The sequence below is a fragment of the Gordonia sp. NPDC058843 genome, from assembly GCF_042743165.1.
Classification (GTDB): Bacteria; Actinomycetota; Actinomycetes; order Mycobacteriales; family Mycobacteriaceae; genus Gordonia.
Genome location: NZ_JBHYNC010000004.1, coordinates 56,740 through 112,407, shown reverse-complemented (window position 1 = coordinate 112,407; position 55,668 = coordinate 56,740). Strand labels below are relative to the sequence as shown.

The window sequence follows — 55,668 nt, the reverse complement described above, 5'->3', positions numbered from 1 at the left end:
TCGTACGATCCCGAGCGTGCACGGGCGGTGCTCGACGAGGCGGGCGCCGGCAACGGTCAGGTGTCGTTCAACATCATCGCCGACCTTGCGGGCCAGCCAGAGGCAGAGGCCATCTCGGCAAACCTGAAGGCCGTCGGGATCGACGCGCCGGTCGTCGCACTCGAGCGCGGCAACTACTCGTCACGCATCTCCAACCCGCAGCCCGACGACGGATTCCACCTCGGCGAGTACGGCGGCACCTACCCGGAGTGGGCGCTTGAGGGGTTCAATTCGACCGTCGTCGCCAACGGCGGTGAGCGCTACGTCGACTACCCGGCGATCACCCGTGCCCTCGACGCGGCACGCTACACCGCCGATCCCGCTGTGCGGATCGCGAACTGGCAGAACGCCGACAAGGTCATCGCCGCCGATCATGCGGTGATCCCGACGGTGAACTTCACTCGCTACTACGCCATCTCGCCGCAGGTCCGCGGATTCGTCTGGCCGAGCACGAACTGGTACGACCTCGGCCCGGTGTCGAAGGAAGGCTGATGTCGACGACACTGCTCACCAACGAGACCGCGGCACGGCCCGGTTCGCCGGCGCAACCCGGCGAGCCGGGGGAGGGGCAGCCGGACCGCTGGGCGGCGTTCCGTCGTGCGACACGAAGGCATCGTCTCGCGCTCCGGATCTCTGGCCGTGTCCTATTGCTCGTGCCGGTGCTGTTCGTCATCTCGATCCTGGTCTTCGTGCTCGGCAAGGCCAGCCCGGGTGACCCCATCAAGGCGAGCCTGCACGGTGTGCTCCCGCCCGACGCGGTGGCCGATCTGCAGGAAGCCTACGGACTGAACGACGGTGTGGTGATCCAGTACCTCACGTGGGTGTCGAGTTTGTTCACGGACGGTGGTGGCCGCTCGATCATCAACGGCTCGAGGGTGTTCGACACCTTGGGCACGGCATTCGGCAACACTCTGGTCCTCACCGCGGCGGCGGTTGTGGTCTCGGTTGTCTTCGGGGTGCTGATCGGCACCATCGCCGCGCTGAACCACAACAGGTTCGTCGATCGCGCGATCATGCTGCTGGTGCAGATCGGTTCCAACCTGTCGGTGTACTGGTTCGGGCTGCTACTGATCTGGCTGTTCGCCCTGGAATGGAAGGTGCTGCCCGCCACCGGGATGCGTGACGCTTCCGGGAGCGGGGGAGCCGGCGACCTGATCCACCACCTCATCCTCCCGGCCTTCTCCGCCGCGCTCATCTCCATGCTGATCCTGGCGCGCTTCGCCCGTGCCGGAGTCATCGAGAGCATGGAGTCGGACTACATCCGTACCCTGCGTAGTCAGGGCATGCCGCGCCGGCGGATTCTCCTCAAGCACGTGGGGCGCAATGTCGCGCCGATCATCGTCACCACCACCGGACTCGAGATCGGGACGCTGCTGAGCGGCGCGGTGTTCGTCGAGTTCGTCTTCAGCTGGCCGGGCGTCGGCACCGATTTGATGAACGCCATCAGCGCACACGATTATCCCGTGATCCAGGGCGGCGTCATGTTGGTCACCGTCGTGTTCGTCCTCGTCAACCTCGTCACCGACGTCGTCGGCGACCTACTCGATCCACGGCTGAGGAGCTGACGTGACCCTGTCCGACGAATCCATCGACCGCACTGCCGTTGTCGGCTCCCCGGTCCCGACTCGGGCGCGGCGTCGGCCGGCGTGGACCCGTCATCGGCAACTCGTCGTCGCGGTGTCGGTGCTGGCGGTGGTCATCGTCGTGTCGGCCCTGGCGCCGTGGATCTCGCCCCACGACCCGACCGTCGGCGACCCGGCGTCGCGGTACCTGACACCGGGCACCGAGGGGCACCTGTTCGGTACCGACGAGCAGGGCCGCGACATCGTGAGCCGGCTCATCTGGGGCGGTCGCGCGACGATCGTGCCGACCGCGATCGCCACCTCGGTCGCCGTCCTGATCGGTTCGGTCATCGGCCTGCTCACCGGTTGGTCGCGATCGTGGTTGTCCTCGGCGGTCATGCGCATCATCGACATCCTGTTCGCCTTCCCCGTTGTCATCGTCGCGTTCGCACTGGCCGAGGTGATCGGCATGGGGGTGTGGGTGGTGGCCGCGGCTGTGGTCTTCGCCGCGGTCCCCTACGTCACGCGCATCGTGCACGCTGAGACGCGTCGGCAGCGTGAACTCGAATACGTCGACGCCGCAGTCGGTCTGGGAGCGTCGTCGTGGACGGTCCTGCGGTCGGAGATCCTGCCGAACGTCGGCGCGACCATCATCGTCTACTGGACCAGTCTGATCGGAATCCTGATCGTGCTGGCATCGAGTCTCAGTGCCCTCGGCATCGGCGTCCAACCACCGACCCCGGACTGGGGACGGATGGTCGCAGAGGGCGCCAAGGTCCTGATCTCGGGGAGCCCGTTCGTGGCCATCGTCCCGGGTATCGCGATCCTCGTCGTCGGCCTGGCATTCAACTGGCTCGGCGACGGACTGCGAGACGTACTCGACCCGCGATGGAGCCCTCGATCATGACTGCCACCCACGACGATGTCGCCACGCGCACCACGGAGTCCGGCGCCGCGTCGCTACTACGCGTCGAGCACCTGTCGGTTCGCTTCCCCCACCGCGACGGTGGCGTGGACGCCGTCACCGACCTGAGTCTCGACCTACCCACCGACCACGTTCTGGCGCTCGTCGGGGAGTCGGGATCGGGCAAGAGCGTCACCGCGTCCGCGATCGCCGGTCTGCTGCCGGCGAGTGCCCGGCCGGAGGTGACCGGTTCGATCTCATTGGACGGGCGACAGATCGTCGGTGCGGCGGAGCGTGAACTGAACACACTGCGGGGCAGGAGGATCGGGACCATCTTCCAGAATCCGGCGACCTCGTTCGACCCGTCGTTCACGATCGGCAACCAGCTGGTCGAGCTGATCAGACTGCATCGTCAGTCGAGCAGGGCGGACGCGCGCGAACTGGCCGCGGACTGGCTGGCTCGCGTCGGTATCCACGATGCCGGTCGCGTCCTGGGCAGCTACCCGCACCAGCTCAGCGGCGGTATGCGACAACGGGTCATGATCGCCGCGGCCTGCCTGCCCGAACCCGATCTGTTGATCGCCGACGAGCCGACGACCGCACTCGACCCGACCCTCTCGGTTCACATCCTGGACCTCATCGACGGCCTGCGCCGCGAGCTCGGCATAGCGGTACTGCTGGTGACCCACGACTTCGGCGTCGTCGCACGGCTGAGCGACTCGGTCGCGGTTCTCCGCCACGGCCGCCTCGTGGAGTACGGCGCCACCGCCGAATTGCTCGACGCTCCGCAACACGAGTACACCAGGCGGCTCATCTCTGCGGTTCCCGAACTCTCCGCCGACGCGCACCTCGGCGAGCGCGAGAAATCCAGAACCGCAACCTCCCCGGCCGCGGTGATCTCCGGGGTGTCGAAGGTGTTCACCGCGACCGGCGGGCGGACCGAGGATTTCACCGCGTTGGACAACGTGTCGATCCGGGTGGACCGGGGGCGCACACTCGGGCTGATCGGGGAGTCCGGGTCCGGGAAGTCCACGCTCGCCCGCATTCTGGCCGGGATCGAACCGGCCTCCCGGGGATCGGCGACCATCCACCGCGACGGGGTCGAGATCGAGATCTCGCGGCTGCGGCGTGCCGAACGCGCACGCCACGTCCAACTGGTGTTCCAGGATCACGGCAGCGCATTGAACCCGCGCATCCGGGTGAGCGAGCAGATCGCCCGACCCATCAGCCGGCTCGGCGTCGCTTCCGGTCCGGCGGCGCGGAGGCGTACCGACGAGCTGCTCGATCTGGTCGGACTCGATCCCGCCGTCATCGGCGACCGGTATCCGCATCAGCTCTCCGGCGGACAGCGCCAGCGGGTCGGCATCGCCCGGGCGCTCGGGGTCGAGCCGGCGCTGGTGATCCTGGACGAACCGACGTCGGCCCTGGACGTCACGACTCAGGACGAGATCCTCGAACTCCTCGCCGACCTGCGTTCGACGACATCGGTCGACTACGTGCTCATCGCCCACGACCTCGCTGTCGTACAGGCTTTCGCCGACGACGTGGTGGTTCTGGACGGGGGGCGGGTCGTCGACCGGTTCGAGGCGCGTGACTTCCGTGCCCCGGGCCGGGATCCGGTCACACGTCGCCTCGTCGACGCGGTGTTGTCTCCGAGACCGCCGTCGCGTGGACCGGCTGTCGGTGCGGGCAAGGTGCCGCATACCCGGTGATCGTCGGACCCGCGGCAGCTACCGCTGACAGTGTTTCGTTGAGCTCTCGCGGTGCCTCCTACGCGTCCGCCGCCTTCTGCTCTTGCGGCACGTCCTCCTTTTTCGCCAGCGCACTGGGCCACCACACCGGTCGCCCGATGTCGTAGACCAGTGCCGGGACCAGGAGCGTCCGGACGATCAGCGCGTCGAGGAGAACGCCGAAGGCGACGATGAACGCGATCTGCGCCAGGAAGATCAGCGGAATGACCGCGAGCGCGGAGAACGTCGCAGCAAGGACCACACCGGCGGACGTGATGACTCCGCCGGTGACGGTGAGCCCGCGGAGAACACCTCGGCGCGTGCCGATCTGGAGCGCTTCTTCGCGGACGCGGGTCATCAGGAAGATGTTGTAGTCGATTCCCAAGGCCACCAAGAACACGAACGCGAACAGCGGTACAACCGGGTCGGCACCGGGGAACCCGAGGATGTGGTTGAACACGATCGACGAGATTCCCAGTGTCGCAGCAAAACTCAAGATGACAGTGATCATCAGGAGCACCGGGGCTACGATCGCGCGGAGCAGTGCACACAGGATCAGCAGCACCACGATGCTGACGATCGGGATGATCAGGTTCCGGTCGTGGATAGCGGTTGTCTTCGTGTCGAGGTCGACCGCCGTCGGGCCGCCGACCAGCGCATCGGCGCCGTTCACGTCCCCCATGGCGTCGCGAAGGCGCTTGATGGTTTCCTCTGCGGCCAGTGAATCCGCCGGGTCGGTCAGCGTCGCCTGCAGCGCGACCCGGCCGTCGACGGTCTTGGGTGCGCCGCCCGGATCGCTGACCGGGACGACCTCGGCGACGCCGTCGACGTTCGTCGCCGCACTCTGAACCTGTTGCAGCGATGTGTCGTTGGCGATGATGACCGCGGGCGAACCATCTCCGGCGTCGAAGTGGGCGGAGAGGACCGCTTGGCCCTCCTGTGATTCCACCGGCAGTAGGAAGGTGTCGGATTGCGCGACGCCGTCCGCCTTGAACTGGGGGAGGAAGAGCGCGAAGAGGACGAGGAGCAACGTGGTGGCGACCCAGAATCGGCGAGGATGCCTACCGATGCGGTTCGCCAGAGCGCCCCAGAAACGGTGGTTGCTTCCGTCCTCACGCTTCGCGGACTCAGGGTCGATGACCGGTCGCTTCGGCCAGAAGGCGGTGCGTCCCAGGAGGGTCAGGGCGGCGGGAAGGAACGTCATCGACGCCAGGAACGATGCCGCGATTCCGATGGCGGCAACCGGCCCGAGCCCGCGGTTGGAGTTGAGGTCCGACAACAGGAGGCACAGCACACCGGCGATCACCGTGCCGGCCGAGGCGGCGACCGGCTCGAGGGTCGCGCGCCACGCGGCCCTCATCGCGGTGTACTTGTCGTCGGTCAACCGTAGTTCTTCCCGATAGCGAGACACCAGGAGCAGGGCGTAGTCCGTCGCCGCACCGAACACCAGGATGAACAGGATGCCCTGACTCTGGCCGTTGAGGGTGAGCACATCGTTCGATGCGAGCACATAGACCAGGAGGCTCGCGAGTCCGAGCGCGAAGACGGCGGAGACGATCACCACGAACGGAAGAATGGGGCTGCGATACACCACGATCAGGATCAGGATCACGACCGCGCCGGCAACCAGCAGTAGTAGGCCATCGATCCCGCCGAACGCGGTGGTGAGATCGCCGGCGGTGCCCGCGGGTCCCGTCACGTAGACCGACAGCCCCTCAGGTGGACTGTTCGCGAGTTCTGCACGCAGGGCCTCGACGCTCTCCGAGATCTCACCCGACGAGTCGATCGGCACGATCATCTGAATCGCCTGACCGTCCTGCGAGCGGATCGGCGGAGACGTTCGATCAGAGATGCCGTCGGTGCCGGCGACCTGGGCCACCGCATCGGAGACGTACGTGAGGTCGGCGTCGGTGATGCCACTGGTTCGCTCGGCGACGATCACTGCGGGGATCTCGGAGGAGTCCACGAAATCGGCTTCGAGGCGGGAGACCTCGGTGGCCTCCGCGGACGCGGGCAGGAACGAGGTGTTGTCGTTCGCCTGCACGTCGCCGAGCTTTCCGGCGAACGGCCCGCCGACGGAGCCGAGGGCCAGCCATCCGATGACCAGCAGGGCTGGCAGAATCCATCGCAAGCGACTGACTCGTCGAGCAGAGGTGGGTGGGTTCACGGGGCTTCCGTTCGTTGGTTGCGGCGGTCGAGGGATAGCACCATGATGTTCAGCAGGCTGAACAATTGCAAGTCCGTGGAGTGTGACGGAGAGAATCGGCGGGACGCGATGGACGACGGGATGGACGGGTGGCCGACCGGCCGGCTGCTGTCGGCGGCGGCGAGACTGGTCGAGCATGCCTGGGAAGCGGTGCTTCGGGAATACGACATCTCCAGCGCGGGACTCGTCGTACTGCACGTGGTGAGCACCGGGCCTGCCACCCAGCGCGAGATCGCCAAGAAAGCAAGGGTGACCGACCAGACTGCGAGTCGCACCATCGAGCGACTCGAGCGGATGGGTTATGTGCGCCGGCAGGTCGATCCCGTCGACGAGCGGCGCAAGCACGTGAGTTCGACGCCCGCCGGGACCGAGGTCTACCACGCACTGCTCGAGCGCGAGCGAACCGATCCGGCTCTGATCGCATCCATCGGAGAGTCAGAACCGGAGCTCCGGCGTCTGCTTCTCGAACTGATTCGGGTGCAACGGGATCGGAACGCGGAATCGCCATGACGTCAGGTCAGCGGTCAGCCCGCGTCGCGTGCCGCTTCGAGTCCGGCGACGAGCGCGTCGACCTTCGCCCGGTTGTCGGCCGTCGTCATCAGCCCGACGAACGGCGGACGCGAGAAGGTGAGGGTCACCTGGAGGAGCTGTTCGCGTTCGCCGCCGAACAGCTTCTTCCGTCGGTCGGTCTCCTTGACCTCCGCGGAGACGAACGACGAAGCCGGTAGCCGGGTCTTGGAAGTGCCGCCCCGTAGTTTCTCGAACCAGTCCCCGTCGAGCACGACCGTTTCATTCGACAGACCATGGATCTCGAGCACGTGATACCCCTCCGTCCTGCGGATGTGTCGTGATCACGATATCCGGGGATCGTCGGCGCCGGGGTTTGTAGCGACAATGCGCGCCATATCCGCATTGTCACTACGAGATCAGTCGTGTCGCCGGTCTTTCTTGGTCTGACGGCGGGCGCCGGCCGCAATGGTCGATGCCTCGTACTTCTTGCGGCCGGGCGATTCGCGGGTGGCGTCGGTTCGGATTCGTCCCGCCGATGCCGCCTTGCCCTCAACGTTGTTCTTGTTCTTGTTCTTGTTCTTGCTCGGCTTGCCGACGTCACTATTCGATGCCGGGGTGTCGGTCCGTGCGCGTGCCAGTCTCTCGGCCTTCAGCTCGAGGGCGGCGTCGCGGGATACCCGAGCCAATCGCCGACTCACCCGGCTCAGGGCGTCCTCGAACACCTCCGCTTTGGCGGCGTTGCGGACATTTGCTGCCTTGGCGCCCCCACGGCCGCCTTTGGCCTGGACTTTCTCGGCACCTGCGCGGCGGTACAGTGTGACGTGTTTGTTGCGTGCGCGCCGGATACGGGAATGGAGATCGATCAGTCCGTCCTCGTCGAGACCGGCCATCTGTGATCTCTTGGTTTCCCGGACGAGCACATATTCGCTCTCGGACAGGGAATTCAGCGTCTTCTTCATGCCGGTCCTCGCTCACCTATTGTCCGATTCACTGACCTGATGGTAGTTGCCGACGTCCGCCTCGACTCCGGTTTCCGGTTGAACTCGGTGAATCGACGCTTCCGGGTCAGTTCCCCGCGGGTGTCGGTGGGGAGCCCATGGGTCGGTCGTAGGCTCCCTCGACCAGTGGGCGAAGCCTGGCGTCCTCAGCTTCCTTTCGAGCGGCCGTTGTCCACATCTGCGTGACCATCGGCAGGTAGTAGGTGGCCGGAGACCCGAGGATGTAAGTGGCGTTGCCCTCGACGAAGGTCTTGTTGGCCGGATCATGGAGTCCGATCATGCTGTAGTCGTTGTGCACCGGCCGGCCTTCACCGCGTCCGCCAACAGAATTGGACGCACTGTGGTTGCGGCGAGCGGCGTCGTTCAGCAGATCACGATTGGGTGCATCGGCCCAGTAGTCGTACTGCCGCGCGACGACCTTGACGGTGTAACGGGTGTCGTCGGGGAAGTTGTTGCCGCCGTAGTCCGCCCGGCATCCTCCTTGATTGGCGCAGCCGTTGTACTTCGATTCGAGATCACCGGTCAGCACGAACATCACTGTGGCAGGATCGATGTCGCTGGTGGGGCCGTAGGTGCGTAACCAGTCGTCTTGGACCTGCGCGCCTTGACTGTGACCCAGGACGATCTTCCGCCCCGGGATCTCGTGAAGCATCTCGTTCAGCTTGTCCCGCCCACGGTGGGTGTTCGTGGCGCCCGGGAAGTTGTTGTAGGGCACCTTCACGACGCGATTGGGCGGAGCGAACAATTCACCGCGGAGCCAATTCGTCGGCAGTGACCGGAAGGCAGGGTCGAGAGTCAGGACCGTCGCGCCTCCGGGACCCGGCGCCGCACTGGCGGTGATCGGCGTCCATTGTCCGATCCCGACTGCGAGCGCGAGCACCAGAACGGTCCGCAGAAATCGTTTCATCATTTATTCGCCGCCTCTGAGGAGTCTGACGAATGTCTATCACATGGCAGATCGACGACTGGAGTATCGGATAGAGGGACTGCGGTCCGCATGAACTCCGGCGAGGATTGTTCTGAGGCGGTCAGGTGATCGAAGCGATTGCCTTGTCGGCGGCCGTCGGAGCGAGGTAGTCGATGATGGGCAGCAGGGTGCGTACGGCTGCCGGTGCCACCGAAGTGGGGCGATGCGTGATCGCGCGCACGATCCACTGGCTCGCCTCGTCGACGGTGAGAGCCGGGGTGTTGTCGTATTCGGCTGTGGGCGCGATCATCTCGGTTCGCACCAACGGGAAGTAGACGTTGGTGGCTCGCACCTGCGGGTGTGGTTTCTCCGCGTTGAGACTCCGACCGAAGATGGCCAGCGCACTCTTCGACGCAGCGTAGGCGGAGAACCTGGGAAAGGTGTTCGCCATGATTCCCCATGTGCACACATTGACGATGTGCCCAGATTGACGGTCAACCATGTTCGGTAGTAGTCCGAGTGACAGTTGCACGGGAGCAAGGTAATTCAGCCGGATTGTGCGCTGGTAGTCGTGCAGTCGGTCGGTGGAGTCGAGGATCGTTCGGCGGATCGAATGGCCTGCGTTGTTGACCAGTACGTCGACCGGTTTCCGGCGGAGTTCGTCGATCAGATCGGCGGTCGACGCCTCGTCGGAGAGGTCGCAGAGTTCGTACTCACATCCGGTCTCGTCGGAGAGTGCGTGCAACTCCTCCCGACGTCGTGCCACTGCGATCACGTGTGCGCCACGAGTGGTGAGTTGCCGCACGGACTCGCGGCCGATTCCGGCCGATGCGCCGGTCACCACCACGGTGAGGCCGGTGACGCTGCGTCCTTCACCGGCGATGGCCTCCGAGACGGCGCGGGGCAGGAGGGTGCGGCGTTGCATCGCCATCCCGACGTTCTTGCCGAAAAATGCCTGTAGCTCAGTGCTGATCCTGGTCACCGGTCTCCTTGTGATTGCTCGGTCCTGCGGGCGCTGCATCTGATCCCGGATGAGTACGGCTCACCGCCGAAATCAGTTCATCCGTCACGGATGTCGCGCCCCTGCTCTGCGAACGCCTTGAAGTCCTGCATGTGCTGCTGCGACTGCTTGCGGAAGGTGCTCGGCATCAGGAACCCGACCATCCGCATCATCAGGCTGTCGAATCGGTACTCGCTCTCACTGACCCACAGTGTCTTCTCCGGACCGGCTGGGGTCAGCTGATCGCGGACGACGCTCCACATCCCAGGGCCGAGCATCTCTCGGTCGAAGTGCACGACGGCATTGTCGGGAATATCGAGCAGGTCGACCGGGTCCCGGCGTGTGATCGTCTCGGTGCACTCGAACTCGCGCTTCCCGGATTGCATCACGACCCGCGACGTGGTCCCGAGTTGCCCGTGGATACCGTTCACCGGTTCGTGAATCACCATGCCTCGCAGCCACTTCGGTAGATGTGCTGGATCCGCCAGTAGTCGCGCCACCCGATCACGCGGCAGGTCGACCTCGATCGAATTGGTGTATTTCATCGCGCATGCCCTTCCTGGTGTCCGGCCATGTACTCGTGGAGCGACTCCGGCTCTGCTCGCGGTCGTCCCGATCGGTGTGAGCCACTCAGGCGGGATCGGGTGCGTAGAACTTCGTGGTGGCCTCGACTGCCGCCGCAACCTGCGCTGGTTCGCCACCGGCGGCGAGGTGGGCCTCTCCCCACGCCGCGGCGCTGCGGCGAATGAACTCGCGTGTGTGAGGTGAGTTCTCGAGCTCGTCGTGGTCGGCGCTCTCGCCGTCGGCGATCAGCCGCGCCAGAGCAAGGAGAAACAGGTCCCAGCCGACTCCGCCGGCGCCGGGACCAAACGTCGGGAACAGGGGTTCCTCGACGAATGCTGCATGGACCAGCTCGAACTCGGTGTCTCCTGTCGGGCTCGGAGCGAGGCGCACTCGCACCTCACTCGTGCCGGGCCACGCGTCGGCGTCGGGTCCGTAGAGCCAGGACACCGTGAGGTGGCGTGGCGGATCGCACGCGAGGATCTCTCCGTGCTCGCCTCCCTCCAACTCGAACCTGCCGCCGAGTCGCAGATCGCCGGTGACCGGCTGCAGCCACCGACGCAACCGCTCCGGGTTGGTGATCGCGTCCCAGACGTCGTCGATGTGTGCCGCGTATCGTCGACGCAACTCGACGGTATGAGCATCGCCGGCGGGTAGGGTGCCTTTGCCCATCTTGCGACGGGCCGCGGCGAGTTCATCCAAGATGTCTCTCATCTCGTGCTCCTCGTGTCGTCGGATCGATCCCGTGTGGTCCCGCACCGGATTCGACCGGAGGCGGGCGATCGCCACCGCGCGGAGACCGGGCGGCGCGCTTACCTCTTGCCAGCTCGGTTTCCAGGGCGTCGAGGCGTTGATCCCAGAGCCGGCGAAACCCCGCCAACCACACGTCGACTTCGCGTAGTGGCGCAGGCTCGACGGCGTAGAACCGTCGGGTTCCCTCGGCGCGCACGGTCGCGAAGCCGTTGTCGCGCAGCACACGCAGATGCTGGGAGACGCCGGGCTGCGAGAGACCGAACTCGGCTCGGATCACCTCGGTGATCGCACCGGAGGTCCGCTCGCCATCGGCGAGCAGTTCCAGGACTCGCCGGCGAACCGGATCGCCGAGGATGTCGAAGGCGTGCACGCCGCAACTTTACCAGCATTGACTTATATAAGCAGCAACGAGGAAATGGGTCGGCCATTGTCATGTGCGCGTGCTGCGGCGGCTCGTCGAGTTGACGCGTTCGGGATCATGTAGTCATGGAGAACCAATATGAGGCCTGGCCCGCGCTACCAGTGGATTCGTGGATCGACACCAGGGACACGGTGCAGTTGTGGACGCAGATCGTCGGCAAGACGCGTCTGGCTCTCGGTCCGGAGGTGAATCACTGGTGGGGTGTGCCGCTGTATGTGGATGCGCGGGGTCTGACCACGTCACTCATGGCCGTCGGGACCCGCGGTCTCGAGATCCGCTTCGACTTTCTGGATCACGAGTTGATCATCCTCGTGACCGACGGCGAGGTTCGACGGATGAAGCTCGAACCGCGGACGGTCGCCGACTTCTACGCCGAATACACCGGCCACCTGACTGACCTCGGTTTCGACATCGGCATCGTCGGAACTCCTGTGGAACTGCCCGATGCGACGCCGTTCGCCGAGGACAACTCCCACGCTTCCTATGACGCCGAGGCGATGTCCCGATTCTGGCGGTCACTCGTGAGCGCGCATCGCGTGCTGTCGACGTTCCGAGGCGAGTTCCGGGGCAAATCCTCGCCCGTGCACTTTTTCTGGGGTGCCTTCGACCTGGCGGTCACCCGCTTCTCTGGACGTAGTGCACCACAGCATCCCGGTGGAGTGCCGAACTGTCCCGACTGGGTCATGCACGAGGCGTACAGCGACGAGGTGTCGAGTGCAGGATACTGGCCGGGCGGAGCCGAGGAAGGCGCCTTCTACGCCTACGCGTACCCGCATCCCGAGGGCTATGACACCCACCCTGCGGTCGAGGCTCCGGCGCACTGGGATGCCGCGCTGGGGGAGTACGTGTTGCCGTATCACCTCGTGCGCCAATCGCCGGATCCGGACGCCATGGTTCTGAAGTTCCTCCAGCAAACTCATCAGGCGGCGGCGGAGACCGCGGGCTGGGACTAGGCCCGACCGGTCAAGCCCGCGTCTGCACGTGGGGTGGCGGCGCGCTCTGGTCTCGATCGATTCCATGGCTGGCCGCCTATTCGACGAGCAGTGAGTCCAGCGTCTCGAAGGCCGCGCGCCAACCGGCAGCCGCGTACTCGTACTGCTCATCCGAGAGGTTTCCGCCGGTTTGGCTGAATCGAAGCTCGGTACCCGCATCGACGGCGATGAAGTCCGCGGTGAGAGTCTCACGCTCATCGCCGGGCTCGTCGGTCATCGTCAGGACGAGCCTGCTCGGTCGTCGGACTTCGACATATTCGCCACGCCACTGGAATTCGGGGATTCCGTCCCCGATGATCATCGTTGCGGCCCATGTGCCCCCGGGTCGGGCATCGAGCGTCACCGACTCGATGGGCACCTCGTTCGCGCTACCTCCGAACCAGGTCGCGAAGAGCGTCGGGGTGGTCCACGCGTCGAATACGACATCGGGAGAGGCGACGAAGGTGTGGGTGAGGGTCGCCCCGGTCGTGTCGGTCATCGTGAGCCTGCCTTCTGGTCGGTGATGTCTGGGACATCGGAGCCTCGGTGCGGACGGCGTTGTCCGCACCGAGGTAGACCTTCGGAGGTGCCAGAACTCATCGGCACGCTCAGCCGCACGGGGTGGGGCAGCGATCGAGCCGGAGAAGTCGCCCGCAAACTGTCCCGTTTTCGTCCTAGTGTCGAACCACGGAGGGTTCGGGTGACACCGAAACCGCCGGTGCGTCCGACCGATTCGTAGGCGTCACCTTGCTTCGCAGACGATCGAGAAGAGACTGCGCAGTGAGCTTGCCGGGGCCGATGACCACGAGGATCAGGAGCATCCAGCAGAAGAGCGCCGAGGACTCGCCGTCGTTCTGAATGGGCAGCAGGCCGTCGCCCTGGTGCTTCCAGAAGTAGGCCACGGCCATGCTTCCCGCGCTGACGAATGCCGCCACTCGGGTCCCGACGCCGGTCATCATCAGTAGTCCTCCGACCACCTGGATCGCGGCAGCCCACCACGACGGCCATGCGCCGAACTCTGCAGTCGCGCCCCCGTACGGCTCGACAGGCCAGGCCCACAATGTGGTTGTGCCATGGCACAAGAAGAGAAAACCGATGACGATGCGATAGACACCGATCACCCACGGTCCGGCACGCTCAGTTAAGGCAAGCATTGCCTAACTATTGCACGGGCGTGCCTGTTTCCGATCTGTGTAGCGACCCACATCACACGCTGTCGGCCGGACCCTGCGGCGTAGTTTCTGTGGCAGCGAGGGGAATGAGTCAGTCGAGCGCAGCAGGTGGCGGTGTTCGGCGGGGCATCGGACCTATGCTGAATCGGGAGGTCACGCTGTGAGCACGCAATTCGTGAGCGATACCGAGTTCGGTGACATAGTGATCGAACGAAATAGAACGGCCGGGACGGTGACGTTGCAGGGAGTGCTCGTCCCGGACGCCGTTCTGACCCGGACAGGGTCGACGACGCGATCGGACGTCCCGATCGGAACACGCGAGGCCATCGATCTGAGGCTGACGCTGGGTGGCTCGCCTGTCACGCTTCTGCCATCGAGGGGCAGATGGTCGAGAAGGTCATATCGCATCCTTGTGAAGTCTGCCGACAGTGCCTGGCTGTTCACTGCGGCGACCCCCTACGAGCACCGCCTGGTTCGCGGCGAAAAGTACAAGGGCAGCAACGAGATCGGCCTCTTCAAGGCAACCGGTGAAGACGTCGCGGCCGAGTGGTCAGAACAGGTGCGCGTCGCTGGGAGGGTCGTTGTGGAAGCGCCGGCTCCGACGGCGGAAGACTGTTCCCTGGGCTATCTGCTCGCCGCGTCATTCGGCACGGGCGCCAGACTGCTCGTCCCAGCGGTCCTCGAAGGAATCGCGGAGGGGTTGTTGCCGGGCTGACGGAGTCGCCACTGATTGACGGACGTGGATCGTGCTGTGCTCCGCACGCCCCTCGAGCGATCGCTGGCAGAGACACGTTCTTCACACCCGGGTTGAGTCGGCGTTCACCATCAGGTCGATCCCGGCCGCTCACGTGTGCGGACCGACGATGATGCCCGAGCCCTCGGCGGCGATGCCGTGGACAGTTGGAGACCTGTGCGAGCATCGGACAGATGAACCGGGTCAAACGATGGACGTGGTGTGCGGTTCTGGCGCCCATCCTGCTGCTGGTGGTCGGTTTCGCGGCCATGGCAGTGCTCAACGAGGTCGCCAATCCATCATCCGCGCTCGATGTGACCGCCAACTGGGCGCTTCTGATGGTGCTCGGCGCGTTCTTCTACCTGCCGGCGCTCGTGGCCACAGCGCTCGCCGTCGCGGCTATCGCCGCCCTCCCGTTGGTCGGCAGGGTCATCGCCACCATCGGGTTGTTGTGGACTTCCGTGGTGTGGGCGGTTGCGGTGACCGACACCGCACGCATGACATTCGATCCGCAGCCGTACGACGAATACGGTTGGGCGGCAACCCTTACGGCTACCGAGTTACTTGTGTTCGCCGTGCCCTATGTCGCCATGCTGCTGGTCAATTCGGTCACGATCTGGGCGTTGTGGCGGCCACCGGTACGCAGCCGTTGCCCCGTAGCTGCAGACGGCGGGTGATCAGCGGTGGGGGAGGTGATCCTGCCCGATGGTCATCCGCGGCCAGGGCGGTTGCCGCAGGACCGCGGCCGATCCCAGCGCGGCTGCGACCAAGCCGGTGATCACTCCGATGAGCGCCACTCGGCCGCTGTCGACAGCCGGGGTCCAGGTCGTAGCGCCGTCGGTCACCGTGTACGCGCCCACGGCGGTTGGCCGGCCGCGAAACCCTCGGCGTGACACCGGGATCATCGTCGTGCGCTCGTCGATGGTGATCGGATCGTCGAAATACGTGCCTCGACCGGCGGCCGGCTCCCTACTCGACATCGGATCTCCTTCACGGTCGGGGAGAGGTGGTCTGGGTGGGACCAGTATCTGATGCCGGGCCGTCATGCGCTCGGGAACGCACCGGTTGGTGACCATCGACAACGAAGCGTACGGTGCCGCGCGATCTGCGACGATGGTCTGATGATGCATCACACCCTCGATCACGTGGATTCGTGATGAGCCACTTCTCGGTACCCACATTGCTGAGATCGTCTCTGCGGGTTCGCAGTACGTTTCGTCGCGGCATGCTGACGGCCGAACTGCGGATGAACGTGCCCCCGGAGGCGGTGTGGGCAACCATCGTCGATGTGCACGACTGGCCCCGGTGGGGCCCCACCGTCTCGGGAGCGCTGGTGGAAGGTGGCGGCGGGTTGGCGTTCGGGACGAGGGGGACCGTTACGACCATTGCAGGAGTGTCGCTGCCCTTCGAGATCACCGAGTTCGAGGAACGACGGTTGTGGGCGTGGAAGGTGGCCGGAGTGAATGCGACGCGTCACGAGGTGATCCGAGTGCCGGGTGGATGCGTTCTCAGCTTCGGCGCGCCGGTGTGGGCGATGGGATATCTGCCGGTGCTGGCTGTCGCCCTGCCGCGCATCGAGCGGATCGCCTCAGAGAAATCGAATCGAACGTGACTAGGTCACGCGGACAACATCGCTACCAACCGGGTTCCTCCACGCGCCGTTCCGGTCGTGAGAACCCCTCGTACCCAGAACGATAACCGATACACTCACGTCCAGCCGGCGCCTGCTCACGGCCGCCGAACGGTGGTGATATCGGAGGCTGGCGTATGGCGGAGAGCGGTAAACGATCGGGGTGGGTCAAGGCTTCGGCGATTGTTGTCGGCCTGACGATTGTCTATGTCGCCGTGCTGGCGGCGTACGCCGCAGGTGATAGCGGCGACGATTCGGATATACGCAGACCTGCGGCGAATGGTGTCCTGGTGTACGTCGACATCGACGCCGTGAACGGCGCCGCCTTCGAGATCGACGGGCACGTGTCGGTCTACGCCGGCGGCGAGCTGCTCGATGCTCGGGGAGACCTCAAGGAGGATCTGACCATCGACGTCTCACCGCTCGTCTCATCCACCGATCTGACGTTTGCTGCCGGTAGTCGCCCGGGCACCTTGCCGGTGTCGTTGTACAGCGACGGCGACATCCGGCTGTGGCCATTCGACAGCTATGTATCGGAGTCGGTCTCGGTACAGGCGTACGGTCCGAACGACGCGGAGTTGCCGACAGAGGCCGCCCTCACCGATTCCCTCATCGGTTGGGATGTCAGAGCGGCCGGCAGCGCCTCTGCCGGTGGGCAGGCATTCACGATCACCTCGTCGAGGACGGCCGGATCCCTGACGTTCGATCTCGCATTGTGCGTGATGCTGGTGATCCTGCCGATCTGCACATTGTTTGTCTCGATCCAAACGGTGCGGCGCCGCAAGGCGTTCCAGCCTCCGATGGTCACCTGGTTCGCGGTGATGCTGTTTGCCGTGCTACCTCTTCGCAACATCTTTCCGGGTACGCCCCCGTTCGGGTCGTGGGTCGACTACTCGGTGGTGCTGTGGGTTCTCGGCGGCCTTGTCGCGTCGCTGGCGCTGTACGTGATCGCCTGGTGGAAGCAGGCTCCCTGACGCGATCTTCGATGCGGCCAGGTCGACTCCACCCGCTGGCGACACAGGTGCTCACCGGTCGTCGTCCGTGTAACGGATGACACCCCGGATGTTTCGGCCGCCGAGCATGTCATCGAATGCCTCGTTGACCTGTTCGAGTCTGTACGTCCGGGTGACCATGGAGTCGAGGTCGAGTTGCTTGGTCTTGTACAGCGACAGAAGTGTCGGGATGTCGACTTGTGGATTGGCACCGCCGAAAATCGATCCGCGCAGCGTCTTCTGGAGAAGTGTCAGCATCGCGAGGTTCAGGGTGACCTGGCTGTCGAGGAGGTTGCCGACACCGGTCATCACACAGCAGCCTGCTTTTCCGGTGATCGACATCCAGGTGTCCACCTCGTGGCCCTGGACATCCCCAGCGGTGACGATGACCTTGTGACACATCCGGCCCAGGGTCAGGTCCACGATGGGCTGGATCGAGTCCGCGACAGTAGGGAAAGTGTGTGTGGCCCCGAACTTGATGGCCTGCTCTCGCTTCCACTCGACAGGATCGATCGCGACGATCGTTCGGGCACCGGCGGCTCGCGCCCCTTGGAGAGCAGCTGCACCGACCCCGCCGATGCCGATCACCGCTACGTCTTCACCGGGACGGATATCGGCACTGTGGACAGCCGATCCGTATCCGGTGGTCACCCCGCAACCCACCAAGCAGGCGACCTCGAAGGGGATGGAGGGGTCGATCTTGACGATGGAATCCTGATGGACCACGGCGAACGGCGAGAAGGTCCCGAGAAGCGACATCGGGTACGCGTTGTTGCCGCGAGCCTGGATACGAAAGCTGCCATCCGAGATCGAGGCTCCCATGAGGAGCCCCGCGCCCAGATCGCACAGGTTGCGCAAGCCGTCTTGGCATGCCGGGCAGTGCCCACAGGCCGGGATGAAGGAGAAGACGATGTGGTCACCGACCGCGTACCGGTCGACGCCAGGACCCACTTCGGTGACGATTCCGGCACCCTCGTGCCCGCCGAGGATGGGGTACGCCGGCATGGGCATCGCACCCGTGACCAGGTGGTGATCGGAGTGACAGATCCCGGCTGCCTCGACCTGCACCTTGACCTCTCCGTGTCGGGGGTCGCCGATCTCGATCCCCTCGATGGTCCAGGGCTCGTTCTGTCCCCAGAGGAGGGCGCCTTTGGTCTTCATGATGTGTTCTCCTTGATAGGTGTGAGGCCACGACCGGTGAGTAGCAGAAGCCGGACGAGATGACGACGGTGTGTCCCGAACTTCTGTTACTCACCTAGGGCGTGAAAGCTTTTGCCAACCGGCACACGTGCCCGGGACCGACGTCGCGCGCCCCGCTCCGAGGCAGCACCGGTGATCCTGGTGACCTGGGCGAGAAGGGACCACCACTCGGGGTACCTCCTACTCGCGGGTCAGGACGTCGGCTTCGGACCGAGGCAGTTGTCGGGGCTCCAGTCGTTGAGCATGCGGACGCCGTGGTTGACCTCGATGAACTCCGGAGCGATGAAGGTCTTGGTGATGGCCATGATCACCATGAGGATGCCCAGAGTCGCGAATCCCGACAGCAAGACCGTTGGTAGCGGCGTACGTTCACCCGGCTCCCGGTCCCAGCGGGTGTAGAAGATCAGCGACGCGAAATGCCAGGCGCCGTAGACGAGCACGTTGAGTCCCCACATCCCCGTGCCGTTGTCGAAGCAGTAGTTGTGTGGCACCGCAACGGTGTACGCGAATGTCTCGATCAGCGGCATCAGGGGAGCCAGCACCGCACAGAGGATCGCGTGGCGAACCAGAGTGTCCCGACCGAGGATCCCCGTTGTGCGACCGAGTAACTGGGTGATGACCCGGTAGAGGGTACCGAGGATGACCGAGTAGAGCGCGAACACGGAGATCGTCATGAACAGCATGAACAGCGGTACGCCGTTGGGGTTGATGTTGGTGTTGAAAGCGAAGTGCCCGTGGAGCACCTCATACCAGGGATCCGTACCGATGAAACCACCCAGCACTGCCCAGATGCACAGGAAGATGCCCATTCTGAATCCGTACAGCTGCGCCAGCGGTAGGCCTCGGTCCTCGGGTGCACGAAACACCAGGGGTAACACCAGGGTTCCCACTCCCATGATGATCGACTGGGTGAGCAGCGCGACATCGTTGTAGCTGTCATAGCTGAGATTGAGAACGACGATTGCCTGGATGGGCAGGCAGACCAGAAACCAGATCACATAGATGATCTCGGTTCGCCGCTTGCCGGGGTTCGATGCCAACCAGTGGAACGAGGTCGGTCCCGAGCCTGGATCGTCGACGGTTCGGACGTCGTCGCGGCCGATTGACTGAGTCATCCTGCATCTCCCTCTCGCGCCTGCGCGCGTTTGCCGGCGAAGCCTCGCAAGCTGTGTACAGCCAGCCGGACACCGTCTGTGAAGATTCTTAACAAAATGCGTCCAACATGGCAAGGGTACGGCCGATAAGGGGGTGTCCATGCGATCGCCGAACAACCTTGCAACGGCAGTGACGATGGATCGCGGAGGCCACTCATACTGGCATTTCCGTGTCGATTCGAGCTGTCTGCACGCTTCTACGTAGCATTGACACGCCATGACCTGCGCCGTATCTTGTAATGTTAAGTCACTTAACTAGATGGCGAAACGGGCGCGGGCCACGGTGTTCGGGAAAGGGCGCCGATGCGGAGCTGACGATCACCGACCTGCCGCAGACAACACGTATGCGCCGCAGGCTCGGCGAGGGTGTGGCCGCACCATCCGTCCCGACGATCCTGTCGACTTCTATCCGACGTCGAAACAGTCGATGTGGTGGTGGTTCCCGGCCTGGAGCATGCGGTCGAGTAGCAAACGTCGCCACCCAGACCGTTGGTACCTGTCCCGGCTCCGTCGTCCTCGCCGTCACCACCAGAGAGGCATTGCCGTGAAATTCGGCCTGTTCTACGAGATGTTCGTTCCTTCAGCTGATCCCGAGGCAGAAGCGCGGATCGTGCGCAACACCGTCGATCAGATCGTCCACGCGGACAAACACGGATTCGACTACGTGTGGTTGTCAGAACATCACTTCCTCCAGGGCTTTTCGCACATGTCGGCACCCGAGGTCATCTTCGGGGCCGCCGCCTACCAGACCGATCGCATCCGGTTCGGATTCGGCCTCGCCCTGACCCCGCCGGCTTACAACCACCCGGTGCGTGTTGCCGAGAAGGTCTCGATGCTCGACTGTCTCAGCGGCGGACGGGTCGATCTGGGCTGCGGTCGATCGACGACACCAGCCGAACTGTACGGATTCGGACTCGATCCCGATGAATCCCGGGGGCAGTGGAGCGAGGGGCTCGAGGCAGTCGCACACCTCCTTGCGGAGGAGAATGTCGAGTTCGACGGCAGGTACGTGACGATTCCCAGGCGGACTGTCGTGCCGCGTCCTGTCCAGAAGCCCCATCCACCGTTATGGGTCGGAGGTGTGGGCCCTGGCGACGCCGAGCGTGCAGCGAAGAAGGGGCTGGGAATGCTGTTCTTCGCCCATAGGGCCGACTACGAGGTCCTGACCGCATCCACCGCTGCGTATCACGAGAACATCGACAAGGCCGAACCCATCTGCGGAATGGTGAACAACCAGACCGCCGGCTTCGTGAACGGCTTGGTGTCCTACGACCGGGACGAGGTGCGTCAGCTGGCCGCCCGCAAGACCGTCGAGCACACCTTCAACGGGTCCACTCACAGGCTGGCCGGCTGGCCCGCCGGGGAACCGCCGAATAGCTACGCGCACTTGAGGTCCGGCGAGAACGCCTGGGTCAACGAGGCGATCGCGATGGATCGCGCCACGGCCGAGGACTTCATGACCGAGGGTGGCTTCGTGATGGCAGGCAACCCGGACGACTGCGCCCCGTTCCTCGACGCCTTCCAGAAGAGCGGAGTCGACCAGGTCATCATCCACATGCAGATGGGCGACATGCCTCACGATCGGATCATGGAGTCGATCGAGATCATGGGCGGAGAACTCATCCCTCACTACCGATAGGAAATGGGGCACGCACGGAGGCGATCTCAAGGGATTGTGCCACTCGATCGGGGCGTTTGCGCTTGGTCGACGAGGAGCCCGCCGGCGTGGAGATCACAGCTTGCGTTGACCGGTCACCTGATCGTGGAATGCCTCGAGCTTGGTCAAGAATCGCCGGTAAGCCTGCATTTCGGCGATGTCGTCGTTGAAGACCTCGTGCCGGAGCTTCTTGGAGTACTCGTCGGCGACGGATGCCGCCACCTTGCCACTGTCTGTCAGATAGAGGCGGCGACGCTTCGCATCACCCGGATGCAGGACATCGATGACAAAACCCTTGTCCTTGAGCTTCCCGACCACCTGCGACGTCGCCGAACGAGTCACTCCCAACTGCGTAGACAGCTCCCCGCCGGTGATCCCCTGATTGCGGAAGATGAGCGCACACATTTCCGCTTCGACGAGGGTCATGGAGACCCCCTCTTCGCCGTAAGTGTGCGGCGTCCGACGTCCGATCTGGATTTTGTTGATGACGCGCAACAACGCGATGATGATCTCTTCGCCGAGATCATCACTCGACCGTCCGACAGCGTTGCCGCCATCGTCACCGTGCGGAATGCTTGGCGTGGTCATGAGTGGCCACTATACTATCCGGCCAGACGAGTGGGCCAGCCGCTCACAATGTTTGGGCTGGGGTAGGCGGTCTCGTCGGTGGGTCGATCACATCTGGAGTCACGGCTGATCACGCGCACGCGAACAGATCCACCACGTCGGAATCGGCCTCGATGTCATCGCGTCGGGGCGGGTTCGACGCAGATCCTCACGAGCGCGGAGCGCCGGTGCCTCGGCAGCACATGCCGTCGAGATCAGACCGGCCGGAGGCCATCGACCAGCCACCGGTCTCCGGACTTGACGGCGGAGACGATGACGCGGCTCCCTGCAGTCGATGGATTCGGTTCCGCTGACGTCGACGTCACCTGATTGAGAAGGAGGAGCAGCTCCGCTTGATTGGCGTCCAGTGATACCACCGAGGTGCCTGCCACCGTCACCTGGGTGTTCACCTGCTTTTCGCGTGCGCCGGGGATGACTGCTTGCTCGATCAGCTTCTGGTACTCCGGCCGGAAGTCCGGCGTGAGTCCGGTCGCCGCGTCGACCAGCTGCTTGTCAACCGTCGCGTGATCATAGGACAGCATCGCCGAAACCTGGTGATTCACCGCAGCTTTCACGGATTCTGCGGAATCGTGGATCTGAACTCGATCGTGGTTGGACACCGCGAGTACCGATGCGCCGGCCACTGCAGTGACGATGATGAGCGTGGCGGTCGCCAGACGCACTCGTCGTGTGCTCACCGACCGCGCGACCGCGAACCGCCGCTTGCTGCCACCATTCTCATCCAGCTGTGCGTGGTCGTTGGACGCGCGGTCGTCTTGTGTGCCTGGGTCATCGATGGGGGGAGCAACCGGTCTGTCGGCGTTCCCGGTGTCGGGCGCTGCTTCGGTCTGTGCTGGATTCGCGGTCTCCGGCTCACCGGACGACGGCGCGTTCCTGGAGAAGGTGATGCGGCCGAGAGGGCCGAGATCGATCGAGCTCATAGTACGAAGTCCACCTTCGAGATCGTCATCGGTTCACCGTTGGTCACTACGACGCGAAAACGGAAATCGCGGTCTTCGGGAGCCTCGGTGCCCTCATTGGTCACTTCGGCATGAGCGGCGACGAGCAGGGTGGCTGACGTGTCGTCCATCCGCTCGACCCCGATGGCGATGATCGAGCCGGTCGAGGCAACTTGCGCTTCCTTGACAATCTGCGCGTACGAACCGGACCGACTTGTGAATTCGGTCTTGAAGTCGCCGCTCGACTGGCTCAGGAGGCGCTGGACATCGGTGTCCGCGGTCTTCGAACTCACGGTCGTCAGGGCAAGAATTCCTTCGCGCGCAGCAGCGAGGTACTCCGTGCGCAAATGGTCTTGGTTGTTCAACTCGATGCGGTGCCAGATCTCGTGACCCAGGAAGGACACCGATGCGACCAGGCAGAGAACTGTGACAGCGGCTACGCCGCGTCTGCGGATGAGAGCGGACAGGCGTGCGCGCCGCGACGGTGCTGCGGTGTCATCGGCGTCGATCGAGACGGCTTCGGTGTCGACCTCATCGGGTTCTGTTGTGCTGGAGTCGGTGTCGTCCGGATCTGCGCTCGCTCCGGAGGCCTCGTCGACGACCTCTGGGTCGTCGCGGCTGTCATCGTGGCGTTCCGCGTCGTGGGGGACGTCGGTCATTTCTGTGGGCCCCGAAGCAGTTCTTGCCATGGTGTGCCTCCTCCGATCGTTCGGTGGTGGTAGACGGCGCCGTCTTCCGCGACGTAGGCGCCGGTTTCGTTGTCATAGGCCGAGGGCTGCACCCTCCCGATGAGACCCTGTTGGTCGGGATCGCCGGACCCGTCGATACTCGACGGCATCGGACCCTTCGGTTGATACGGCCGTGGGTCGCGGCACGCTTCCGGTGTCGGGGCGCGCCGACCGGGGACCTCCATGCAGGGCAGGTTCCGCGCGCCCCGGACATTCATCGGCGAGTTCTGCGGTATGGCGCAGTACTGGTTGGACGGCGGCGGGGCGTAGGACGTATCGGCGGGACTTCGTCGCTGTTCGGCGGGGAGATAGCCAGTGGTGCAGAGCGGTGAGCCCATCACGTGGAACTGTGCGGTGACGGCCTCATCGGACTCGCCCTTGTTGACCATGGTCTGGATTGCTGCGATCAAAGGAGGAGTCAGTACGAACAGTTGCTCTATCCCCGGGTTGTAGGTGACCGCGACCTGACCGAGGCTCACCAGGTTCGACAGCAGGACGGGGATCGTCGGCCGAAGGTCCTGAAGCAGTTGTTGTGCGGTCGCCGCCGTCCGAGGACTGTTGTCGATGATCGATCGGACATGTGGATCGCGGCCCTGCAGCTCTTCGGTGAAGCGAGCGAGTTCGTGAGTCCAGGTGGTGATGGCTTCTCTCGACCGGCCGTGGGGGCTGAGGAATGGTCCGAGTTCGTCGATCAACTCGATGAGGCTGTCGTCGTTGACGGAGGCGATGTCGGCTATGCGACGGGTCGAGTCGACGAGCCGAATCAGGTCATCTCGTGTGCCCACGAAAGTCCGGAAGGCAGCGTCGACCATGGTGCGGAGCTTTCCTTGCGGGATGGAGGCCAGCAGTTCGTTCGCTTGATCGAGTAGCGGCCCGATCTGCTCGGGGATGCTCGTCGCTGATCGAGGCAGCACATCACCGTCGGAAACAAAGGGTTCGGAATCGTCTGTCGGCACCAGGTCGATGAACTGCTCACCGATCGCTGACATGCTGTGGACGTTCACCCGCAGATCGGTGCGAGGAATCTCGACGTCGTCATCGAGCTTCATCCGTGCGGTGACTCCGTCGCGCGACACCTCGATCGACTCGACCAGTCCGATGGTCACACCTCTGTAGGTGACATTCGATCGTTCATACAGCCCGCCACCGACCGGAAGCTGCACGGTGACGACCATCTTGCCGACCCCGATCATCGACTGAACTTGAATGTAGGACAACAGCATGACCGTCACGGACACGACGGCGACGACCCCGAGGATGGCCAGTTGAATTCGGACCAGAGGGCGCATGTCAGTTCTCTCCGGAAGGGCGCGGTGGGGGAGGCGTCACGCCAGGGGTGGGTGTGGTCCCGGTGACCGGCCCCCTGATCGGATCGTCGGCGTCGGCGGCGCGACCGGGGTTCTGACCGAGCACCCCGGATGGCCCAGACGTGGTCCGTCCCAGAGGGGTTCCCCGGAGGAGGTCGGACCGGATCCGCGGAACGCTGAAGTCGAGCAGCGCGAAGAGGTTTGCATAGTCACCGCGGACGATGCGATCGAGTCTACTCAGCGGGAAGGGGAGTGTGAACGCCATGTCGAGCGAGTCCGTCAGCGATTGTCCAGAGTCGGCGAGCGACTTCAGAAATGGGTGGATGTTGGCAGCATTCGCTCTGATGTCTGCAGCACTCGCGGTGATGATCTGGCGTGCACTGTCGCCGAATCGATCGAGTGCGGTGATCGCCTCGCTGAGTCGACTGCGCCGGTCTGCGAGTTCACGCAGCGCCGGCTGAATTCTCACGATCGCGTCATCGAGCGTCTCGCTCTCGTCGGCGAACACGGTGGCAAGGCGATCGAGTCCGTTCAGGGCAGTGGTGATCTCACCGCGGCGCTGGTTCAGGGTTGCCGTGACCTCGGTGAGCTGGGATACAAGGCTGCGAACGGTGCCCTCGCGGCCGGACAGCGCGTCGTTGGCGCCCGTGACGATTTGACCCAACTGGGCCAGCCCACCCCCGTTGACAACCACCGATAAGGCCGACAGCGTCTGTTCGGTGGTCGGGTATGCGCTGGCATGCTCGATCGGAATCAGTGCGCCGTCGGTCAGCGCGCCCTCCGGTGCTTCCCCGACGGGGCTCGCGAGTTCGATGTGTTGGGAACCCAAAAGGCTTGTCTGACCGATCGAAGCGGTCGCATTGGCCGGCAGGACGACATCCCCGTTGAGGGATAGGCGAATCCGCGCATGCCAGCCGTCGAGTTCGATCGAGGAGATCCGACCGACCTCGACGTTGTCGACCAGAACCGGCGAATTCGGCGTGATGTTGGTGATGTTCGGCATGTCGACGAGTACCGAGTAACTGCCTGGGCCGGTTCCCTGCCCACCCGGCAGAGCGAGCGAATCGACTCCTTGCCATCCGCACGACGTGGAAGCCAGCATGACGGCCACCGCGATGCCGGGTAACCCGACTCGTCGTCGATTCATCTCGGCACCTCCGGCAGAAGAAGTTTCGCGAGATTCGACGGCACGACGTTGGCGGCGGGAGGAGGGCCCGTCAAACCGGGGATTCGGGTGGCGATCCCCGGTTCGCTGGATATCACTTGGCCGGGATCGGCGAAGCTGCTTCGTGTCGGCATGGTGAGGATGTTCGGGTATGAGGTCTTCAACTGGTTCAGGTAGGCGCCGAGATACTGCACGCACAGGTCCGCGCCACGACCGCTCGTCGGTGTGCCGACAGCTGCCACTCCGCCACATACCGCCTGAACAGGATTCTCGAAGTTGGCCGCGGAGAAGACACCGGTCATCCCGCCGACCGCCGGCTTGTAGATGTTGTAGAAGTTCGACAACTGAGTCGGTGCTTGATGCAGTAACCCTTCGATGTTTGCGCGCTGTGCCGCCAGAGTGCTGGTCACGTCGGCTGCCGCATCGACATTGGTGATCAGACCATCACGGTTGTCCGTGATGAACGACTGGATGTCGGTCATCAGGGAGTCCAGGGTGACCAGCGCGCCGCCCACATCAGACCGGTTGTCGCCCAGAACTTCTGCAACAATCGCCAGGCGGTCGTGCAGGGCCTCTACCTGGTTGTTGCTGCCGGACATCGCGGTGACGAAGACCTGTAGGTTGCGGACGACGGCGAAGAGGTCGTCCCGACCATCCGATATCACCGTCATGGCTCGCGAGAGCTGGGTGATCGTGTCGTTGACCTGGTCGGCGTGCGGTGCAAGGACGTCGGCGCCTGTGCTGACCAACTGTGATGCCGATCCGGGATCGTCAGGTCCCTTCGCACCCACCTCGCGGGTGATGTCGCCCAGTGCGTTCTTGATGTCGTCCCACTCCATCGGAACCACTGTGCGATCCAGTGGGATCGTGCTCTCGGCGGGCAGAGGTGTTCCAGACGTGTAGGCGGGAGTGAGCTGGATGGTTCGGCCCGCGACCAGGCTCTGCGCGACAAGTGCGGCCGACACGTCCTGCGGTACCCGCACGCCAGGATTCAGACGCAACCTGACTTCGACGTGCCCGGGAGTGGGGGTCAAGGACTCGACCACGCCGACGGGCACCCCCAGTACGGTTACCTGGTCACCGGGATAAATGCCTGTACCAGAGGTGAATTCGGCGGTGACCTGATACGAGTCCGGTCCACGCTGAGCGATCCACACCATCGAGGCGACAGCAACGATGACCGTGAACACCGCGGCGATGAGCTTGCGCATCAGCGGCCTCCTGTCGGCGCAGACTGTTCGACGATGGCATCGACCAGTGGTTGCAGGTAGGCGACCGGTACCAGGTTTCCGACGAAGGCGGTGAAGAACGGACCGGTCGCCACGCTCTCTCCTAGGGCCATCGAGAAGTTCCTGAGCCCGGGAATGGCCTCAGAGATCGCCTGCTTGTTCTTTTGAAGCACCTGCAGGACTGTCCGCAGCTTGGCCATCGCCGGGCCGATGTCGACGCGATTCTCACGCAACAGGGCCGAGAGTTGCTGCGCCAGGTATCGGGTTCCGATGATCAGACGTTCGAGTTCGGCACTGCGGGACTGTAGTTGGCCCAACAGGCGGTTCGCATCGAGGATCAGCGTGTTGATCTGTTTGCTGCGCTGTGCAAGCACAGTGGTGAAGCTGCGAGTTCTCGTGAGCAGAGTTCGAAGCTGATCGTCGCGCGAGCTGATCGTCTCAGCCATTCGTTGCACGCCCGTCAACGCACCGTTCAGGGACGGCGACGAGGTCTCCAACACGTCGCCGGCGGCGCGAAGAGCCGCATCGACCGAGGCGCCGTCCGTGCCGTCGAGCGTGGCCCCGGCATCGTCGAGGGCATCCGTCAGTGAGTAGGGCGATGTGGTCTGACTCAACGGGATCGGGGTGTCGTGCGACAGAATTCCCACTCCGCCGGGAGTCACCTTCAGTGCGCGTTTGCCGAGGGCCGAAGTGGTGACGATGCTGATGCGGGTGGCATCGCGAAGTTCCACCGGTGAATCGACACTGAAGGAGACCTCCACCCGATTGCCGTCGAGTTCGATGTCATCGACCTTGCCGACCTCGACGCCGGAGAGCAGGACGGTGTCTCCCGGGCGCAGGCTACCGACCTCGGCGAAGTGCGCTCGGTACGTGTCGTGGGAGAAGGCCGCCGGGATTCGGTCGTACGTCAGGGCCAGAACGACCACCAGCACCGTCAGGCCGACACCGATGGCGGCCACCTTGCGCGGAGGCATCTCTCGAAACGTCCGGGTCTCACGCTTCGTCACTTCGCACACCTGCCGTCGGTTTGGTCGAGAAGAGGGATGTCCAGGTTCTTCCCGTCGGTTCCGGTCAGCCGGAGGACGCCTTGGCAGGCATACAACTGGAAGCCGGCGCCGTATGCGCCCATCCGCGCGAGACGTCGGTACGCGTCGGGAAGCGCAGCCAGTGTCGAGTCCAGCATCGCGCGTCCGGCAACCAACTGTCCGGCCGTGCGGTCGAGTTGGACCACGGTGGCACGCACGTCCGAGCGAACGGCGCCCAACAGGCCACCGGCAGCGAGGGTGGCCCGCTCCAGGCGCGTGACGATCTCGTCCATCGGATCGCCGCGGTTGGCGAATTGGTCGACCAGCAGTTGTAGGTGCTCGACCGAGTCCGACACCTGATGCCTGCGGGCGTGGGCCGTGGCCAGGACCACGTTGAGGCTGGATATCAGCTCGCCGATCACCGCATCCTGGTCCGCGAGCATGGTGGTGGTCGATCCGGTGCTGGCCAGCAGGGTGTTGATGTTCTCGCCCTGTCCTTGGAGTACACCGATGAGCGCGTTCATCAGGCGATTGAGGTCGTCGCCACGGACGCTCTGGAACAACGGTTTGAATCCGCCCACCAGCGAATCGATGTCGAGCGCGGGAGCAGTTCGGGCCAGCGGGATGACACCACCGGGTCCCAATGCTCTCCCGGGTTTCGGGTCGCCGCGCGTGATCTCGAGATATCGGTCGCCGGTCAGGTTCTCGTAACGGACTAACGCTCGGTTACCTGTGTCGAGCGGGCGCTCCTGCGACACAGTGAAGGCGACTCGGACCTCTGCGTTCGCATCCAGTTCCACTGATTCGACCTTGCCTACCGGGACCCCGGCGACCCGCACGTTCTGTCCCTGTTTCAGCCCGGAGGCATCGCTGAAGACGGCTTCGTATTCATGGGTCGAACCCGACCGGAAATTCCCGAACACAACGATCAGTGCGCTGAGGATGAGAAGCATGACCGCCGTGTAGCAGGTCACCTTGATCATGGTTGCGCGGCCTTGTGTACCGGTCCTCATCGGCCGGACCTGACGGGCCGGCCGACCAACGAGGTGAGCAGATCCTGAGGCAGAACTCGCAGAGACGAGGGCTCACCACGGTATGGGTTCACGCCCGTGTCGGTCACCAGGTAGGGCGCGGATGCACCGGGCGGGACGTTGGGCAGCCCGAAGCATCGGGGACCGCCGCTCGCGCCGACCACGGGCAGATTGCCGGGGTATCCGTAGAACGGCACGCCGGGAAGGAATCCGATGTCCAGATGAATCCCCGGATACTTGGCCGATCCCAACGCCGGGAGGCCCTTCTCGAGGAGGTTGTCCATTCCTTTGATGGTGCAGGTGAACGATGGTGCGTAGACACGCATGAGAGTCGTCGTGGGTGACAAGAGATCGAACGCCGAGATGAGTGGCTCCTTGTTCGTCTGGAGTACGTCGGTTCCGACTGCGGACAGGCCCATGATGTTGGTCAGCATCACGTCGATCTGGGGGGCCTTGTCGGTGATCGTGGTGGCCGTGGTCCGAACGCGGGACGCGATCGCCATCAGCTCTGGAGCGTTCGGCGCGTAGGCCAGTAACGCGTCCGCAGCCGCGTCGAGCGTCGGTCCCAGGCCTGCGCGAGGCGAGTTGACCCGTTGCAGAAGTGTGTCGATCTGATCGATCGCGGCGCCCAGCCCCGCTCCGCGGCCATCGCCGAGTGCGGCGGCCAGGGCGCCGAGCGTCTCGTTGAGCTTCTCGGGCTGGATCTGTCGGAGCACGTCGGAGAGATTCTGGAAGACGGTGTTGATCTCGACGGTGACGTCCTCGGTGCTGATGACATCGCCCGCGGCCATCGAGGCGGTGCTGGGTTGTTCTGGCGCAACGATATTGACGTACTTGGACCCGAAGACAGTGGTCGAGGTGATTTCGATCCGCGCGTTGGCGGGGATCTCCGACAGGACATCGGAATCGATGTTCACTGCAAGGCGCGCGGTGCGGTCGTCGTTCTTGACCGTGCCCACGCGACCCACCTCCACTCCTCGATAGGTGACCTTCGATCCGGGCTTCATCAAGAGACCGGATCGCTTCGCGACGATGGTGATCTCCTCGGATCGGATGAACCCGCCGTTGAACGAGACGGCCGCCACGACCATCGTGAGCGCCACTGTCACCGTGAGACCGAGCGCGTACAACTTCCTTCGGTGGTTCTGCATTGGTGACCGCTCGCTAACTCGACAGGTGGAAGTTGCCGGTGGCGCCATAGACAGCCAGTGAGATCAGCAGCGTGACACTGACAACGACGATCAACGACGCGCGAACGGCCCTGCCGACTGCGCGGCCGACTCCGTCGGGCCCACCCGAGGCGGTGAAGCCATAGTAGGTGTGTACCAACATGACTGCGGCTCCCATGGCGATTGCCTGAAAGAACGACCAGAGGATGTCGACCGGTTGCAGGAAGGTCCGAAAGTAGTGGTCGTAAAGGCCACCGGACTGGCCGTAGATGCTCACGGTCGCGAATCGACACGCGTAGAACGACGCGATCATCGCGGCTGAGTACAACGGGATGACGACCAGGGTCCCCGCCATGATCCTCGTGCTGATCAGGTAAGGCAGTGGGCGGATGCCCATTGTCTCGAGCGCGTCTATCTCTTCACTGATGCGCATGGCGCCCAACTGGGCGGTGGACCCCGCACCGATCGTCGCCGAGAGTCCGATGCCTGCGACCACGGGCGCGGCGACTCTGACGTTGATGAACGCTGCGAGGAAGCCGGTCAGGGATTCGATGCCGATGTTTCCCAGCGAACTGTAGCCCTGAATGGCGATCGTCCCTCCGGTGAAGAGGGTGAGTGAGGCAACGATGACCACCGTTCCGCCCACGACCGCCAGCGCTCCTGTGCCCATGCCGATCTCGGCGATGAGCCGGATGACATCCTTTCGGTAGTGGCGGAGCGCCTGAGGTATCCCCCTGACGGCGGCGACGAAGAACTCGACCTCGCCGCCGACGTCGTCGACTGCCGCCGAGACGCGTCTCGCCCGTCGCCGCGAACGCGCAACCAGATCCGATCCAGCCAACACCATGACCTATCCTCCCGTCACTTTCACGCCGATGGCGGTGACCAGAATGTTGATCACGAACAGACCGATGAACGCATAGACGACCGTTTCGTTGACGGCTTCGCCCACGCCCTTTGGTCCGCCCTTGGCGGTCAGTCCCCGATAGCACCCGACGAGACCGGCGAGCATTCCGAACAGTCCCGCTTTGATCACCGCGATCATCAGCTGGCTCAGTCCGGTGAGGAGCGTCAAGTTCCCGACGAAGGCGCCCGGGTTCACGTCTTGAAACAGAACGGAGAATGCGAATCCGCCCAATATGCCTATTGTGCAGACCAATCCGTTGAGCAGAACCCCGACGAACGCGGAGGCCCACACCCGTGGGACCACGAGCCGCTTGACGGGGTCGACTCCCATCACCTCGAGGGCCGCGATCTCGTCGTGGATCGTGCGGGCGCCCAGATCCGCGCAGAGCGCAGTTGCGCCCGCGCCCGCGACGATCAGCACAGTGACCATCGGCCCGATCTGGGTGATCGTGCCGAATGCGGCGCTGGCGCCGCTGAGATCGGCGGCGCCGAGTTCGCGGAGCAGAATGTTGAGGATGAAGGTGACGAGCACGGTGAACGGAATCGCGACAAGGACTGTCGGAACCGTTGACACCCGCGCGATGAACCAGGTCTGATCCATGAATTCTCGGAACTGGACCGGACGCGCGAAAGTGAATCGGAACGTGTCCAGGGTCATGGCGAAGAAGCCGCCTACAGCATCGATGCCGTTGCCCAATCTTCCCCTGGCCGAGAAGAATCCAGTCGACAGTCTGGACCTGAACTCGGCGTGCTCGGACACCGACCGCGACCCGGTTTCACTGCTCGTCATCGAACCTCCTCCCCGAACGAATCCTGAGCATACAGATTGGTTCGATGTGTGTGTTCAGAATTGGCAGGACCGATCGCTTCCTGGTCGTAAGGTGATGCCAACACGGTCGGGCACTCCGGTGAAGGTGAGAATGTGGCACGTAGAACAGGTTGGGGCGGTTCGCTGCCCGTCGACGACGCGGACGCAGCCAAGCGCATAATCGACGCCACGCGCGTGTTGATCGAGACGACCGGCTCGACCGTGACACTGACCGACGTGACCAAGGCGCTCCAGGTGACGCGACAAACCGTGTACCGGTATTACCCCGGGATCGATGCACTTCTGCAGGCAGTGGCCCTGGACATCGGGAGTCGCCTCGCGGACCAACTCGTCCGCGACGTCGGCGACATCACGGAGCCGTCGGAGGCGATCGTGGAATTGATGGCCTGCACGATCGAGAGGGTTCGAGGTGATCGCGCGGTGATGTACCTGCTCACCACCGCCAACACAGCCGACTTCAGTGGTGGGATCACCGACGACATCTCGCAGGAGTTCGCGGTGGCTATGCTTCGGCGGCTCGAGGTCGATTGGGCGGCCGCCGGCCTCGACGACGCCGGTCTGCGCGAGCTGTCTTCGTGGCTGTTGCTGATCATCGACGCGTTCGTCTCCAGTGCGCGCGAACCTCTGGCCACCGGACCTGGGTTGCGGAGCTACCTGCGGACCTGGCTGGCGCCCGCAATCGATGCACTGGTGTTGCCGGCAACCGATGAGGCGGCGCCGTCACGCCCGGGGGGCGTGATCTCGGCGCGGGCCTCAGCGAAGAGACGGTCGGCGCGATGACCCCTCTGGCAACAGTCGAGCCCATGGAGGTCAAGCCCGATCCACAGGGTCGGGCCCGTGATCTCCGACGGTGACGAGGCGCTCTGCCGCATAAAGCCATTCGAAGGGTTCGGACTTCTGGGCGAGCATCAGTGGTTCCCAGATGAACTCACGTCGCCGCTGCATCCGGGTGAACAGCCACAGTAGTTCGAGTGCCTTGCGATCCGGGCCACGGTCGACGATCTCTTTGAGGGCGTGGAGTCCGGCTTCGCGGGACGGCGGAGTCGACCCGAGAACCTGCCGCATGTCTGCGATGTCGGCTGCTTCCAGTCCGGGTCCGAAGCGTCGTTCGCGTTCGAGCGCTTGTGCGATCGCCACGCCGCCCCGAACGAGGAAGACGTCCCAGTCGTCTGTCGCGATGGGCAGACAGTTGCCGGCGAGGTGATCTACGAGGTAGCGATGAAGATCGCTGCGAGCGGGCTCTCCTTCGTCGGTGGCCACTGGGAGATCAGGTCCTTCGACGCGGACACCGTGCGCTTCACAGAGTGCATCGGTGAGTCCGCGTCGAAGTGTCACGTCCCAGCCGAACGAAGGCAGCATGCTGGGTACGGCGGCGTCGGGGAACTGGATTCGAGGTGACAGGCCGAGGGGTGAGAGGACCATGGCCAACACCGTGTAGTAGCAGAGAGTGGACCGCTCTATCGTCCGGCCGCTGAGTTCCTGGTAGCGCTGGAAGACATTTGCCAGCTCTCCGACCGGATAGAGCATGTTGCGCATTCGCATCACACCTAGGTCGGAAATGGGGTCACCGACATGGCTCAGTTCCCAGTCGATGAGCGCGGTGATGCCGGATCCGTCGTGCATGAACTGACCCGGGCCGGTGTCTCCCTGAACCCAACATGCCTCGGTGCGGCCCCGCGGGATGTTGTTGTGCAACCACCACACGGCAAAGTCGAGCAGGGGCTCCGGGCCGATGAGGTCGCGGGCGAGACCGTAATCGGTTTCCATGTATCTGAAGAGGCCGTCGAGTGCGAGTTGTTCCGGCGACGTGGGAATGGTCTGGACCGCCGGCATGGACTGCGGTGTCAGGGCGTGGAGGGCAACGAGATTGGCGATGAAGTCGTCGAGGACGCCCTTGCTGTCGTCGGTGTCCTCGACGAGCTCGTTGGTACCGTTCACTCTCTCCATCGCGATGACGCGGACCTTCTCGTCGAACCCGTAGAGATGCGGCACCTTCACGTCGGTGTCCTGGAGGGCCTGCAAGACTGCTGCCTCGTGGGCGACGTCGAAACGCGAGAGAAACGCCGACAGGTCGACGTACTCGGGATCGCGTTCGTAACGCAGGACCAGCGGGACGACCGAATCGTCCGGTAGTCGAACATCGACGAAGAACTGGGGACGCCAACGGCCCTGGTGCTCGACGTTCTCGACGATCCCGCCGATCAACTGCTCGACCCAGTCGCGTACTGCGTTTTCGAGTTCCATGGTCGCCACTCAGGCTTCCGCGAAAAAGCCGCCGCTGAAGAGCGGGAGATCGAGATGTGTGTGGACTCCGGGCGGTGCTGCGACGACGGACGGCATCGCGTTGACCGTCTGCACACCGGTCATCAGGACGTCCGGCTGCTTGGCATCGAACTCTGTGCTGGTCTCGATGCGGGTCTCCAAGCATGGATCGCCGACGACACGAACGCTCCACGCTCCGTCGCCATATGGCCATTCCGCGGGAGCGACATCCTCACCCAGCACCCAGACCCACTGATTCTCCACCCTGATCTTGCCGTTCTTGTAGGCGCGCAGCGTGATGCGAACAGCTCCTACTTGCCCGGGTTCGACGTTGTACACCGGAGTGACGATCTCTCGAGGCGTCGGGGCCACTTCCCAGTCGAGGGTGACATCGTCGAACTCGAGGCCCGTCGCGTCGGCGAACATCTGCAGTGAGGCATAGAAGGAGCTCTCGGTCACAACTTCTCTGGGAAAGCGCACCAGCGGCTCTTCAACTGGTTTGCCGAAGCCGATGTAGTCGCCGATCTGGCGCGATGTGTACCGCGACATGTCGACCATCTCGGTCATGTAGATCGTGTCGATGGTTCTCGTCAGTCGACACAGCGAGATCGGCCAGACATCCATCATGTAACCGGGGTTGATCCCGGAACTGTGAAACGAGACTCCACCTGTTGCGCAGGCTTTCTCGAGGCGCTCGCGCAGCGGACTGGACTTGATGATCTGCGGATAGATGTGGACACTCACCGCAGTTGAACAGACGTTCTTTCCCGATTCGAGCAGTTGACAGATCTGATCGAGCGCGGCCTCGGGGTCGCGCGTCTCGCCGAGGGCGTTATAGGCCACCACGTCAGCGTCGAGCCCGAGGATGGCCTCGAAATCATCCGTCGCAGTGACGCCGACCGGAGCTGTCCCGGCGATGGTCCCGGCATCGACGCCCACCTTCTGAGGCGAGAACGCCAGGAGGCCGACCAACTCCATGTCCCGCCGCCCGAGGATCGTGCGCAGGCTGTGCGTACCCACGGTGCCAGTGGCGACCTGTATGACTCTCAACTTCTCCATCCGGACCTCTCCCTTGTTGTTAAGGCACTTAACAGTGCTGCTGATTATCATGCCCAGTTGGGAGTTGCGCAGCGTATTCGCGGTATCGGGAACGGCGGTCTGGTACAGCACCTGACGGTGCGCACATCGGCAAGGCGACGAGAGACAACGACAGCACGCCGCGGCCGCAGCGGGAACCGATGACGAACGTCTGCTCTTCGGCGTGGCACTCCAGGAGTGAGATGACGTGGAGCGAGATCGACGGACGTACACCCGAGCCGTGCCCATGCGTCTGGGTCGCGTAGGTGAGAGTGCGTCGGCCCCTGCTGGACCGGGGCGCAGCCGAGCGCACAGCAGGCAGTGCTCGTCTCGGCCCGGCGCCCGGATCGGGCGGATCGACGGCCGGCAGGTGGGAGTGCTCCGGAGGGACGACGGCCCGAAGTAGACCGAAAAGAGCTGTTCAACAGAAGATGTCGGGTCCGCCAGGTGTCAAGGCACGACTGGCGATCTCAGTGAACGGAGGACGACCGCAACTGCAGTAAGGCGTCAATCAGTGCGGGTGCACCACCGCGGACGTGAGACAGGTCGGGATAACCGAGCGCGTGCAGTTGGCGCACCGTCGGTGCCGAGCCGCGCTCGGTGTTGCAGACGACGACAATCGACCTGCCATGGTCGATCAGGGCGGGGGAGTGCTCATGACGTCCGAAGAGCGCGGCGACGTCGGACTTCTGAACATGAACACCACCGGGGAGCAATCCCACACCCTGCGCGGGATTGGCACGCACGTCCAGGAGGACGGCACCGTCCAGGATTCGGTTGACGACACCTTCCGGGTCGAGCAGCGCTTCGTCGGCATCGAAGTACGACCGACCGGTGACATCGCCGGTCAGCGATCCGAGCGCGTCGATGACGGCCTCCTCGGCGGCTTCATCCAGGGAGACGGCGCAGGTGTGGCGGGTGATGTCGAACGCGGAGACATGCACGGCCGGGGCGCAGATGTGTCCGCCGAGAGACCGCACGGCGAGGTCGATCCCACTCTGCCGGGAATCGATGTGCGAGGGTGCGTCTCCGGCGGCTATCACCACGACGGGCATGTGTGCGAGAGCCGTCTCCGGCAGTAGTTCGAGCAAGGACTTCGTGAGCCCTGCGTACTGGCCCTTGACCACCGGGGTGCACACCACCAGTGCGTCGGAGGCGGAGATCGCCGCGACCATGTCCTCCACCGACGGATGCGTCGTGTCGCCGTCGATGACCGCATCCGGATCGACAGCCGATGTCTCCACGCGGAGGCTGGTGTGCCCCTCGATGTCGAGTGTCTCCGAGACGAACTCGGCGACAGCCGATGCCGGCGAATCCGTCAGCCGGCTTCCGACCAGCAATGCGATGAGTGCCACGACAACCTCCAGAGCAACTGTTCGACGCAGACGGCGACGACACCACAGAGGATTCCCTATCAACCCGGTAGGGGGGTAGAGATTTGATTCCGGTGATCGTAATCCCCGCTACGGCTCCCATCACGAGCGCGGCGTCAGTCGTCGATTGTGGGGGGCTGTTGGGAAGCGTCAGGGCTCTGACCAGCGGCGCGATCACCGAAATCGCCTGGCGGCGTGAGGTTCGCGTCGCGGCTTGCGACCGTGGTGGGCGTCGATCTCGAGCACCTGGGTCGGGCGCGCCTGCGTCACGGACACGTTGATCCCTACCAGAACGGTGGGCAATAGTTCTCTCCGTTCATCGCTGTGCGTCGAGGAGGTCCCATGAGCGTGACAGCAGGAGTCGACCGTCGATCGGTCGATACCGATCCATTCACCGTCGGCGGTCTCGGTGACCGCAGCGCGGCGCTGCGCGCCGTGACACGCATCGCGCCCGCGGTGAGCGACCGTGCGCGGTCCACCGACATCCCACATCCGGAAACCTTCGCCGACATCAAGGCATCCGGGCTCCCCGCCTATATCGTTCCCGCCGAATTAGGCGGCGGCGGAGCGGATCTGGCTGATGCATCCGCTGTCATTCGTGCACTGGCGGCCGCCGACGCGTCCGCGGCGCTGGTCCTGACCATGCACTACATCCACGCCACCCGGCTACTCAGCGGCACGACGACACCCGCTCTGACCGGGGTGGCACAACAGCTGGCCAGCGACAATCTGCTGTTGAACTTCGCAGCGAGTGAGGGCCGCAGTGGAGCGCCCAGCAGAGGCGGAACGCCTGAGACCACCGCCGTCAGAACAGCTGCCGGCTGGGAGCTGCACGGCCGTAAGCGATATGTCACTGGTTCGATCGGCCTCGACCTGATCCTGGTCACCGCTCGCGTGCAGATCGCCGACGAGGCCGCTGTCCACACCTTCGTCGTACCGGCCTCGAGTACGGGCGTTCGCATCGAAGAGACCTGGGACACCTTCGGTCTACGCGGAACGGCCTCACACGATGTCGTCCTCGACGGTGTGGTCGTACCGCTCGACGCCGCCGCGACCGCGTACGACCCCAACACCAATGTCGACCGTTCCGACACGTTCTACAACTGGTGGTCCCTGCTTCTCGCGTCGGTCCACCTCGGCATCGCCACGGCGGCCCGAGCCACCGCGCTCGACTTCGCGTCCGGGTCCCGCAACGACGGGCAACCCGGCGCTCGGTACGAGCAGCCGCGCACCCGAGCCCACGCCGCAGCGCTCGAACTGGCCCTGCTGCAGGCCGAAACGTTGCTGCACGGTGGTCTCGCCCGCGTCGGGCGGGACGGGGGCGGCGTGCCCGGACTCGGCCCCGCCGTCAAGGCGCTGGTACATCGTCATGCCACCGAGGCCGTTGATGCGGCCGCACGTCTGGTCGGCGGTGCCTCGGTCTGGAACTCCTCCGATCTCTCCCGGTATCACCGCGACCTGCGCGTCGCGATGTTCAACCCACCCAACGACGATGTCGTCGCCGACCGTGTCGCCGACATCGTGTTTCAGGTCGGAGGCGGCACGTTGCTGGCCGATTCGGAAGGAAGCCACCGGTGACGACCACACGACGTCTGTCGCTGCATTTCAACATCAGTGGTGTCGGACATGCCAACTACGCATGGCGGCACCCGGACAGCCAGACGCATCGCGCGCTCGACCTGGACTACTACGCGCAGCTCGCCCAGACCGCCGAGCGGGGGAAGTTCGACTCGATCTTCATCGCCGACACCCCCGCGCTCCGTCCGGACCCGAACGACGTCCTCGCGAACACCCCGTTCGAACCGATCACCTTGTTGTCAGCACTTGCAGGCGTGACGAGCCACATCGGTCTGCTCCCGACGGTGTCGACGAGCTACTCCGACCCGTATACCGTCGCGCGACAGATCGCGTCTCTGGATCTCCTCAGCGGGGGGCGCGCGGGCGTCAACCTGGTGACCTCTGCGGGCGACGCTGTGGCACGAAACCATGGTCGCGACAACCACATCGGCCACGCTGAACGCTACGAGCGGGCCCATGAGTTCGCCGCCGTCCTCACGAGGTTGTGGTCGAGCTGGAAACCACATGCACTCGTCATCGACCGGGACACCGGGGTGATGGCCGACCGCAGCGGGATCGAGACGATCGACCACCGTGGCCGCTTCTTCCAGGTGGCGGGACCGCTGACCGTTCCGCCGTCTCCGCAGGGCAGGCCCGTCATCGTGCAGGCCGGCGCCTCGTCGAGCGGAATCGACTTGGCCGGCGCACATGCTGAGGCGGTCTACGCACGGTCTCTGTCCATCGGCGAGACCACCGAGACCCGACGGCGAGTCCGGGAGAGCGCGGTCCGGCACGGCCGTGCGGCCGACTCCGTCAAGGTGCTCCCGGGCCTTGTCCCGTACGTGGCGAAGACGTCGGCGCAGGCGCGCGACCTGGTCCGGCATATCGAAGATCTCACGCAAGTGGGCCCGGATGCCGTGCGGTGGCTCGGCGGGATGATCGGCGTGGACCTGAGCGGTTATGCGCCCGACGACCGCGTCCCGGTCGAACTGTTCCCGGAGCCGGACGATTTCAACGGATCGGTGACCGGTCTCGTCCAGCTGCGCCATCTGGCGTCGACGGACGCGCCGACCATCGGGGAGCTCGCGCGACGGGTCAGTGGGCTGGCGCCCCTGGGCATGTCGGCGATCGTGGGGAGCGGCGCCGAGGTCGCCGACACCCTGGAGCACTGGTTCACCAGCGGCGCCGCCGACGGGTTCAACCTCATGATGCCCATCGCGCCGGGCGGTATCGAGACGTTCGTCGACGAGGTCGTACCCGTGCTGCAGGAACGCGGACTCTTCCGGGCGGAGTACACGGCGGCAACGCTCCGATCGAACCTCGGTCTCGAGCTCGCTTCAGACGGTCGCGTCTGACGACATGTCGAACCAGGGAAGGTGAATCGATGCGCATCTCGGCGAAGTCCGACTATGCCCTTCGTGCGCTGCTCGAGTTGGCCGCGCACCCCGACGACTTGGTCAGCTCGGAGCACCTCGCGAATAGCCAGAACATCCCCCACAAGTTCCTCGAGGCAATCATGTCGGAGCTCAGGAGGACATCGTTCGTCGTCAGTCAGCGAGGTACCGGTGGGGGACATCGACTGCAGAGGCCGGCGTCCGACATCGCACTCGCCGATGTCCTGAGGGCGCTCAACGGGCCGCTGGTCTCCGTCCGCGGCGAGTGTCCCCAGGACCTCGGATACGACGAACCGGCGGCCAATCTGCAAATGGTGTGGGTCGCCATGCGCGTGGCCCTTCGCACAGTGCTCGAGACCGTCACCTTGCAGGACCTCGTCGACGGCACGCTTCCGGCAACCATCACCGAGCCCGCCGCCGCCCCGGACGCCTGGATCAGCCACACGTACGACCCACAGAGCCCCACCGCCGTCCGCCCCCACCAGCAGTAGACCCCAGTCTTCACCCTTCAAGCACAGGAGATTCAGTGAGATCCCTTCGTAGCACCGTTGTCTCGACCGCTCTCGCGGTCGGCCTCGCCCTCGGCCTCGTCGGTTGCAGCACGTCGGAACCGGCATCCGATTCGGCTGCGGGCAGCAGCAGTGTGGTGATCCCCGAGGCGAAGTTCAGTCAGGAACTGCACGATCGATTGCCGCAGTCGGTCCGAGACGCCGGAGTTCTCAAACTTGCCGGCTTCCAGTTCCCGCCCTACGCCTACTACGCCAAGGACGGCACCACTCTGCAGGGGATGTACGTCGAGGTTGCTGCCTCGTTGGAGAAGGTGTTCGGCGTCGACGTCGATTTCACCGTGGAACCGTCCATCGGCGACGTCACGAGCGCGCTCAAGAGCAAGCGCGCCGTGGCCAGCCTGTCGTCGCTGGCCGACCTGTCGACCACCGAGGAGTCGTTCGATTTCGCCGACTGGATCCGCGAGTACGTCGTGTTCCTCGTCAAGAAGGGCAATCCGGAGAAGATCACGGGACTGGAGAGCACGTGCGGTACGACCGTCGCCACGTTGCAGGGCGGACCGTCGGAGAAGGTTCTCAACGACTACACCAAGGAGTGCACGAAGACCGGCCGCGAACCGATCACGATCACGACCTTCGCCGACCAGAATGCAGCGGTGCTCGCAGTACGTTCGGGTCGTGCGGATGCGGCCTTTTCGCAACAGATCCCACTGACGTACTACGTCTCGCAGGACCCGAACTTCGAGCTCGCCGGAGTCAATCAGGCCAACGGGTTCCCCAATCTCTACTTCGGGGCATACGCCCTGAAGGGCGACCCGATCGTCGATACCCTGCTGGGTGCCTTCGAGGCGCTTCGGACCGACGGGCTGTATGACGCATGGCTGCAGAAATACGGCATCGAGTCGAACCGACTCGAGAAGTTCGGCATCAACCTCGCCACGAAGACGCCGGAAACACGATGAGTGCCAACACGATCGAGGCCGGTCACAACGCTCCGGCCATACCGGCCGTTGATGTCGCGAACGCCGTCGCCCGACCGCGACCCGTCCGGTGGTTGCTGGCCTCGGTCGTGCTGGCCGCATCCGCCGCGATCCTCCTCGGTGTCGTACGCAACCCGAACATCGAGTGGTCTGTCGTTCTCGAGTACCTGACCTACCCGTCGATCCTGAAAGGCCTGTGGACGACGGTATGGCTGACGGTGGGTTCGATGGTTCTGGGCACACTCGGCGGTACGCTCCTGGCGCTCGGGCGGAATTCGGCCAACCCACTGTTGCGTGCGCCGGCGGATGTCTACGTCTGGTTCTTCCGCGGCACACCGCTGCTCATCCAACTGATCTTCTGGTACAACTTCGCGATATTCTTACCTCGCATCGAGCTGCACGTCCCGTTCACCGACATCACGGTGCTCTCCGAATCCACCAACGACGTGATCAAGCCGTTGATCGCCGCGTTGCTGGGACTCACATTGCACGAGGCGGCATACATGTGTGAGATCGTTCGCGCAGGCATTCTCAGTGTGTCTCAGGGGCAATCGGAGGCCGCCAAGGTTCTCGGACTCAGCTCCAGTCAGATCTCCCGTCAGATCGTGCTGCCGCAGGCGATGCGCGTGATCATCCCGCCCACCGGCAATCAGGTCATCTCGATGTTGAAAGCAACCTCTCTGGTGTCGGTCATGTCGGTGTTCGATCTGTTCTATTCGGCACAGACGCTCTATACGAACAACGGGAAGATCATCCCGCTGCTCGTGGTCGCCTCACTCTGGTACCTGGTACTGACCAGTGTGCTCTACATCGTCCAGGCTCGCCTCGAGCGCAGATACGGGCGCGGCGTGGCCACCCGTCGTCCCGCGACACGACGACGGATTCCTTTTCAGCGCAACATGTCCGGAGCGACCACATGATCACGGCGACTACAGAGGCCGCGCAAACGACGACAGCTGACCCGCTGCTGCGGGTGGCCGGGGTGAGCAAGAGCTTCGGTGCCCTGCGGGTGCTCGATCACGTCGACCTCTCCGTCGCGAGGGGGGAGGTCCTCGGCATCGTCGGACCGTCGGGTTCAGGAAAGTCGACACTGCTCCGATCGATCAGTCAACTCGAGGAGATCGACAGTGGGGCAATCTGGTTCGACGGAGAGCTGCTCGGCTACGAGACCCGGGGTACGCGGCTCATCCGGCTGCGCGACAGCGACCTGACCCGCCAGCGCCGCCGCACCGGGATGGTATTTCAGCAATTCAACCTGTTCCCGCATCTCACCGCGCTCGACAATGTCATCCACGCACCTATCCATGTGCGCAAGCTGGGTCGCGCGCGTGCTCGCGAACTGGGCATGGAACTGCTCGAGCAGGTCGACCTGGCCGATCGCGCGTCACACTATCCGTCCGAACTCTCCGGCGGCCAGCAACAACGTGTCGCGATAGCCCGCGCGCTCGCCATGGAACCGGACCTCCTCCTGTTCGACGAACCGACATCAGCTCTCGACCCGCACCTCGTCGATGAGGTCCTGCGCGTCATTCGGGGTCTTGCGGCAGCGCGAACCCACACGATGGTCATCGTGACCCACGAGATGAATTTCGCGCGCAAGGTCGCGTCGCGGATCGCTTTCATGGACAAGGGTTCCGTCGTTCGACTGGGCGCACCCGACGATGTGTTCGGCAGTGCGGAACCGGTCATACGCGCGTTCTTCGACAGCCCACATCAGCAGGAATCCATCGCGCGATCCACACACTCGAAAGGAATCACGTGACCACCACACCAGCTCATGTGCTCGTCGTCCCGGCGCGTGCCCCGCAGCGCACGCGAGGCGAAGTCCATGTGCTCATAGGACGGGGAGACACTCCCGCCGTGTACCAACGGTTCGCGGACCGGCTGGCAGCAGACGGGTATGCGGTCCACGTCCGACCCGACGCGGTCACCACTGCCGTCCGGGCCGACGGCGATGTCCCGCAGATCGTCATCGGTATCGATGCCGGCGCGATCCGGGCCGCCGACATCGCCCGGGTGGACCCGTCGGCCATCGATGCCGTCGTTCTCGTCGGGCTGCCCGGACCCGACGACCCCGATTCATCCGCGCTGACCGCCGAACTCGAGATCGAGGCGCGCGCGAGCTGCCCCACTCAACAGGGCAGGTTGCGCGACTCCGCGATCATCACCGCCGGTCAGCTCATCGCCGATCTCCCGCCGTCCGTGGCCTCCGGAACCATCGATGTGCCGGTGCTGGCGCTACACGGCGAGGACGACCGCGTTTCTCCACTCGACACGGCCGATGGGAGATATCGGCAGCTCGGCATCGATCACCTCACGGTCGTGGAGTCGGGGCGTCATGACGTCCTCAACAGCGTCCACCACCGGACTGTGGCGGCGTCCATCGTCTCCTTCCTCGAACAGGTCCGTCACGACGGCCGGGCACCTCTCGCTCAGCGGTCACTCAGCGCGGAGGCCATACGGTGACAACGGATGTGCGGTCGCCACTCATCTCGGCGCGCGAACTGTACGAAGAACTCAACGCACCCTCGCACTCGACTCGAGTCCTGGACGTCCGATGGAGTCTCACCGAACCCGACGGTTCCGAGGCATATGCCGCCGGCCACATCCCGGGTGCCGTGTACGTCGACCTCGAGACCGATCTGAGCGACCACTCGATTCCGGGGCGCGGACGCCACCCGCTGCCCTCGGGTCGGGATCTGCAGGCCGCACTCCGCCGATGGGGGGTGGACGACGGCTCGCGAGTCGTCCTCTACGACGACTGGAACGCAGCGGGATCGAGCCGCGGTCGCTGGGTTCTCCTCGCTGCCGGATTGACCGACGTGGTGGTTCTCGACGGTGGATGGAGAGCGTGGACGCGGGAGGGGTTGCCGGTTCACGAAGGACCCGTCGTCCCTGATCCTGGATCTGTCCACCTCACCTATGACGACCTCGACTCGGGTGTGCTTCGAACCCTGACCCCAGACGAGACGCTGGACCTCGCTGCACGAGGACGACTCCTCGACGCTCGGGCGCCGGAACGCTTCAGTGGCGCCGCCGAGCCCATCGACCCTGTGGCCGGTCACATTCCCGGCGCGCGGAACCTGCCGTTCACCTCCGTGCTCACCGCGGACGGCACGTTCGGGACACCCGATGCGATACGAGAAGCTGTCTCCCAAGCACTCGGATCACCGCCGCCCGGTGGTGTGGTGGGTGCCTACTGTGGTTCGGGTGTGACCGCCGCGGTGCTGTTGACGGCACTCGAGCACGCCGGGCACGACGCGACCGCGCTGTACCCGGGTTCGTGGTCGGAGTGGGCGTCGTCGGGACGTGAGGTCGAGACCGGGCCCTGATGACTGTGGTGGTCCGAGAGATGCAGAGCCTGGTCGGCAAGGCGAATGCTCGCGGCGGTCGTCGAGTCGGGACCCGGGTAGGACCTGCTGCGGTCGTCTGGGCGGGTTGAGCGCGGCTGCGTGCGGGTATGAGTCTTCGCATGACTGACAAGAAGACCGACCCACACACCGAAGAAGCCGGCACCGGACCCGAGGGTGCGAACCCCGACGTGCAATCCGATCCGGCGGAAGGGGAGAAGTCCGGCGACTGGACCGGCGAGGGCGGGGCCACCCAGGACGGTCCCGCCACTGACAACGAGTGACGGCAGAGTGACGCGGTACGAACCGACTGCGGAAGACTCGCTTATCTAGTTACATTAGATTTATGCCGTCGACCACGCCTGGTCTTCGTTCCGCGTCTGGCTCTGGTGGCCGGTAGGGGCATCGACAGCATGCGCCTGCCCGATCCGCTGCGCCCAGACGTCATTCACACCGCCGACATCGAGATCGTGGACATTGCTCCGAATTTCCGGGGCGATGCGGTCGCCACGACCGGGCCGTTCTGCGCTGTGCAGGCCGCCTCGTCGATGCAGATGGCCGGGTCGTCCTGTCGTTGACACCTCTGCAAGTCATCAGTTGTCGACCGCGCATGTCTCGCTGACCTACGGTGGTGCCGGCCATCCAACCGAGGGACCCGACTCGGCCGGACGCGAATCTTCTTGTTCTGCGATTCCGTCCTCACTACTGTGCCGATTGTGTGTGTACTTCTGTGTGTGATCGCCGGTCCGCTCGGGACGGAAACCCGTGCGCGCCGGCACCGGCTGCGCCATGACGAGACTCGGTCTTCGGCCGCCGGCGACTTGGTGATCGGAGAGGGCAAGCGATGTCTGAGGTGATTCTTCGGCACGCGGACGACCGAGACACCGAACGCCTCGTGGTGGTCTGGCGGGCGGCAGTCGAAGCAACCCACCACTTCTTGGAGCCGGCCGACGTCGACGGGTTTGCGAGCCGTCTGCCCACCGAGTTCTTTCCCGCTGTCGAGGTGGTTGTCGCGGAGATCGACGGAGTGGTGTCGGGATTCAGCGGCACCGCGGGCAACCGGCTCGAGATGTTGTTCGTCGACCCTGTGTGGCACGGTCGCGGTGTCGGGACGACTCTGCTGACACGTGCTGTACGTGCTGCCGGTGTCGACGAACTCGACGTCAACGAAGACAACCCCGGGGCCGTCGCCTTCTATCGAGCACGGGGATTCGAGCAGGTGGGGCGCTCGCCGGTGGATGCGGACGGGCGTCCTTTCCCGATCCTGCACTTCCGTCGTGCCGGAGTGAGCGTTTCGGAGTGAGACACACACGCGAGGGCAGGCACGTCCTCGGCGACGGGCGAAAACTCGCGTGGTCGGCCCACGGCTCGGACTCGGGCACTCCGGTTCTGTTCCTTGCCGGGGCGGCGTCGGGGCGAACGATGCTGTTCGGCACCGACGTCCTGGACGAGCTCGACGTCACTCTCGTCACCGTCGACCGTCCCGGTATGGGAGAGTCCGATCACCACGATGGCCGCACGTTGCAGTCGACCGCCGAGGACCTCGCCGACTTCGCCTCGACCTGGGGTGGCCCACTCCCGGTGGTGGCCAACTCGCAGGGTGCTCCGTTCGGTCTCGCGTGTGCGGCGTTGGGTGTCGCTCGCCGACTCGTCCTGGTCTCGCCGGTCGACGAGATCGCCGTCCAACCCTGCCGATCCACGCTGTCCGAGGAGATGCGGGCGATGGTGGACACCGTGCAGGAGGACCCGGGTGCAGCTGAACGGATGTTCGCCGCGCTCGGTCCGGACGGTATGGAGGACATGGTCATCGGTTCCGCGGGCGACGAGGACCGCCGCATCTTCACCCAGTCCGAGTTCCTCGACATGTACCGGCGAGCGCTGCGGGAGGGTTTCGCCAGCGGCGGGGTCGGTTACGCCGTTGACACGCGCATCGCGATGTCGCCGTGGGCGCTGTCGTATGACGAGATCCGCTGTGACGTCCATGTGTTGACCGGCGGTAGGGATCGTCACCATACGACGGACTTCGGAGCGGGCCTGACCGCGCGTGTCGACTCCGCGACGCGCACGGTGGTCGACGGTGCCGGAGGCGCGCTGCTGTGGACGCACGCCCGCTACATCCTGGAGATGGCACTCGGTGGTCCGTTTCGTCCCACACATGCGGGCTTCGAATTGATCGGCGGTCCGGAACAACGCCCCATCGTGCTCGAACCATCGAGCGCTCTATGGCCCCGGCGCTTCGATGCGGAGCGTCGGCGCATCCGCCGAGCGCTCGGCGACCGGGCCCTTCGCATCGATCACATCGGATCGACTGCTGTCCCGGGGTTGCCGGCCAAGCCGATCGTCGACATCGACGTCAGCGTCGGTGATCCAGAAGACGAGGACTCCTACCTGCCTGCACTCGTAGAGGCGGGTTACCGGCTCCGAGTCCGTGAACCCGGGCACCGAATGTTGCGCACCCCTGATCTCGATGTGCACGTTCACGTCTGTCAGGCGGGCGGGAACTGGGAACGTCGGCATCTGTTGTTCCGCGACTGGCTACGCGTCGACGCCCGCGACCGCAACGACTATGCCGAACTGAAAAGACTCCTCGCGCAGCAGGACTGGGCAGACATGAATCAGTACGCGGCTGCAAAGGGCCCGTTGATAGCGAGCATCACCGAACGTGCGGAGTCGTGGGCTACCCGCGCCGGGTGGCAGGTCTCGACGGCGAACCGGTGAAGGCACTCTCGGGACCGGTGGTTCGTCCACGTTGTGGATGCAGCGGGTGCGGTCGGTCCGATCCCAATGCTGGTTCACAGCCCGTTCCGGATCGTGAACCGGAGTGCCGTCATACCGGCGGTGGAGTGGTGCCGAAGATCGGCCAGTAGATTTCTGTGGCGGTGAACGTGGTCGGGTCTGAGGGCGTGCCGCCGAGGTAATGCTCGCGGATCGGCCCCGGGCGGCTGATCAGATGCTCGTTTGCGTAAGTGCCCAGGGCCCCGTAACTGCGGTCGATCCCGTCGTGACCGCCAGAGTGGGTGAGCACCGCGAATTCAGCCCGGGGCAAGACCTCGGCGCGGATGCCCTCCGGGGGGTCGACGGATTCCGGTGCGGGGACGAACAGGGTTGCCTCACCGCGCGATTCGAGGAACAGATCGCGGCCGTAGAGGCCACCCGGCACGACTCCGGACGTCACACCTGCAGCCGTGGCAACTGCGTTCTGCAGTTCGCTCAGCGTCGCCGAGAACCAGCTGTCGAGCTCGGAAACCTCGAGGGTGGCGCCGATGGACCACACGGCGAGCGCAGGTTCATGCCGCACCGCCACGAAAGCGGGGGTGTGCACCGGAGAGAGCAATTCGCGCAGCGCTCCGACGGTGTCCCGAGTCTGCTGCAGCTGCGCCTCCATCTGTTCGAGATGAATCGTGATGATGTCGGTGCGAGTCGTGGCGTCGTCCGTGCTCAGCATCGCCTTGATGTCGGGAATGGACATTCCGAGAGATCGGAACCGTCGGATGATCTGTGCACGGTCGACCTGACTGGTGTCGTAGAAGCGGTAGCCCGTATGGGGATCGATGTGGGCCGGTTCGAGAATCCCGATGTCGTGGTAATGCCGTAACGCCTTCCTGCTCAGGCTGGTCATCACCGCGAAGTCGCCGATCGAAACCTGTGCACCCATCGCGTCCTCCTTGTGATCCGCCGCCCGCGTCACCGCGTGAGGACATCCTGCAGGTTCCCCCTGGGGCAAGGTCAAGCCTTCAGCTAGGGGCCGACAACTGCGCCACCGGTGGGGTTGACCTTCCCCTTGGAGGAACCATCACCGTAGGGGTCATGACCACAGATTGGGATGCTCTCCCGGACACAGTAAAGACGTTCATCACCGCACTCGATGCCCGAGCCGACGACCGAGCGCTTGCCACGTTCACCCCCGATGCCGTCGTGACCGACGAGGGCCGCGACCACACGGGCCGTGACGAGATCAAGTCCTGGCTGGCCACCTCGGTCAGCGAATACACCTATACATCGGAGTTCACGGGCGCCACCAGGACCGCTACGACCGTCGACGTCGGGCAGCAGCTGAAAGGCAACTTCCCCGGTGGGGTCGCCGACTTGCACTACCGCTTCGCGTTGGATGGCGCGCTGATCAGCCGGCTGGTGATCGAGCCATGACGCGACGATGGTTCATCACCGGGGGCACCCCCGGCGGCTTCGGGATGGCATTTGCCGAGGCGGCGCTCGAGACAGGGGACCGCGTGGTACTCACGTCCCGGCGTCCGCGGGAGTTGGCTACGTGGGCCGAGCGGTACGGTGACCGCGTCCTCGTCGTGCCGCTCGATGTCACCGATGCCGCGCAGGTGCTGCGTGCGGTGCGCACAGCCGAGGAGCATTTCGGCGGAATCGACGTACTGATCAACTGCGCAGGCCGCGGCTGGTTCGGATCGATCGAGGGCATGGACGATTCCTCGGTGCGAGCGATGTTCGAGTTGAACTTCTTTGCGGTGTTGTCCGTGACGCGCGCAGTACTGCCGGGGATGCGCGCCCGCGGCGACGGGTGGATCGTCAACGTGAGCTCGGTCGCCGGGCTGGTGGCGGCGACCGGATTCGGTTACTACAGCGCGACGAAGTTCGCCATCGAAGCCGTCACCGAGACGCTACGCGCCGAGGTTGCCGCGCAAGGCATCTCCGTCCTGGCGGTCGAGCCGGGAGCGTTCCGCACGAACGCCTACGCCGGATTCGCCGACGAGCCGGTGGCAGAACCGATTTCGGAGTACCACGAGATGCTCGAGCAGGTGCGCGAGGCGTTCGTGGAAATGGACGGTGTACAGCCCGGCGATCCGCGCCGCGGTGCCCGTGCCGTGATCGCGGCGATGGCGCAGGACCCGCCTCCCCGGCGGCTGGTTCTGGGAAATGGCGGTTTCAACGCAGTGACCGACACGATGGAGGCAGCGTTGGCGGATATCCGAGCGAACGAAACTCTGTCTCGGAGCGTGGATTTTCCCGGCTAGTTCGGAGTTTCATCTGGTGCGGACATCAAGGGCTGCCGTGCGCCCTACGTACCTGACCGGTAGACAATCCCGTCCGCAGGGCCCCGGCAGCATTGCACAGTCATGTCATATGTCGTCGCGGGTCGTGGGACCGGAGGTGGCAATCGTGTCGGCTACTGACAAGAGAGACGAGAGGTCGACTGCGTCAGCGGATCGACAGACCTATGCACCCGCGGGCGAGACCGCGGGGAACAGGAGGTGCTCGACCGTCAAAGCGCTTGGGCCCCAGCCTCTGCGATGGCTTGATCCTGAGCGCCGGAGCCGCCGCTGACCCCGATCGCGCCAACGACCGCTCCGTCGAGCCGTAGCGGGACGCCACCGGCGAAGACGGCGACACGGCCGCCGTTTGTGTGTTGAATGCCGAAGAATTGGCTGTGCGGTTGAGCATGTTCGCTCAGATCGGCCGTGCTGATGTCGAAAGCGCGGGACGTCCATGCTTTGCTGATCGCGATGTCGACGCTGCCGATCCATGCACCGTCCTGGCGTACATGGGTGATGAGATTTCCGCCGCTATCGACAACGGCGACGTTGACGGGTTGACCGATCGCCTCGGCGTGTTCAAGGGCGGCAGCCACAACTTTCTGAGCCTGACTCAGCGTTACGGTGATGGTCATCGTCTTCTCTCTTCGGAGCAGGGGAATTCGCGTGAATGGGCATCGTCAACGCTACCGAGCACGTGCGCAGTAGGGAGTGATGGACGCGGCCTGATCGCAACGACACTCAACAGCCGGCGGGCGACCGCTCGACGAGGGAACAACACCAGATCTCCAGTGGCCGGAATGCGTGTTCACCAAGCGGGAACCGGCTCTGCGACTGCATTTTCAAGGGCACAGCAACCCGTGGGTAGGGCGCGCGACCGAGACCTGCGCGCACGGTCGGGCTGTTTGTAGATGAGATCGCTCGGACAGCGTTGCTTTAGGAACATGTCTGACATAGCGTCCATCGAATGTGCAACCGATCTGCCGCACCCCGCGGCACAGCCACCCGCCCTGAGCTCAGAAGTCTTGAACTGTGCTGAACTTCTATATCAGTACCGCTTACCTGCCGGTGGCGGAGATTCACCACATTGCTCGCGCAGCTGACCGACTCGGGTACCGCGGTCTCGCGATTCCCGAACACGTGGTGAACTTCGCCGAACAGACAACTCCTTACCCGTACACCCGGGATGGCGCGACGCGTTGGGACCCGTTCACCCCGTGGCCGGATCCGTGGGTGCTCATCGGCAGTCTGTCGCAGTGCACCGAGCACCTGCGGTTCGTGACAACAGTGTCGGTTCCGGCGTTGCGAGATCCGTTCACTGCAGCAAAGTCGATTGGCACAGCTGCGCTCATCAGTGCCGGGCGAGTGGAACTCGGCGTAGGAGTGGGGTGGAACAAAGACGAGTTCGAACTCCTCGGTGCCGACTTCGAGGGCCGCGGACGGCGAACGGATGAAATGCTGACCCTGATGCGGAGTCTGTGGGCACCAGGTTGGACGGAATTCGACGGTGAAATGTACTCGACTCCCCGCATCGAGATGTCACCGAGTCCGCCCCACGTGCCGATCTACGTCGGAGGACTGTCGGCTCGGGCACTGCGACGTGCTGCATTCAACGACGGCTGGATAGGCGACCTGACTACCACCGCGGCAGCGATCCAGGTCGCCGGGACTCTCGCGGAGCTTCGCCGAAGCTTGGGTCGCGAAGACCACGACTTCACCATCATCGCACCACTGACGGACGCCCTCAGCGTCGATGACTATCGCACGGCCGAGCGAGGTGGCATCACCGACATTCTGACCATGCCATGGATGTTCTACAGCGGCGCAAACTCTTCCACTGAGCAGAAGATCGCCGGCATGGAGAGGTTTGTCGCCGACATCGTAACCCCACTACAGCGAAAGGGTGGTCGGGCACAACTGCTCTGAGGCGGTGGTCCCGCCACAGATGCCGAAGGCCTGTCGACTGGCAGCGATCACGAGCAACGGAAGCGCCTTCCGCGAGAGCTACTCGCGACCAATGTCAAAGTGTCTGGTCGGCGCTGGTGGATGCGGGAACGCCACGTTCTGTGGTCGTCGGGTGATCAGACCGAGCCTGAAACAGACTGTGTCTCAGCGGCTCGGCGTCGGAATCGATCGGCGACCTCACGTCGAGTGTTGAGGCCCCATTTGGTGTAGATGTGTCTGATGTGGGTGACCACTGTGTGCGGGGAGACCATCAAGTCCTCGGCTATCTGTTGAGTCGTCTGGCCCGCGGCGATGCGTTCTGCGACTTGGCGCTCGCGTGTGGACAGTCCGTCGGTGTCAGCGCTTGCTGCCTTGAGGCGCTTGTTGACCCCGCGTGACCGTAGGATTTGGAGCACTCTGGTGGCGTCGCGAGCCGCTCCGACCTCATCGTAGAGTCGCAGTGCGCGGTCTAAAGATGTTGTTGCTGTTTCTGCCGTGGGGTCGATTGTTCCGGCGGTTTCGAGGACGCGAGCCATCACCAGCGGCCGGGCAACATCGCGAAGCTGGTCGGCAGCTTCCAGCAAGGTCAGTGCTGAGCCTGCTCGGACACCTCGGGTAGCGGTCGCCATCGCAACGATCAGGTTGTTGTCAGGGTTTCGTATCGCTCGTTCGTGGGCGACATCCACGACAAGGTCCAGCCCAGCCTTGTCATCGACTTGCCGGCACATCAGCGAGAGCATGAGGTCATCGGCAAAGTCGGCCGGCGTCGTCATCGAGGGAATGGGCTCGCGGAGTGAACACAGTGCGGTGTCGGCGAAGTCGCGTGCTGCGTCCGGGCGACGCTGGTCGAAGGCTTCGAGGGCGAGGTGCCAGTTGCCGGTTCTCCTGAGTCCTACGCCCTCGGCGAGCTGCCGCACTCGAGGTGAGACAGTTTCGCGAAGTTCGACGTCGCCGGTGTGCAGTGCTATGCGGTGCAGCACGATCCCGGCGGTCGCGTTGGTGAAGTCGCCCAGACCGAGTTGTGCGGAGAGTTCGAGAACGGTTTCGGCTTGTGTGCGAGCCTCGTCGAGGCGTCCGTGGTCGTAGAGCGCGCGGGTGTAGACCATGCGCCAGTAGGTTTCGGCAATGACGTTGTTGGCTGCGTTTGCCTCGGCTAGTCCCTTCTCGGTGAGCTTGATCGCTTCTGCGCAGTGGCCGAGGCTGTTTCGCATGAACGCCATCCACAGCCCTTCCGGTAGCCATAGCCCTGGAATGGAGCCTGCCCGCGCGATCTGGTCGATCGCCTGACGCTGGAGACGGTCTGCCGCACGGAACTGGTTCTGGTAGAACATCAGAACCGACTCGGTTGCATCAATCGTGGCAAGCGCGACTGTGTCGCGGTCGATGTCGGCGATTGCCCGAGCTTGTCGCAGGCTTTCTCGGAGGCCCGCGGCGTCAGCTTTGTTCGCGTGGTTGAGGGCTTGAACGGCCAGTATCTGGACCCTTGTGGGCTCTGCGATTCCTACAATCGCCAGCGCGAGTGTGGTTTCGGCGATGGCGCCGTCGAAGTCTGATTCGGTGAGCTGACGTGCGATGGCCAGATGTACCAGCGCCCGGGAATCCGGGTCGAGTATCGGTGCGAGGGCATCGCTGATGCCGACTGCCTCTTGCATCCGGCCGGCAGAAAGGACGACCGGGAGTAGCCGTGCGATGTGCTCGGCGTGCGCTCGTCGTCCGGCTGCGAGCCGAGCTCCCTCGATGATGAGGTCAGCCGCGCCCTTGATGTCGATGACGGATAGTTGTCGTGCAGCATCGAGGAGTAGCTCTATGGAGTCATCGTCGGCGCTGTCTGCGACGGATGCCACTCTCGCCGCGAGAGCGGCGATGTTTTCCCCCGCCGCGAGTCGCTTGTGGATGATCTCGCGGGTCACCGCGCGACGCAGGGTGGGGGACAGGCTGTTCCAGGCTGCGGACTGCACGGTGTCGTGTCGAAAGGCGAGCGATGTACCAGAGTCGACGATGAAGCCCTGATCGAGGAGTTCTTGAATGGCCGGCGCTGCGGTGATCGCTGACTGTCCGAGGGCATCGAGAACGCCACCGATCGGGAACTCGCGCCCGTACACGCTGCCGATCTGGGCGATTCGAAGCGCTTCAGGGCTCAGTTGACGAAGACGTTCCCGGGCTGAGGAACCGAAACGCGAGGGGAGTACCTCGGTTTCGAGGTCAACGCCACCGCGTACAGATACCAGCAGGCCGTCTTCTTGGAGTCCACGCAGCAACTCCAAGACAAGGAGCGGCAATCCCACGGCGCGTTCGACAGCGCTCTGCACCCCTGGGCCCGGTGCGCTTCCGAGGGCATCTCTTGTCATTGCCCATACGGCGTCTGCGTCAAGTGCCTCAACGCTGACATGGTGTGGACCATCGACGAATTGGGTCATGAAGCGCTGCTGTGCGCGGCCATACCGTCCAGACCGGGTAGCCATGAGCCAGTACACCGGCACACCCAACAGGTCGTTGATGAGCGCGGTGATCGTCGCCAGTGAACCCGCGTCCAACCACTGCACGTCGTCGATGATGACCACGGCGCCGGATTCGTTGGCTGCTGCCTCGAGCGCGTCGGCGATCACACGGGTTGCCCAATACTGCGGTGCCGCCGCCGACCGCAGTGCCGCTTCCAGATCGGACCGAGCTACCAGCGGAGAGTCCGTGCGCGTGGCGGCATCGATGAGAGCACCGAGCGGAGTCATCGACGAATCGATGTCCGGTGCGACGACCATGACAAAGCAACCCAGCGAGGTCGCCTTCTCGTAGGCGTGTTGCAGCAGGCGTGTCTTCCCGATCCCGGGTTCGCCCGACAGCATCGTGATGGCACGATTTCCCGATCGGACTGCCTCGATTCCCAGCTCGATCGCTCGGGCTTCGGCCCCCCGACCGCGAAGCGGTAAGCAGTACCGTTCGGCGGCACTGCCGGCAAGTGCCTGATGGGCACCGGGGCGCGGCGACGTTGACTCAGCCATGGATCGGCCCAGGCGGCTGATGGCGTCGGTGTGGGTTACGCACTGTGTCAGTTTCCTACAGACCGGCTCAAGCGTCATTCCCGGTCACAGCATCGCGCCGCTACCAGGTAGCAGGTGGTGCCACTACCGGGCCGCGGTACATGCGATGTTCCGGTCGCGTTCGGGGGATGTGACGTCTGCGGTCTCGATCCTAACGTTCTGGCAACGAGCACGGGCTCGTGGCAGCCCTCGGGCGGCCGGCACCCCACACGACACAGCAAGGAATGAACCCATGACTGCAACACCTCGTCCCGACCTGCAGCTCTCGCACGCAGTGGTCACCGCCGATGTGACGGCGCCGTTCGAGCACGTCGACATCGAGCAGTGGCTCAAGACCCTGCCCACGCACGAGTACCAGCGCTGCGCGCCGGGCGATCACAAGGCCGCGGGATACACAGTCGACGACGACGGAACCCCGATGTCGATCAACGTCGAGATGATCGGCACGGGCCTGGTCATCCAGCAGTACCGCTTCGAGGTCGCCAGCAAGCACTACTGCAAGATGGTCTCGCTCTCGGACGTTCTCACCCCCGGGGGGTGGACGTCGACGCAGGTCATCTGGGAGCTCGGCATCGAGCAGCTCGAGGGTGATCAGCTCCGCTACGTCAATACGGTGACCTCGCATCCGACCGAGGAGTTCCTCGAGTTCATCACCGGCAGCGGGCAGACGTTCGAAGAGGCCGCCGCCGCTCGTCAGGAGGCCTCCGGCAAGCACTGCGAACTCGAGACTCCCCATTACGCGCAGAGCATCGGAAATTTTGCGAAGGCCCGCGCCGCGGAAGCCGCGGCTGCCTGACGCCGCCGCCCGCCAGGTTCAGACGACACACATGGCAACGCAGAACGAGTGCATCGGCCACCACAGCATCGACGACCACGAGCACGGTACCGGTTGCGGTCACGAGGCGGTTCCGCACGGCGATCACATCGACTACATCCACGGTTCACATCGCCATGCCCTGCACGGCGAGCACTACGACGAGCACTGACGAGGCGGTGAGCGGAGGAGCTCGGGCGCTCCTCCGGTCACCGCACAACACACCCATCCAGAAAGAGAACCACCGCGATGTCATCAGCGATACGTTTCGATCGCCCGGGCGCCCCCGAAGTCCTGCGTCTGGTCCCTGTGGACCACCTCG

At 64.4% G+C, this 55,668-nt stretch carries 60 protein-coding genes (2 of these 60 cut by a window edge); 30 read left to right on the top strand and 30 right to left on the bottom strand.

Annotated features, from left to right (window positions below; genetic code table 11):
- The 4 genes in view from ACFW3F_RS04615 to ACFW3F_RS04600 are tightly spaced (at most 1 nt apart) and all read left to right on the top strand, a layout consistent with a single transcriptional unit that may run on beyond the window.
- Positions 1-531, top strand: the end of a protein-coding gene (locus ACFW3F_RS04615) for an ABC transporter substrate-binding protein (RefSeq protein WP_388054766.1). Its footprint begins 1,065 nt before the window's first position; only the last 531 of its 1,596 coding nucleotides appear in the window; its start codon lies beyond the left edge, outside the window; the stop codon is at positions 529-531.
- Positions 531-1,604 carry an ABC transporter permease gene (locus ACFW3F_RS04610; RefSeq protein ID WP_388054764.1) on the top strand — a complete coding sequence of 358 codons (1,074 nt, stop codon included), beginning with the start codon at positions 531-533 and terminating at the stop codon, positions 1,602-1,604. The genes ACFW3F_RS04615 and ACFW3F_RS04610 overlap by 1 nt, the downstream gene beginning before the upstream one ends.
- A gap of 1 nt (position 1,605) precedes the next feature.
- On the top strand, positions 1,606-2,508 hold the full coding sequence (locus ACFW3F_RS04605) for an ABC transporter permease (protein ID WP_388054762.1): 903 nt from the start codon (positions 1,606-1,608) through the stop codon (positions 2,506-2,508).
- Entirely contained in the window at positions 2,505-4,217 is a 1,713-nt protein-coding gene (locus ACFW3F_RS04600) for an ATP-binding cassette domain-containing protein (protein ID WP_388054760.1), read from the top strand. Before ACFW3F_RS04605 ends, ACFW3F_RS04600 begins: the two co-directional genes overlap by 4 nt.
- 58 nt (positions 4,218-4,275) lie before the next feature.
- Here ACFW3F_RS04600 and ACFW3F_RS04595 read toward each other — a convergent pair whose 3' ends face one another.
- The gene (locus tag ACFW3F_RS04595; RefSeq protein ID WP_388054758.1) at positions 4,276-6,402 is read right to left on the bottom strand and encodes an MMPL family transporter; all 2,127 of its coding nucleotides are present in this window, start codon (positions 6,400-6,402) and stop codon (positions 4,276-4,278) included.
- 108 nt (positions 6,403-6,510) lie between these two features.
- On the opposite strand from ACFW3F_RS04595, the gene ACFW3F_RS04590 reads away from it, so the two are divergent.
- Entirely contained in the window at positions 6,511-6,951 is a 441-nt protein-coding gene (locus ACFW3F_RS04590; RefSeq protein WP_064570286.1) for a MarR family winged helix-turn-helix transcriptional regulator, read from the top strand.
- A gap of 14 nt (positions 6,952-6,965) precedes the next feature.
- Here ACFW3F_RS04590 and ACFW3F_RS04585 read toward each other — a convergent pair whose 3' ends face one another.
- The 7 genes from ACFW3F_RS04585 to ACFW3F_RS04555 form a co-directional block, all read right to left on the bottom strand.
- Complete coding sequence (locus tag ACFW3F_RS04585) at positions 6,966-7,259, bottom strand: hypothetical protein (RefSeq protein WP_064570151.1); 294 nt, start codon at positions 7,257-7,259, stop codon at positions 6,966-6,968.
- A 108-nt stretch (positions 7,260-7,367) separates the two neighbouring features.
- Positions 7,368-7,910, bottom strand: coding sequence for a hypothetical protein (locus ACFW3F_RS04580; protein WP_388054756.1), 543 nt, complete (start codon positions 7,908-7,910; stop codon positions 7,368-7,370).
- Positions 7,911-8,016: 106 nt separating this feature from the next.
- Positions 8,017-8,859: a PE-PPE domain-containing protein gene (locus ACFW3F_RS04575; protein ID WP_388054754.1), complete on the bottom strand. Its 843-nt coding sequence runs from the start codon at positions 8,857-8,859 to the stop codon at positions 8,017-8,019.
- A 118-nt stretch (positions 8,860-8,977) separates the two neighbouring features.
- Positions 8,978-9,781: an SDR family NAD(P)-dependent oxidoreductase gene (locus ACFW3F_RS04570; protein ID WP_388054970.1), complete on the bottom strand. Its 804-nt coding sequence runs from the start codon at positions 9,779-9,781 to the stop codon at positions 8,978-8,980.
- A 134-nt stretch (positions 9,782-9,915) separates the two neighbouring features.
- Positions 9,916-10,401 carry an SRPBCC family protein gene (locus ACFW3F_RS04565; protein ID WP_388054752.1) on the bottom strand — a complete coding sequence of 162 codons (486 nt, stop codon included), beginning with the start codon at positions 10,399-10,401 and terminating at the stop codon, positions 9,916-9,918.
- A gap of 85 nt (positions 10,402-10,486) precedes the next feature.
- Positions 10,487-11,131: an SRPBCC family protein gene (locus ACFW3F_RS04560; RefSeq protein ID WP_388054750.1), complete on the bottom strand. Its 645-nt coding sequence runs from the start codon at positions 11,129-11,131 to the stop codon at positions 10,487-10,489.
- Positions 11,112-11,540 carry an ArsR/SmtB family transcription factor gene (locus tag ACFW3F_RS04555; protein WP_388054748.1) on the bottom strand — a complete coding sequence of 143 codons (429 nt, stop codon included), beginning with the start codon at positions 11,538-11,540 and terminating at the stop codon, positions 11,112-11,114. Before ACFW3F_RS04555 ends, ACFW3F_RS04560 begins: the two co-directional genes overlap by 20 nt.
- A 116-nt stretch (positions 11,541-11,656) precedes the next feature.
- On the opposite strand from ACFW3F_RS04555, the gene ACFW3F_RS04550 reads away from it, so the two are divergent.
- Positions 11,657-12,544: a DUF5996 family protein gene (locus tag ACFW3F_RS04550; protein WP_388054746.1), complete on the top strand. Its 888-nt coding sequence runs from the start codon at positions 11,657-11,659 to the stop codon at positions 12,542-12,544.
- Positions 12,545-12,620: 76 nt separating this feature from the next.
- Here ACFW3F_RS04550 and ACFW3F_RS04545 read toward each other — a convergent pair whose 3' ends face one another.
- Both ACFW3F_RS04545 and ACFW3F_RS04540 read right to left on the bottom strand, forming a co-directional pair.
- Positions 12,621-13,061, bottom strand: a complete 441-nt coding sequence (locus ACFW3F_RS04545; protein ID WP_064570156.1) for an SRPBCC domain-containing protein — start codon at positions 13,059-13,061, stop codon at positions 12,621-12,623.
- 175 nt (positions 13,062-13,236) lie between these two features.
- Positions 13,237-13,716 (bottom strand): DoxX family protein, encoded by a 480-nt coding sequence (locus ACFW3F_RS04540; protein WP_388054744.1) that lies wholly within the window; start codon positions 13,714-13,716, stop codon positions 13,237-13,239.
- Between the two features lie 178 nt (positions 13,717-13,894).
- Here ACFW3F_RS04540 and ACFW3F_RS04535 point away from each other — a divergent pair, with 178 nt between their 5' ends.
- Both ACFW3F_RS04535 and ACFW3F_RS04530 read left to right on the top strand, forming a co-directional pair.
- Entirely contained in the window at positions 13,895-14,449 is a 555-nt protein-coding gene (locus tag ACFW3F_RS04535; RefSeq protein ID WP_064570157.1) for a hypothetical protein, read from the top strand.
- Between the two features lie 212 nt (positions 14,450-14,661).
- Complete coding sequence (locus ACFW3F_RS04530) at positions 14,662-15,144, top strand: hypothetical protein (protein WP_388054742.1); 483 nt, start codon at positions 14,662-14,664, stop codon at positions 15,142-15,144.
- On the opposite strand, the gene ACFW3F_RS04525 is transcribed toward ACFW3F_RS04530, so the two are convergent.
- Entirely contained in the window at positions 15,145-15,447 is a 303-nt protein-coding gene (locus tag ACFW3F_RS04525) for a hypothetical protein (protein ID WP_388054740.1), read from the bottom strand.
- A gap of 245 nt (positions 15,448-15,692) precedes the next feature.
- Between ACFW3F_RS04525 and ACFW3F_RS04520 the strand changes: the two genes are divergently transcribed.
- Both ACFW3F_RS04520 and ACFW3F_RS04515 read left to right on the top strand, forming a co-directional pair.
- A complete protein-coding gene (locus ACFW3F_RS04520; RefSeq protein WP_388054738.1) occupies positions 15,693-16,079 on the top strand; it encodes an SRPBCC family protein in 387 nt (128 codons plus the stop codon).
- A 155-nt stretch (positions 16,080-16,234) separates the two neighbouring features.
- The gene (locus ACFW3F_RS04515) at positions 16,235-17,071 is read left to right on the top strand and encodes a DUF4436 family protein (protein ID WP_388054736.1); all 837 of its coding nucleotides are present in this window, start codon (positions 16,235-16,237) and stop codon (positions 17,069-17,071) included.
- A 51-nt stretch (positions 17,072-17,122) separates the two neighbouring features.
- Here ACFW3F_RS04515 and ACFW3F_RS04510 read toward each other — a convergent pair whose 3' ends face one another.
- Together ACFW3F_RS04510 and ACFW3F_RS04505 are read right to left on the bottom strand one after the other, a co-directional pair.
- A complete protein-coding gene (locus ACFW3F_RS04510) occupies positions 17,123-18,250 on the bottom strand; it encodes an NDMA-dependent alcohol dehydrogenase (RefSeq protein ID WP_388054734.1) in 1,128 nt (375 codons plus the stop codon).
- A 230-nt stretch (positions 18,251-18,480) separates the two neighbouring features.
- On the bottom strand, positions 18,481-19,404 hold the full coding sequence (locus tag ACFW3F_RS04505) for a hypothetical protein (RefSeq protein ID WP_388054732.1): 924 nt from the start codon (positions 19,402-19,404) through the stop codon (positions 18,481-18,483).
- A 583-nt stretch (positions 19,405-19,987) separates the two neighbouring features.
- Here ACFW3F_RS04505 and ACFW3F_RS04500 point away from each other — a divergent pair.
- Entirely contained in the window at positions 19,988-21,082 is a 1,095-nt protein-coding gene (locus ACFW3F_RS04500; RefSeq protein ID WP_388054730.1) for an LLM class flavin-dependent oxidoreductase, read from the top strand.
- 93 nt (positions 21,083-21,175) lie between these two features.
- On the opposite strand, the gene ACFW3F_RS04495 is transcribed toward ACFW3F_RS04500, so the two are convergent.
- The 11 genes from ACFW3F_RS04495 to ACFW3F_RS04445 form a co-directional block, all read right to left on the bottom strand.
- Complete coding sequence (locus ACFW3F_RS04495; protein WP_388054728.1) at positions 21,176-21,688, bottom strand: MarR family winged helix-turn-helix transcriptional regulator; 513 nt, start codon at positions 21,686-21,688, stop codon at positions 21,176-21,178.
- A 233-nt stretch (positions 21,689-21,921) separates the two neighbouring features.
- A complete protein-coding gene (locus ACFW3F_RS04490; protein ID WP_388054726.1) occupies positions 21,922-22,647 on the bottom strand; it encodes a hypothetical protein in 726 nt (241 codons plus the stop codon).
- A complete protein-coding gene (locus ACFW3F_RS04485; RefSeq protein WP_388054724.1) occupies positions 22,644-23,354 on the bottom strand; it encodes a hypothetical protein in 711 nt (236 codons plus the stop codon). The genes ACFW3F_RS04490 and ACFW3F_RS04485 overlap by 4 nt, the downstream gene beginning before the upstream one ends.
- Positions 23,321-24,682, bottom strand: a complete 1,362-nt coding sequence (locus ACFW3F_RS04480; protein ID WP_388054722.1) for an MCE family protein — start codon at positions 24,680-24,682, stop codon at positions 23,321-23,323. The genes ACFW3F_RS04485 and ACFW3F_RS04480 overlap by 34 nt, the downstream gene beginning before the upstream one ends.
- A gap of 1 nt (position 24,683) precedes the next feature.
- Positions 24,684-25,847 (bottom strand): MCE family protein, encoded by a 1,164-nt coding sequence (locus ACFW3F_RS04475; RefSeq protein ID WP_388054721.1) that lies wholly within the window; start codon positions 25,845-25,847, stop codon positions 24,684-24,686.
- Positions 25,844-27,076 (bottom strand): MCE family protein, encoded by a 1,233-nt coding sequence (locus tag ACFW3F_RS04470; protein WP_388054719.1) that lies wholly within the window; start codon positions 27,074-27,076, stop codon positions 25,844-25,846. The genes ACFW3F_RS04475 and ACFW3F_RS04470 overlap by 4 nt, the downstream gene beginning before the upstream one ends.
- On the bottom strand, positions 27,076-28,068 hold the full coding sequence (locus tag ACFW3F_RS04465; RefSeq protein ID WP_388054717.1) for an MCE family protein: 993 nt from the start codon (positions 28,066-28,068) through the stop codon (positions 27,076-27,078). The genes ACFW3F_RS04470 and ACFW3F_RS04465 overlap by 1 nt, the downstream gene beginning before the upstream one ends.
- Before the next feature lie 29 nt (positions 28,069-28,097).
- A complete protein-coding gene (locus ACFW3F_RS04460) occupies positions 28,098-29,132 on the bottom strand; it encodes an MCE family protein (RefSeq protein ID WP_388054715.1) in 1,035 nt (344 codons plus the stop codon).
- Complete coding sequence (locus ACFW3F_RS04455) at positions 29,129-30,259, bottom strand: MCE family protein (RefSeq protein ID WP_388054713.1); 1,131 nt, start codon at positions 30,257-30,259, stop codon at positions 29,129-29,131. Before ACFW3F_RS04455 ends, ACFW3F_RS04460 begins: the two co-directional genes overlap by 4 nt.
- Before the next feature lie 55 nt (positions 30,260-30,314).
- Positions 30,315-31,166, bottom strand: a complete 852-nt coding sequence (locus ACFW3F_RS04450) for an ABC transporter permease (RefSeq protein WP_388054711.1) — start codon at positions 31,164-31,166, stop codon at positions 30,315-30,317.
- A 3-nt stretch (positions 31,167-31,169) separates the two neighbouring features.
- A complete protein-coding gene (locus ACFW3F_RS04445; RefSeq protein WP_388054968.1) occupies positions 31,170-31,883 on the bottom strand; it encodes an MlaE family ABC transporter permease in 714 nt (237 codons plus the stop codon).
- A 264-nt stretch (positions 31,884-32,147) separates the two neighbouring features.
- Here ACFW3F_RS04445 and ACFW3F_RS04440 point away from each other — a divergent pair, with 264 nt between their 5' ends.
- A complete protein-coding gene (locus ACFW3F_RS04440; RefSeq protein ID WP_388054709.1) occupies positions 32,148-32,834 on the top strand; it encodes a TetR/AcrR family transcriptional regulator in 687 nt (228 codons plus the stop codon).
- Positions 32,835-32,864: 30 nt separating this feature from the next.
- Here the strand turns inward: ACFW3F_RS04440 and ACFW3F_RS04435 are convergent, their stop codons facing one another.
- The 3 genes from ACFW3F_RS04435 to ACFW3F_RS04425 all read right to left on the bottom strand — a co-directional run bounded on the left by ACFW3F_RS04435 (position 32,865) and on the right by ACFW3F_RS04425 (position 36,748).
- Positions 32,865-34,298: a phosphotransferase gene (locus tag ACFW3F_RS04435; RefSeq protein ID WP_388054707.1), complete on the bottom strand. Its 1,434-nt coding sequence runs from the start codon at positions 34,296-34,298 to the stop codon at positions 32,865-32,867.
- Between the two features lie 9 nt (positions 34,299-34,307).
- A complete protein-coding gene (locus tag ACFW3F_RS04430) occupies positions 34,308-35,486 on the bottom strand; it encodes a hypothetical protein (protein WP_388054705.1) in 1,179 nt (392 codons plus the stop codon).
- Between the two features lie 377 nt (positions 35,487-35,863).
- Positions 35,864-36,748, bottom strand: coding sequence for an NAD(P)H-dependent oxidoreductase (locus tag ACFW3F_RS04425; protein WP_388054703.1), 885 nt, complete (start codon positions 36,746-36,748; stop codon positions 35,864-35,866).
- Between the two features lie 360 nt (positions 36,749-37,108).
- Here ACFW3F_RS04425 and ACFW3F_RS04420 point away from each other — a divergent pair, with 360 nt between their 5' ends.
- From ACFW3F_RS04420 to ACFW3F_RS04365, 12 genes are all read left to right on the top strand, one after another.
- Positions 37,109-38,344 (top strand): acyl-CoA dehydrogenase, encoded by a 1,236-nt coding sequence (locus ACFW3F_RS04420; RefSeq protein WP_388054701.1) that lies wholly within the window; start codon positions 37,109-37,111, stop codon positions 38,342-38,344.
- Positions 38,341-39,678, top strand: coding sequence for an LLM class flavin-dependent oxidoreductase (locus ACFW3F_RS04415; protein ID WP_388054699.1), 1,338 nt, complete (start codon positions 38,341-38,343; stop codon positions 39,676-39,678). The genes ACFW3F_RS04420 and ACFW3F_RS04415 overlap by 4 nt, the downstream gene beginning before the upstream one ends.
- A 29-nt stretch (positions 39,679-39,707) precedes the next feature.
- Positions 39,708-40,208 (top strand): Rrf2 family transcriptional regulator, encoded by a 501-nt coding sequence (locus ACFW3F_RS04410; protein ID WP_388054697.1) that lies wholly within the window; start codon positions 39,708-39,710, stop codon positions 40,206-40,208.
- Positions 40,209-40,243: 35 nt separating this feature from the next.
- The gene (locus ACFW3F_RS04405; RefSeq protein WP_388054696.1) at positions 40,244-41,185 is read left to right on the top strand and encodes a transporter substrate-binding domain-containing protein; all 942 of its coding nucleotides are present in this window, start codon (positions 40,244-40,246) and stop codon (positions 41,183-41,185) included.
- A complete protein-coding gene (locus ACFW3F_RS04400) occupies positions 41,182-42,123 on the top strand; it encodes an amino acid ABC transporter permease (protein WP_388054694.1) in 942 nt (313 codons plus the stop codon). The genes ACFW3F_RS04405 and ACFW3F_RS04400 overlap by 4 nt, the downstream gene beginning before the upstream one ends.
- The gene (locus ACFW3F_RS04395; RefSeq protein WP_388054692.1) at positions 42,120-42,965 is read left to right on the top strand and encodes an amino acid ABC transporter ATP-binding protein; all 846 of its coding nucleotides are present in this window, start codon (positions 42,120-42,122) and stop codon (positions 42,963-42,965) included. The genes ACFW3F_RS04400 and ACFW3F_RS04395 overlap by 4 nt, the downstream gene beginning before the upstream one ends.
- Complete coding sequence (locus tag ACFW3F_RS04390; RefSeq protein ID WP_388054690.1) at positions 42,962-43,669, top strand: alpha/beta hydrolase; 708 nt, start codon at positions 42,962-42,964, stop codon at positions 43,667-43,669. The genes ACFW3F_RS04395 and ACFW3F_RS04390 overlap by 4 nt, the downstream gene beginning before the upstream one ends.
- On the top strand, positions 43,666-44,535 hold the full coding sequence (locus ACFW3F_RS04385) for a sulfurtransferase (RefSeq protein WP_388054688.1): 870 nt from the start codon (positions 43,666-43,668) through the stop codon (positions 44,533-44,535). Before ACFW3F_RS04390 ends, ACFW3F_RS04385 begins: the two co-directional genes overlap by 4 nt.
- A gap of 140 nt (positions 44,536-44,675) precedes the next feature.
- On the top strand, positions 44,676-44,837 hold the full coding sequence (locus tag ACFW3F_RS04380) for a hypothetical protein (protein WP_197505590.1): 162 nt from the start codon (positions 44,676-44,678) through the stop codon (positions 44,835-44,837).
- Between the two features lie 129 nt (positions 44,838-44,966).
- Positions 44,967-45,131: a hypothetical protein gene (locus ACFW3F_RS04375; RefSeq protein WP_388054686.1), complete on the top strand. Its 165-nt coding sequence runs from the start codon at positions 44,967-44,969 to the stop codon at positions 45,129-45,131.
- Positions 45,132-45,397: 266 nt separating this feature from the next.
- The gene (locus ACFW3F_RS04370) at positions 45,398-45,856 is read left to right on the top strand and encodes a GNAT family N-acetyltransferase (RefSeq protein ID WP_388054684.1); all 459 of its coding nucleotides are present in this window, start codon (positions 45,398-45,400) and stop codon (positions 45,854-45,856) included.
- Positions 45,853-47,271, top strand: coding sequence for a GrpB family protein (locus ACFW3F_RS04365; RefSeq protein ID WP_388054682.1), 1,419 nt, complete (start codon positions 45,853-45,855; stop codon positions 47,269-47,271). Before ACFW3F_RS04370 ends, ACFW3F_RS04365 begins: the two co-directional genes overlap by 4 nt.
- 109 nt (positions 47,272-47,380) lie before the next feature.
- Here the strand turns inward: ACFW3F_RS04365 and ACFW3F_RS04360 are convergent, their stop codons facing one another.
- Positions 47,381-48,208, bottom strand: coding sequence for a MerR family transcriptional regulator (locus ACFW3F_RS04360; protein ID WP_388054680.1), 828 nt, complete (start codon positions 48,206-48,208; stop codon positions 47,381-47,383).
- 152 nt (positions 48,209-48,360) lie between these two features.
- Here ACFW3F_RS04360 and ACFW3F_RS04355 point away from each other — a divergent pair, with 152 nt between their 5' ends.
- Together ACFW3F_RS04355 and ACFW3F_RS04350 are read left to right on the top strand one after the other, a co-directional pair.
- Complete coding sequence (locus ACFW3F_RS04355) at positions 48,361-48,699, top strand: nuclear transport factor 2 family protein (protein WP_388054679.1); 339 nt, start codon at positions 48,361-48,363, stop codon at positions 48,697-48,699.
- Positions 48,696-49,535: an SDR family NAD(P)-dependent oxidoreductase gene (locus ACFW3F_RS04350; RefSeq protein ID WP_388054677.1), complete on the top strand. Its 840-nt coding sequence runs from the start codon at positions 48,696-48,698 to the stop codon at positions 49,533-49,535. Before ACFW3F_RS04355 ends, ACFW3F_RS04350 begins: the two co-directional genes overlap by 4 nt.
- 248 nt (positions 49,536-49,783) lie before the next feature.
- Here the strand turns inward: ACFW3F_RS04350 and ACFW3F_RS04345 are convergent, their stop codons facing one another.
- Entirely contained in the window at positions 49,784-50,188 is a 405-nt protein-coding gene (locus ACFW3F_RS04345; protein ID WP_388054675.1) for a heme-binding protein, read from the bottom strand.
- A gap of 400 nt (positions 50,189-50,588) precedes the next feature.
- Between ACFW3F_RS04345 and ACFW3F_RS04340 the strand changes: the two genes are divergently transcribed.
- Entirely contained in the window at positions 50,589-51,479 is an 891-nt protein-coding gene (locus ACFW3F_RS04340; RefSeq protein WP_388054966.1) for a TIGR03619 family F420-dependent LLM class oxidoreductase, read from the top strand.
- A 155-nt stretch (positions 51,480-51,634) separates the two neighbouring features.
- Here ACFW3F_RS04340 and ACFW3F_RS04335 read toward each other — a convergent pair whose 3' ends face one another.
- Positions 51,635-54,493, bottom strand: coding sequence for an AAA family ATPase (locus ACFW3F_RS04335; protein ID WP_388054674.1), 2,859 nt, complete (start codon positions 54,491-54,493; stop codon positions 51,635-51,637).
- Between the two features lie 271 nt (positions 54,494-54,764).
- Here ACFW3F_RS04335 and ACFW3F_RS04330 point away from each other — a divergent pair, with 271 nt between their 5' ends.
- The 3 genes from ACFW3F_RS04330 to ACFW3F_RS04320 form a co-directional block, all read left to right on the top strand.
- Complete coding sequence (locus ACFW3F_RS04330; RefSeq protein WP_388054672.1) at positions 54,765-55,328, top strand: hypothetical protein; 564 nt, start codon at positions 54,765-54,767, stop codon at positions 55,326-55,328.
- 31 nt (positions 55,329-55,359) lie between these two features.
- Complete coding sequence (locus ACFW3F_RS04325) at positions 55,360-55,518, top strand: hypothetical protein (protein ID WP_064570166.1); 159 nt, start codon at positions 55,360-55,362, stop codon at positions 55,516-55,518.
- A 77-nt stretch (positions 55,519-55,595) separates the two neighbouring features.
- Positions 55,596-55,668 carry the 5' end (the start) of an NAD(P)H-quinone oxidoreductase gene (locus tag ACFW3F_RS04320; RefSeq protein ID WP_388054670.1) on the top strand. It continues 908 nt past the right edge of the window, so 73 of the gene's 981 nt are visible here — the first part of the coding sequence; it begins with the start codon at positions 55,596-55,598; its stop codon lies off the right edge, out of view.

Coding starts and splice junctions, on each gene's coding strand:
- ACFW3F_RS04445 (WP_388054968.1), bottom strand. CDS start 31,883: ATGACCCTGGACACGTTCCGATTCACTTTCGCGCGTCCGGTCCAGTTC.
- ACFW3F_RS04545 (WP_064570156.1), bottom strand. CDS start 13,061: ATGACCGACACGACCGGGGCGACCCTCACCCACACCTTCGTCGCCTCT.
- ACFW3F_RS04325 (WP_064570166.1), top strand. CDS start 55,360: ATGGCAACGCAGAACGAGTGCATCGGCCACCACAGCATCGACGACCAC.
- ACFW3F_RS04525 (WP_388054740.1), bottom strand. CDS start 15,447: ATGTCGAGTAGGGAGCCGGCCGCCGGTCGAGGCACGTATTTCGACGAT.
- ACFW3F_RS04540 (WP_388054744.1), bottom strand. CDS start 13,716: ATGCTTGCCTTAACTGAGCGTGCCGGACCGTGGGTGATCGGTGTCTAT.
- ACFW3F_RS04560 (WP_388054750.1), bottom strand. CDS start 11,131: ATGAGAGACATCTTGGATGAACTCGCCGCGGCCCGTCGCAAGATGGGC.
- ACFW3F_RS04510 (WP_388054734.1), bottom strand. CDS start 18,250: ATGAAGACCAAAGGCGCCCTCCTCTGGGGACAGAACGAGCCCTGGACC.
- ACFW3F_RS04590 (WP_064570286.1), top strand. CDS start 6,511: ATGGACGACGGGATGGACGGGTGGCCGACCGGCCGGCTGCTGTCGGCG.
- ACFW3F_RS04375 (WP_388054686.1), top strand. CDS start 44,967: ATGCGCCTGCCCGATCCGCTGCGCCCAGACGTCATTCACACCGCCGAC.
- ACFW3F_RS04370 (WP_388054684.1), top strand. CDS start 45,398: ATGTCTGAGGTGATTCTTCGGCACGCGGACGACCGAGACACCGAACGC.
- ACFW3F_RS04345 (WP_388054675.1), bottom strand. CDS start 50,188: ATGACCATCACCGTAACGCTGAGTCAGGCTCAGAAAGTTGTGGCTGCC.
- ACFW3F_RS04550 (WP_388054746.1), top strand. CDS start 11,657: ATGGAGAACCAATATGAGGCCTGGCCCGCGCTACCAGTGGATTCGTGG.
- ACFW3F_RS04420 (WP_388054701.1), top strand. CDS start 37,109: ATGAGCGTGACAGCAGGAGTCGACCGTCGATCGGTCGATACCGATCCA.
- ACFW3F_RS04330 (WP_388054672.1), top strand. CDS start 54,765: ATGACTGCAACACCTCGTCCCGACCTGCAGCTCTCGCACGCAGTGGTC.
- ACFW3F_RS04575 (WP_388054754.1), bottom strand. CDS start 8,859: ATGATGAAACGATTTCTGCGGACCGTTCTGGTGCTCGCGCTCGCAGTC.
- ACFW3F_RS04335 (WP_388054674.1), bottom strand. CDS start 54,493: ATGGCTGAGTCAACGTCGCCGCGCCCCGGTGCCCATCAGGCACTTGCC.
- ACFW3F_RS04350 (WP_388054677.1), top strand. CDS start 48,696: ATGACGCGACGATGGTTCATCACCGGGGGCACCCCCGGCGGCTTCGGG.
- ACFW3F_RS04580 (WP_388054756.1), bottom strand. CDS start 7,910: ATGAAGAAGACGCTGAATTCCCTGTCCGAGAGCGAATATGTGCTCGTC.
- ACFW3F_RS04515 (WP_388054736.1), top strand. CDS start 16,235: ATGGCGGAGAGCGGTAAACGATCGGGGTGGGTCAAGGCTTCGGCGATT.
- ACFW3F_RS04480 (WP_388054722.1), bottom strand. CDS start 24,682: ATGCGCCCTCTGGTCCGAATTCAACTGGCCATCCTCGGGGTCGTCGCC.
- ACFW3F_RS04410 (WP_388054697.1), top strand. CDS start 39,708: ATGCGCATCTCGGCGAAGTCCGACTATGCCCTTCGTGCGCTGCTCGAG.
- ACFW3F_RS04470 (WP_388054719.1), bottom strand. CDS start 27,076: ATGCGCAAGCTCATCGCCGCGGTGTTCACGGTCATCGTTGCTGTCGCC.
- ACFW3F_RS04530 (WP_388054742.1), top strand. CDS start 14,662: ATGAACCGGGTCAAACGATGGACGTGGTGTGCGGTTCTGGCGCCCATC.
- ACFW3F_RS04520 (WP_388054738.1), top strand. CDS start 15,693: ATGCTGACGGCCGAACTGCGGATGAACGTGCCCCCGGAGGCGGTGTGG.
- ACFW3F_RS04570 (WP_388054970.1), bottom strand. CDS start 9,781: ATGCAACGCCGCACCCTCCTGCCCCGCGCCGTCTCGGAGGCCATCGCC.
- ACFW3F_RS04600 (WP_388054760.1), top strand. CDS start 2,505: ATGACTGCCACCCACGACGATGTCGCCACGCGCACCACGGAGTCCGGC.
- ACFW3F_RS04505 (WP_388054732.1), bottom strand. CDS start 19,404: ATGACTCAGTCAATCGGCCGCGACGACGTCCGAACCGTCGACGATCCA.
- ACFW3F_RS04400 (WP_388054694.1), top strand. CDS start 41,182: ATGAGTGCCAACACGATCGAGGCCGGTCACAACGCTCCGGCCATACCG.
- ACFW3F_RS04495 (WP_388054728.1), bottom strand. CDS start 21,688: ATGACCACGCCAAGCATTCCGCACGGTGACGATGGCGGCAACGCTGTC.
- ACFW3F_RS04355 (WP_388054679.1), top strand. CDS start 48,361: ATGACCACAGATTGGGATGCTCTCCCGGACACAGTAAAGACGTTCATC.
- ACFW3F_RS04460 (WP_388054715.1), bottom strand. CDS start 29,132: ATGAGGACCGGTACACAAGGCCGCGCAACCATGATCAAGGTGACCTGC.
- ACFW3F_RS04485 (WP_388054724.1), bottom strand. CDS start 23,354: ATGGCAAGAACTGCTTCGGGGCCCACAGAAATGACCGACGTCCCCCAC.
- ACFW3F_RS04490 (WP_388054726.1), bottom strand. CDS start 22,647: ATGAGCTCGATCGATCTCGGCCCTCTCGGCCGCATCACCTTCTCCAGG.
- ACFW3F_RS04465 (WP_388054717.1), bottom strand. CDS start 28,068: ATGCCTCCGCGCAAGGTGGCCGCCATCGGTGTCGGCCTGACGGTGCTG.
- ACFW3F_RS04380 (WP_197505590.1), top strand. CDS start 44,676: ATGACTGACAAGAAGACCGACCCACACACCGAAGAAGCCGGCACCGGA.
- ACFW3F_RS04395 (WP_388054692.1), top strand. CDS start 42,120: ATGATCACGGCGACTACAGAGGCCGCGCAAACGACGACAGCTGACCCG.
- ACFW3F_RS04450 (WP_388054711.1), bottom strand. CDS start 31,166: ATGGTGTTGGCTGGATCGGATCTGGTTGCGCGTTCGCGGCGACGGGCG.
- ACFW3F_RS04435 (WP_388054707.1), bottom strand. CDS start 34,298: ATGGAACTCGAAAACGCAGTACGCGACTGGGTCGAGCAGTTGATCGGC.
- ACFW3F_RS04475 (WP_388054721.1), bottom strand. CDS start 25,847: ATGAATCGACGACGAGTCGGGTTACCCGGCATCGCGGTGGCCGTCATG.
- ACFW3F_RS04565 (WP_388054752.1), bottom strand. CDS start 10,401: ATGAAATACACCAATTCGATCGAGGTCGACCTGCCGCGTGATCGGGTG.
- ACFW3F_RS04610 (WP_388054764.1), top strand. CDS start 531: ATGTCGACGACACTGCTCACCAACGAGACCGCGGCACGGCCCGGTTCG.
- ACFW3F_RS04360 (WP_388054680.1), bottom strand. CDS start 48,208: ATGGGTGCACAGGTTTCGATCGGCGACTTCGCGGTGATGACCAGCCTG.